The organism is Actinomadura xylanilytica (assembly GCF_030283145.1).
In the GTDB taxonomy this organism is placed as follows: Bacteria; Actinomycetota; Actinomycetes; order Streptosporangiales; family Streptosporangiaceae; genus Spirillospora; species Spirillospora xylanilytica.
In genome coordinates, this window is record NZ_JASNWE010000001.1 from 1956002 (window position 1) to 2013672 (window position 57671).

Sequence of the window (57671 nt, forward strand, 5' to 3'; positions counted from 1 at the left end):
TGCTCGGGGTTGCCCGGGTCGGCGCGCATCTGGTTGGCGTTCTGGTCGGTCTTGAACTGCCGCTGCCAGTCCCGTACGGCCTGGTCGAGCGTGGTGACGCTGATCCGGTCGTCGCCGACGAGCGCGGCGGCGCCCATCTTCACCGGGCCGCCGCCGCAGCCGGCCAGCGCGCCGGCGGCCACCACGACGGCCGCCGCGACCCTCACGGGTGTACCGAACACGGGATCCCCATCTCATCGATGATCATTTTGAGAATTTCGCCAGCCTAGGCGCGCGCGGGCTCCAGGAACAGTGCCTGGACCACGTCGGTGGCCCATTTCAGCAGCTCCTGGTCGCGCAGCGGGCGCCCGCCGAGCGGTGCGGTCTTGGGCGCCGGCACCAGCAGCGTCCTCGTCGCGGGCTTGATGATGCTCTTGGGATAGAGCCGCTGCAACCGCACCTGCTTGGAGTCGGGCAGGTCGGCCGGCGCGAACTTGACGAAGGTGCCCTGCGCGGTGACGTCGGTCAGCCCGGCCTTGCGCGCCTTGGCCCGGAACCGCGCGACCTCCAGCAGGTTGAGCACCGGGACCGGCAGCGGCCCGAACCGGTCCTTCAGCTCCTCGTGCACCCCGGCGATCTCGTCCTCGGAGGTGATCGCGGCGATCCGCCGGTAGGCGTCCAGCCGCAGCCGCTCGCCCGGCACGTACTCGTGCGGCAGGTGCGCGTCGACGGGCAGTTCGACCTTGGTCTCGACGGCCGCCGGCTCGGCACCGCCCTCCTTCAGGTCGCGGACCGCCTCGCCCACCATCCGGACGTACAGGTCGAAGCCGACCCCGGCCACGTGCCCGGACTGCTCGGCGCCGAGGATGTTGCCGGCGCCGCGGATCTCCAGGTCCTTCATCGCCACGAACATGCCCGCGCCGATCTCGGTGTGCTGCGCGAGCGTGGCGAGCCGCTCGTGCGCGGTCTCGCTGAGCGGCATCTCCGGCGGGTACAGGAAGTAGGAGTAGGCGCGCTCGCGGCCCCGCCCGACCCGGCCGCGGAGCTGGTGCAGCTGCGAGAGCCCGTACATGTCGGCGCGGTCGACGATCAGGGTGTTGGCGTTGGGCACGTCCAGCCCGGACTCCACGATCGTGGTCGCGACCAGGACGTCGTAGTTCTTCTCCCAGAAGTCGACCATGACGCGTTCGAGCTGGTTCTCGTTCATCTGCCCGTGCGCGGTGGCGATCCGCGCCTCCGGGACGAGCCGGGCGAGGTTGGCCGCGACCTTGTCGATCGACCTGACCCGGTTGTGCACGAAGAACACCTGGCCCTCGCGCAGCAGCTCGCGGCGGATCGCCGCGGCGATCTGCTTCTCCTCGTACGGCCCGACGAAGGTCAGCACCGGGTGCCGCTCCTCGGGCGGGGTGAGGATGGTGGACATCTCGCGGATGCCGGTCAGGCCCATCTCCAGCGTGCGCGGGATCGGGGTGGCCGACATCGCCAGCACGTCCACCTGCGTGCGCAGCCGCTTCAGCTCCTCCTTGTGCTCGACGCCGAACCGCTGCTCCTCGTCGATGATCACCAGGCCGAGGTTCTTGAACCGGGTCTGCGAGGACAGGATGCGGTGCGTCCCGACGACCACGTCGACGACGCCGTCGGCGAGGCCGCGCAGCGTCTCCTCGATCTCCTTGTCGGTCTGGAACCGGGAGATTGGCTTGACCACCACCGGGAACGCGCCGAACCGCTCGGAGAAGGTCGACAGGTGCTGCTGGACGAGCAGCGTCGTCGGCACCAGCACCGCGACCTGCTTGCCGTCCTGCACCGCCTTGAACGCGGCGCGGACCGCGATCTCGGTCTTGCCGTAGCCGACGTCGCCGCAGATCAGCCGGTCCATCGGGACGGGCCTCTCCATGTCGCCCTTGACCTCGTCGATCGCGGCGAGCTGGTCGGGCGTCTCCATGTACGGGAAGGCGTCCTCCAGCTCGCGCTGCCACGGGGTGTCGGGGCCGAAGGGGTGCCCCGGGCTCGCCATCCGCGCCGAGTAGAGCCGGATCAGCTCGCCGGCGATCTGCTTGACCGCCTTGCGCGCCCGCGACTTGGCCTTCTGCCAGTCGGCGCCGCCGAGCCGGTGCAGGCTGGGCGCCTCGCCGCCGACGTAGCGGGTCAGCTCCTCGAGCTGGTCGGTCGGGACGAACAGCCGGTCGCTCTTGGCGTACTCGAGGATCAGGTACTCGCGGGTCGCGCCCTGCACGGTGCGGCTGACCATCTCGACGTACCGGCCCACGCCGTGCTGCTCGTGCACCACGTAGTCGCCCGCCCGGAGCTGGAGCGGGTCGATGCCGCCGCGCCGCCGGGACGGCATCCGCCGCATGTCCTTGGTGGAGGACTTCTGCCCGGACAGGTCGGTCTCGGTCAGCACCGCGAGCTTGATCGAGTCCCAGCTGAAGCCGTTCTCCAGCAGCCCGGTCGCCACGTTGACCAGCGCCGGGCGCGGCGGCTCGGCGATCTCGGTCAGGACGGCGCCGAGGCCCTCCTCCCCGACGAGCTGGACGAGCCGTTCGGCCGGCCCGTGCCCGGCGGTGACCAGCACGACCCGCCAGCCGCCGTCGATCCAGCCCTTGAGGTCGGCGACCACCCGTCCGGTGTCGCCCCGGTACGCCTCGGCCGGCTGCACCCCGAGCCGGAGCGCGGCCCCCGCGCCGTCGGGGGCCGGCGCCTCGTCCGAGGCCCCCGCGCCCGCCTCCCCGGCGATGACGCGATCGGAGGTCAGCGCCGTGACCGTCCAGCGCGTCAGGCCCAGCTCGGCGCTGTGCAGGCGGACCTCCTCCAGCGAGCGGAACGCGGCGGCGCCGAGATCGATCGGCGCCTCTCCCCCGGCGGCGGCGTTGACCCAGCTCGCCTCCAGGAACTCCTGGCTGGTGCGGACGAGCTCGACCGAGCGGGTGCGGATCCGCTCGGGCTCGCACACCAGCAGCGCCGAGCCCTCCGGCAGCAGGTCGGTAAGCAGCTCCATGCTGTCGGCGAGGACGGGCGAGAACGCCTCCATGCCCTCGATGGTGTCGCCATCGGCGATCCGGCCGAGGATCTCCTCCAGCGCCGGATGCCGCTCGGCCAGCAGCCGGGCCCGCTCGCGGACCGTCGCGGTCAGCGGCAGCTCGCGGCACGGCGGCGCCCACAGCCCGTCCTGCGCCACCTCCAGCGAGCGCTGGTCGGCGGCCTTGAAGTAGCGGATCTCCTCGATCGTGTCGCCCCAGAACTCCACCCGGAGCGGGTGCTCCTCGGTGGGCGGGAACACGTCCAGGATGCCGCCGCGCACCGCGATCTCGCCGCGCTTCTCGACCAGGTCGACGCGGTGGTAGCCGGCGTCGACCAGGCCCCGGACGGCCTCGTCCAGGTCGGCGTCGTCGCCGGACCGCAGCCGCAGCGGTTCCAGGTCGGCGAGCCCGGACACGATCGGCTGGAGCACCGCGCGGATCGGGGTCACGACCACGTTGAGGCGGCCCCCGGCGCCGTCGGCGGCGCCCGGGTGCACCAGCCTGCGCAGCACCGCCAGCCGCTGCCCGACCGTGTCGGAGCGCGGCGACAGCTTCTCGTGCGGCAGCGTCTCCCACGCCGGGAAGTGCGACACCCGCTCGGGGTCGAGCAGGCTGGTCAGCGCCGTGGTCAGGTCCTCGGCCTCCCGCCCGGTGGCGGTCACGGCCAGCACCACGCCGCCGTCCAGCCGGCGGCTCAGCGCCGCCGCCAGGATCGGCCACAGCGCGGACGGCGCGACGACCTCGTGATCGGCGCGCGGCCCGTCGCCCGCGAAGGTGTCGAGGGCGCGTGCCAGCCCGGGATCGGTGCACGCCAGGTCAACCAGTCCAGAAAGGGTCATACTCGCCCGCTAATCATCAGCCCCGCCGAGGGAGCACGCCGGTATGGCGCTCCACGCGGGCCCCCCGTCCAGCCTCGGGGCAGCCCGAAGACCCGGGAATCCCGCACGGGGCCCGGCGTCCATACCAGCCTACGCGCAAGCGGAGGGCCGCACGCCCGCGGCACCGGCCCCGCGCCGGGCCCGCAGCGGGCCCGCACGGACGTCGGCGGCGCGACGACGATGTACCATATGAGACGCATTTGTCGCATACGAGACCTTGTGGACGCAGATGAAGACCGACGAGAAGATCCTCACCGCGGCGACCCGGCACCTGAACGAGGACCCGAGCGCCTCCATGGCCGAGATCGCCGAGGCCACCGGCGTCAGCCGGGCCACGCTGCACCGCCACTTCGCCAGCCGCGAGGCGCTGCTGCACGCGCTCGGCGAGCGGGCCACCTCGCGCTGGGAGCGTTCCCTGCGCGCGGCCGGCGTCGAGGCGGCGGGCTCGTCCGGCGACCCGGCGGCGATGGAGGCCGCGCTGACCGCGATGATGCGCGCGTACGTGGCCGACGCCGACGAGTACGGCTTCGCGCTCACCGACCACTTCATCAACAACCTCCCCGACCTGATGGCCTGGACCGAGGAGCTGGTGGACCGGGAGGTCGCGTTCTACACCGCGTGCCAGCGGGCCGGGGTGCTGCGCGACGACGTCCCGGCCCGCTGGATCTCCAACATCGTCTGCGGGATGCTGATCGCCGCGCGCGAGGGCCTGCGGCGCGGCGACGTCGCCCGCCGCGACGTGGAGCGGCTGCTGCTGACCACCTTCCTGCATGGGACCGGCGCCCCGCGTGACCGTTCGGGGGAACGTCCATGACCGTCGCCCGGTCCCCGGCGGGCGCCTCCGCCGCGTCCCCGCCGCCGCCGCACCCGCGCCGCTGGGCCGGGCTCGCGGTGCTGTCGGCCAGCCTGCTGCTGATCGTGATGGACATGACCGTCCTGAACGTGGCGCTGCCGGAGCTCTCCGCCGACCTGCGGCCGAGCGCGGTCTCGCTGCTGTGGATGGTGGACGTCTACTCCCTGGTGGTGTCCGGCCTGCTGGTCACCGCGGCCTCGCTCGGCGACCGGTGGGGCCGGCGGCGGATGCTGCTGGCCGGGTTCTCGATCTTCGGGCTGGCGTCCCTGGCGGTGCTGGCGGCCGACTCGGCCGGCGCGGTGATCGCGGTCCGCGCGCTGCTCGGCGTGGGCGGCGCGATGATCATGCCGTCCACGCTGTCGATGATCAGGAACCTGTTCACCGACCCGAAGGAGCGCGCGGTCGCGCTCGGCGTGTGGTCCACCATGGCCGCGCTCGGCGCCGCCCTGGGGCCGATCTTCGGCGGGGCGCTGCTGGAGGCGTTCAGCTGGCACGCGGCGTTCCTGGCGAACGTGCCCGTGATGGCCGTGGCGATCGTGGCCGGACGGTGGCTGCTGCCCGAGTCGCGCAACCCCCGGCCGGGCCGCTGGGACGCGGCCGGCACCGCGCTGTCCATCGTCGGCATGGTCACACTGGTGTACGCGATCAAGCACTTCGGCGCGGACGGCCCGGCCGCGCCCGACGCGCTCGCCGCCGCCGCCGTCGCCGCCGTCACGCTGACCTGGTTCGTCCGGCGGTGCCTGCGGCGGCCCGACCCGATGCTGGATGTCCGGCTGTTCAAGGGGCGGGCCTTCACCGCGGGCACCCTCACCGCGCTGACCACCAGCGTCGCGCTGGCCGCGACGATGCTGCTGATGGCGCAGTGGATGCAGCTCGTCCAGGGCTACTCGGCGCTGGAGACCGGGGTCCGGCTGCTGCCCGAGGCGGCCGGCGCGGCGATCATGTCGCCGCTGGCGCCGCCGCTGGCCGCCCGGATCGGGGCCCGGCCGGTGCTGGCCGGCGGGCTGGCCGTCAGCGGCACCGGCTTCCTAGTGATCTTCTTCGGGCCGCAGCCGCTCGGCTACGCCACGGTCGCGGTGTCGCTGCTGCTGGTCGGCGCGGGCCTCGGCTCGCTCGCCATCGCGTCCGCGGTGATCATGGCGGGGGCGCCGCCGGAGCGGTCCGGCAGCGCGGCGGCGATCGAGGAGACCAGCTACGAGCTCGGCGCCGCACTCGGCGTGGCCGTGCTGGGCAGCGTGGCCGCCGTCGTCTACCGCGCCGATCTGACCCTCCGGGCCCTCGCCGGGCAGGGCGTCACCGGCCGCGCGGCCAGGGAGGCCAGGGAATCGCTCGGCGGGGCGATCGAGTCGGCCCGCCATCTCGGCGCGGCCGGGCCGGAGCTGGTCGCCAGGGCCCAGCACGCCTTCACCGGCTCGCTGGAGTGGGCGAGCCTCGCGGGCGGGGCCCTGCTTCTCGTCACCGCCGCCGTGGTCTGGCTGCTGACCCCGCGCACCGTGGACGTCACCGACTCCGCCCACTAGGGGGCAGATCGCGGGGCGGCCCGAGCCCAAGGGCGGTCAGCGTCTCAGCGGCCAGGCGAGGACGCTGGGCCGGGCTTGAACACTGTCTAGTAGCCGTTGCCGGTGATGAGCTGGCGCAGGGCCGTGCTGGAGGTGTGCACCGTGTAAGGGAAGAAGACGACGCGCACGCCGCGCGCGCCGAGATCGGCGACGAGCCGGTCGCCCTTCTCGGTGCCCTTCCAGTCGTCGCCCTTGAACAGCACGTCGAAACCGAGCCGCTCCCACATGACGACCTTGTCGCTGGACACGTCGGTGACGACCTCGTCGACACAGCCCATGCTGCCGACGATCTCCATCCGCTCGGCGTGCGGGACGATCGGGGCGCGGCCCTTGGCCCGTTCGAGCACCTCGTCGGTCACCACCCCGGCGATCAGGTGGTCGCATTGCCCCCGGGCCCGGCGCAGGATGTTCAGGTGCCCGATGTGGAACATGTCGTAGGCGCCGGGCACGTAGCCCACCACGCCCGTCCGGCCGGGGCCCGCGGCGGTCACAGGCGCTCCACCTCGCGGAACCACTTGACCGACGCGGCCAGCAGGAACAGCAGGTTGCCCGCGAAGATCAGCGCGTACAGCGGCAGGAACACCGTCGGGGCGCCCAGCAGCAGGAACGCCACGCACAGCAGCCCGTAGTCGGTCGGGATCACCAGCAGCGAGCGCAGCGTGGACGGCGCGGCGGCCGGCGGCGGCGCCGCGCCGGTGGCGGCCCGGCGGGCGCGGGCCAGCAGGTCCTTGAGGATCATGCCGAAGAACATCACCGCGGCGACCACCGTGAACCCGAGCGGGATCAGCAGGTAGGCGGACCGGTCGAGGTCGAAGAACCGGTAGAAGGAGATCAGCACCGCGCCGTGCAGCGAGGAGATCTTGAGGCTGTCGACCATGTGGTCCAGGTACTCGCCGGCCGGGGACCCGCCGCCGCGCAGCCGGGCGAGCTGCCCGTCGGCGGCGTCGAAGGCGTACCCCACCACCAGCGCCAGGCAGACCGCCACACCCAGCCAGGGCGCCGGGTCGACCAGCGCGATCAGCGCGATGCCGGCGAAGGTGAAGCAGGCGCTGATGCCGGTGACCTGGTTGGGGGTCAGCCCCACTACGTACGAGACGGCGGCCAGGAGTCGGCCGAGCTTGCGGTTGACGAAGCGCGAGTAGGCGGGCGCGCCCTTGGTGGTCTTTTGCGCCGACGACAGCCGCGCCAGCGCCTCGCCGAAGCCGCGCGGCGCCTCGCCGGCGCGCGGGCCGTCCTGGACGGGGGCGCTCACGCGACCGAGCTTCTGCGCTCGTCGCCCGCCGCGCGCCCGCCCGAGCCGCTGTCGCCGCCACGGGTCAGCGCGGCGCGCAGCACCGGGCTCGCGGTCTCGGTGGTGCCGGTGAACCGCACTACGCGCACTCCGGCGCCGGCCAGCCCGCGCTCGGCGGCCTCCGGCACCAGGGCGTCGGGACGGCCGGTGAACAGCGTCGCGGCGCCGAGCCCGGCCATCACGCCGCGCAGGTCCGCCTCGTCGAGCGGGACGACCCGGTCGACGTGCCGGACGTCGCCCACGATCTCCATGCGCTCGATCAGCGGGACGATGGGGCGGGCGCCGTGCAGGCGCTCGGCCAGCTCGTCGGTCAGGATCCCGGCGACCAGCCGGTCACAGGACGCGTCCGCCCGGCGCAGCACGTCGAGGTGCCCAACGTGGAAGAGGTCGAAGACCCCGGGCGAGAAACCGACCACCCCGTGCATGCATCCCCCTTGCCCGTGAAGCGACCGGGCCCACCGGTTCCGTCGCGGATCAGACGTACGTTAGCAGCTCTTTACCACCCCGATGTCATGGTTGTGAACACTGGCGAAACCCCGCACTGAACTGCGATGACACCGTCGCGGACGGCGACACGTCCGCACCGAGAACCGGCAAATACCGGACTGTGCGCAGTGGGGCGATTACGCTGCGAGACTGTGACCGATCTGCGTACGCCGCCGGTCAACGACGGCGATCTGTTCTCGGAACGCGCGCGCCAGTACGCCGCCGACAAGCCGCTCCAGCGGATCCACATCCTGGAGGCGGGCTGCGGCTGGGGCGACGGGCTCGACCTCGGCGACCGCGAGCACCGGTCCACCGGGGTCGACGTGGAGGACCCCGCGCTGCGCGCGCACACCCGGGCCCGCACCGACCTCGGTGGCTGGCACCTGGGCGATCTGAGGACGGTGCCGATGCCGCCGCGCGCCTACGACGTGGTGCACGCCCCGTTCCTCGTCGAGCGCGTCCCGCACGCCGAGCTGGTGCTCGACCGGTTCGTGGCCGCGATGAAGCCCGGCGGGCTGCTGCTGCTCCGGTTGCGCGACCGCGACACCGCGTTCGGCTTCCTCGACCGCAGGCTGCCGCGCCGCCTGCGCGAGCGGCTGTGGAACCGGCTGCACCGTCCCGCCCGCCGCTCCCGGTCCGCGCGCGCCGCGGGCAGGGCCGCCGCGCGGCGGTTCGTCCCGCCGCCTCCGGCGATCTACGACCGGGTGGCGTCCCGGCAGGGCATGCACGCGTACTGCGTGATGCGCGGGCTGGTGATCTCCGAGGAGTACACCTCACGGGACGCCGTCGAGGCGCTCGGGACCGGATCCGGACTCGCCGGCGTGCTCTGCCGGCTGGTGTCGGCGCTCAGCCGGGGACGCCTCACCGCAGCGCACAGCGAGGTGACCCTGATCATCCGCAAGCCGGAGAACCGGTTCGCCCGGGTCATCTGACCGCTCCCCCCCGGCCCCCGCCGCCGCGCCGAGGTGCGCGCACCCGCCGGCCTCGGTATTTTCTCCGGAAACCCCTATTTGACCTGCACCAGCCCGGGTCCCGGACCCGGGCGGGATCGGAGACCGCGGTGACCGCCGAAGCCGGCCTGCCCGACACGCTGCGCGACCTGCCCACTTGGACGCCGGATCCGGTGGCGCTGGCCGATCTGGAGCTGCTCCTGTCGGGCGTGTACCGGCCGTTGACCGGCTTCCTCGGCTCGTTCGACGCCGCCATGGTGATCGCGGGCGGGCGGCTCGCCGACGGCACCCCGTGGCCGGTGCCGGTCACCCTCGCGGTCCCCGAGGAGCTCACCGGACACGAGCGGGTCGTGCTCCAGGACCCCGAGGGCGTGCCGCTCGCGGTGCTGGAGGTCACCGAGTCCTGGCAGGACCCGACGACCAAGGGGCGGCGGCTGGCCGGCCCGCTGGAGGCCCTGCGCGCACCGGCACACGGACCGTTCCACGGCCTGCGCCGCCGCCCGGACGAGATCGAACCCCACGAGGGCCCCGTCCTCGCGGTGGCCACCCGCGAGCCGCTGCACCGCAAGCAGCTCGGGCAGCTCCGCCAGGTCGCCGAGCGGCTCTCCGCGCGCGTGCTGGTGCTGCCGCTGCTGAGCGGCGAGCACGACGAGGCGCTGGTGCGGGCGCTGCTCGCGGTGCGCAGGGAGCTGCCGGACGGCGCCCGGATCATCCCGGTGCCGCTGCCCGCCCGCGACGACCACGACCACGCGCGCGACGTGCTGCTGCGCTCGCACGTCGCCGCCGCCTACGGCGCGACCCACCTGCTGGCCGAAAGCGAGGCCGAGGGCGCCGCGACGGACGTGGTCGTGCCCGAGCCGTGGGCCTACGACGCCGACGTCGAGGTGTGGCGACCGGTCGCGCGCATCGCGCCCGACCATGTCAAGGCCGAGCTGACCGCCGAACGGCTCGGCGAGCTACTCGACCGCGGCGAGCCCGTCCCCGACTGGTTCACACCCCCGGCGGTCGCCGCCGAGCTGGCCGTGGCCCGTCCGCCCAAGTTCGAGCGCGGCCTCACGGTGTTCTTCACCGGGCTGTCGGGGTCGGGCAAGTCGACGGTGGCGCGCGGGCTGTCGGACGCCCTGATCGAGCGCGGCGGCCGGACGGTCACGCTGCTCGACGGCGACGTGGTGCGGCGGCTGCTGTCGGGCGGGCTGACGTTCTCCCGGGCGGACCGCGACACCAACATCCGCCGCATCGGCTACGTCGCCGCCGAGGTCACCCGGCACGGCGGCGTGGCGATCTGCGCGCCGATCGCGCCGTACGCCGCCACCCGCGCCGAGGTGCGCCGGATGGTGGCGGCGGCGGGCGACTTCGTGCTGGTCCACGTCGCCACACCGCTGGAGGAGTGCGAGCGCCGTGACCGCAAGGGCCTGTACGCCAAGGCGCGGGCCGGGCTGATCCCCGAGTTCACCGGCGTCTCCGACCCGTACGAGGCCCCGGGCGACGCCGACCTGGTGCTCGACACCTCGCAGCTCGAACCGGACGAGGCCGTCGCCCGGGTGCTCGACCTGCTGGTCGAGGGCGGCTGGGTCCGCACCGCCTGAGCCCGTCCGGCCCGCCGCCCGGGATTCGACCCCCCGGGTGGACGTCCCGCCTGGTCATGTGCTTACCCTGGTAATCGATTTTTCCTATATACCCGGTAGGTCATAGCGATGGACTTCGATTGGACGATGGCGCTCGGCTCGTTCCTGGTCGCCATCGTCGTCGGGCTGACCGGCATGGGCGGCGGAGCGCTGATGACGCCGATGCTGGTCACTTTCTTCGGCGTCAGCCCGCTCGCCGCGGTCTCCAGCGACCTGGTGGCCGCCGCGGTCATGAAACCCATCGGGAGTGCGGTGCACTACCGGCAGGGCACCATCGACCTGCGGCTGGTGGCCTGGCTGTGCGTGGGCTCGGTCCCCGCGGCCTTCTCCGGCGTCCTGCTGGCCCGCGCGCTCGGGGGCGGCGACCAGATACAGGATCTGATCCAGAAGGCGATGGGCGTCGCACTGCTCATCGCCGCGGCAGGCCTGGTCTTCCGCGGCTACCAGGCCATGCGCGACCGTACCCGCACGGCCGGACGGGGCGGCGGTGCGGACGGCGGGACCGGCGACGAGGGGAGCGGCGGCGCGGCGCCCGAGATCGTCGTCCGGCCGGTGCCGACCGTGCTGGTCGGGCTGGTCGGCGGCCTGGTCGTGGGCGTCACCTCGGTCGGCTCCGGCTCGCTGATCATCGTGGCGCTGCTCGCGCTGTACCCGGCGCTGAAGGCCAACCAGCTCGTCGGCACCGACCTGCTCCAAGCGGTGCCGCTGGTGTTCGCCGCCGCGCTCGGGCACCTGCTGTTCGGCGACTTCCACATGGAGGTCACCGTCGCGCTGCTGGCCGGTTCGATCCCCGGCGTCTACCTCGGCTCCAAGATCTCTTCGCGGGCGCCCGGCGGCCTGATCCGCCGCGTCCTGGCCGTGGTCCTGGTGGCCTCCGCGCTCAAGATGTTCGGGCTGGGCGCCGTCCCGCTGGCCTGGACGCTCGTCGGCCTGGTCGCCGCCGCCACCGGCGCCTGGCTCGTGCTGCGCCGCCGCCACGCCGCCGTCGCCGGCCCGGTGGACGCGAGCGCGGGACGCACGGCACCCGCCGGCCCGGCCGGGGCCGCGGCGCCGACCGGACCGACCGGGTCAGCCGACGAGGTGTCCCTCTGAGGAGACCGCGGTGGACGACGCCTCGCGCGGCGGGTCGCCCTTGCGGAGCATCCGCCACAGCAGCGCCGCCGATACCAGCCCGCCGCCGCCCAGGCAGTACGGGGCGTACGCGGCGTGCGCCGGGTCGGAGATCAGCAGGGCCGTCAGGACGAGCAGCCCGGTGACGCTCTCGACGCCGCGGATGGTGAACACCGTGCGGGACCGCTTGCGCGCCGTGGCGAGGCTCGCCAGCGGGAGCGTGCACGCGAAGCAGACCGCGTAGACGCCCCATCCGGCCAGCGCGGTGCGGTCGACCTCGAAGGACCCGCCGGTCACCAGCGGACCCAGCCAGTCGACCAGCAGAATGCCGGCCAGGCTCATCACCAGCGCGATCCCGGCCATCAGGCCGCAGGCCCGGACCGCCTGCCGGGCGCGCATCGGCGTGCCGGCCCGCTCGGCCTTGGCGAAGTCGCCGAGCAGGAACCAGCCCGCGCCGTTCACGAAGGTCAGCGCGGGCGCGAGCAGCAACCGCGCCGCCTCGACCCCGGCCAGCGCCGCGGTCGACGCGAATCCGGCGATCATGATGCGGGCGACCAGCAGCGCGCTCGGCCGGATGCCCGCCTGGATCGATCGCCACCACGCGAATCCGGCGATCTCGCGGAACGCGGTGCCGCGCAGCGGCGCCCGCGCGTACTCGGCGGCGGGCAGCCGCAGCCGGGCCAGCGCGATCGAGGACAGGCAGCCGACGCACATCGCGGCGAGCAGCAGCTCGACCGACGCGTCCGCGCCGAGGCCGAGGGCGGCGCCGAGGGTCGCGAGCGTCGTCAGCAGGTAGCAGGCGTCGTTGGCCGTCAGCCGCCAGAACTCCATCCGCGCGGTGAAGATCCGCCGCCCGGTCTCGTTCAGCAGCCAGAGCGCGACCAGCAGCGCGAACAGCGCGATGCCCGCCGGTCCGGCCAGCCCCATCACCACCGCGACGACCGCGCCGACGGCGGCGCCGGCCACCACGGTGCCGGCCACCGACAGCAGCAGCGCGCCGCGGATGCGCGGCTCGAACCGGTCGTAGACGGTGAGGGTGTCGCCGACCCAGCTGGTCTGCACCGAGGTGATCATCACCAGCACGGCAAAGAACAGCGCGTACGCGCCGTAGCCGGACGCGCCGAGGGTGCGGGCCGCCAGGGCCTGGACCAGCAGGCTGCCGCCCGCCGTGACGAACTGGACGGTGACGGCGCCGCCGGCCGACGCCAGAAGACGCCCGACCTTCCCCGCGACGCGCCCCGCTGCGGCCGGGCTCACCTGTCCAGGTCGTAATGCATCAGGGACGAGTCTCCGGTGCCCTTGCCGGAGCCCTTGTCGGGGGCGCGCCTGCCAGGCGCGGGCTTGGCCCGCTTGGCGGCGCGGCCGATGTCCTCGGCGGTGCGGGTCGGGTCGCCGCCCTCGGCGAAGGGGTCGATGAGGGGCTCGACCGGGGAGGGCTTGTCGTCGTCGGCGAGCTTGTCGGGACGGCCCTTGGCGTGCGAGCCCTTGCCGCGCGAGCCGGGCGTGCCCTGCGCGCCCGGCGACTGCGAGGGCGACGGGGACTTGCCGCGCGGCGCCGCCCCGTTGGCGCGGCCCGTCGGACGGCCGCGGGAGCCGTTCACCCCGTTGAGCCCCTTCAGGTCGTGGTCGATGTCGACCGGCGGCGGGGTCGCGGGGAGCGCGGTGGTGGCGGACGCCGGCGAGGTGGCGGTGGCGGCGAGGCCGTGCACCTCCTCGGAGGTCCACACCCGGCCGGACCGGTCGGTCGGCGGGGGCGCCTGGCGGCCCCGCGCCCGGCGCGCCCCGCGGGGCCGCTCGTTGGGCGGCGGCGCCTGCTCGGCGGCGCGGGCGGACTCCTCGGAGTGCCGGCCGCCCACCGCGCTCGAGCGTCCCGACAGAAGCTCGGGGATCGGCCCGGAGCCCGGCAGCCCGCCGTTCACCGGGCCCCCGTTCACCGGCCCGCCGCCCAGCGGGCCGCCCTCCACCGGGGCGCCGAACGCGCCCGCCGGACGGGTGCGGCGGCCCGGCGCCGAGGCGCGCAGGAACGACACCACGCAGGCCACGATCAGCCCGATGGCCAGGCCGATCACGGCGTTCTGCGGCAGCTTGCTGCCGGACGCGGCGGTCGGGTCGGCGGTGTCGAGGAACTGGAGGCCGTCGTTGGTCTTGGACCGGGCCGACAGCAGGCCGCTCTCCTCGGTCTGGAGCTTGGTGAGCTGGGCGGCGAGCGTCCGGTAGGTGCGGGAGCCGGCGTTCGGGGTGAGCTCGAGGTCCTGGGTGACCTTGCGCTCCATGCCCTGGATGTTCTTGATCTGCTCGTCCAGCTTGGTGACGTTGGTGGAGACCGTGACCTCCTTGTACGCCTGGAGCACCGAGTTGGCGATCGCCGCCGCTTCGGCCATGTCGCCGCCACCGGCGGTCACGATCACCACGCCGCCGTCGGGCTTGCTGGAGGTCTTCACCCGGCCGCGGAGCTGCTCACCGGTCAGCGCCGGCCCGCTCTTCTCCTTGACGATCTGCGCGGCGCGGGCCAGCACCGGCGCGGACCCGGCGAACGCGGCGCGCTGCGCCGTGTAGGTCGCGTACCCCTGACCGGAGACCACGCCCATGCGCAGCACGTTGTTGTTGTTGGTCGGGTCGGTGACGGCGAACCGCGCGGTGGCGGTGACGCTGCTGAACATGATCTGGGTGGCGGCGACCGAGGCGAGCACGGACGCCAGCACGATGATGAGCGACATCAGGCGGTAGCGCCAGACGGCCTCGACGAGACTGATCTCCGGAGTGGCCGGGACGGGAGTCTGTGCAGTCATCAGCGGCTCTGAGTCCTCGTGAGGGCGTGGGCAGGGGCGGCGAGGCTGCGGACGGCCTCCCGCAGCTCGCGGTGGTAACGGTCCTTGCCGAACCGCCGTGCGGCGTCCGCTCGGGCCCGCTTGGCCATCGCCAGCGCGCCGTTCCAGTCGTCGAGCAGGCGGGCGATGCCGTCGGCCAGCGCGGCCGGGTCGTCCGGCCGGACCAGGACGCCGTTCTCGCCGTCGGTGACGATCTCGACCAGCCCCTGGGTGGCGCTGGCGACCACCGGCCGGCCGGCCAGCATCGCCTCGACCGCGACGTTACCGAACGGTTCGACCCGGGAGGGGACGATCGCGATGTCCGCCTCGGCGAACGACTCCCAGACCGACGGCCGGAAGCCCGCGAAGACCACCTCGCCGGAGGCCGCCTCGCGCAGCTCGGCCTCGAACCACTCGTACCCCGGGAAGATGTCGCCGACCAGGGTCAGGGACGTATCGTACCCGCGCTCGCGGAGCAGTCCGGCGGCCCGGACCGCGACATCGGAGCCCTTGCGCGGCGACAGCCGTCCGACCAGCGCGATCCGGGCCGGCGGACCCGGCTCGGCGCGCGGCTCGGTCACCCGGCCGGGCTCGTCCACCCCGTTATAGATCACCTGGCCGCGCCGGCCCGCGCCGCCGAGCGCCGCGGCGCTGGCCCGGCTGTTGACCACCAGCGTGCGGGCCAGCCGCAGCGGCAGCGACAGCGCGGCGCGCACCGGGCGGGGCACGCCGTCCTCGGCCTCGTGCACGTGGCACAGCGCCGGGACGCGGGCGAGCCGCGCCGCGACCAGCCACAGCGGGATGGTCACCGTGTTGACGTACAGCACCGCGGCCCGCTCGCGACGCAGCAGCCGCCACGCCGCCGGGAGCGCCCGCGTCGCGGCGAACGCCAGCCGCACCAGCCCGAGCGGCGACATGTACGCCTTGCGGAGCACCGGCACGGGCAGGATCACGATCTCGGCCCCGGCCTCGGCCAGCGCGGCCGACAGCGGCCCGCCCGCCGGCAGCGTCACCAGCACCCGCCAGTCGGGCGCCAGCGCCCGGACCGACTCGATGAGCATCCGGTCCGAGCCGTAGAGATCGGGTGACGGGTGCGCCAGCACCACGACGGACTTCGCGTCTCGTGCGCCCACATCCCCACCTTCACGATCGTGCGGGTTCACCGGATACCAGTCTCCCGCCGCTCTCAGATTAACTCTCGTTTACCGCCGAGACGCATCGCACCTTCCGCATAGCCTGTGCGGATTAGCACAAAAGGCAACGTAAACAGACTGGGGGCCAGGGTGCACATCGCCATGGTAGGGACTCGCGGCGTGCCGGCAAGGTACGGCGGCTTCGAGACGGCGGTGGAGGAGATCGGCAAACGGCTCGCCGCGGCGGGTCACGAGGTCACCGTCTACTGCCGGGGCGAACGGCACCCCGAGCCCGAATACCTCGGAATGAAGCTGGTCCATCTGCCCGCGGTGAAGAAGAAGGTCGCCGAGACCCTCAGCCACACCGGCCTGTCGGTCCTGCACGCGGCCCGCCGCCGTCCGGACGTGGCGCTGGTCTTCAACGCGGCCAACTCCCCGCTCCTGCCGGTGCTGCGCACCCTGCGCGTCCCGGTGGCCACCCACGTGGACGGCCTGGAGTGGAAGCGCACCAAGTGGAGCGGCACCGGACGGCGCTACTACCGCGCCGCCGAGTCCCTCTCGGTCCGCTGGTCGGACGCGCTGATCGCCGACGCGGTCGGCATCCAGGACTACTACCGCGAGCGGTTCGCCGCCGAGTCGGTCTTCATCGCCTACGGCGCGCCGATCCTGCACGAGACCGACACCGCCAAGCTGGCCGAGGCGGGCTACGAGCCCGGCGGCTTCCATCTGGTGGTCGCCCGCTTCGAGCCGGAGAACCACGTCCACGTGGCGGTCGAGGGCTACCGGCGCAGCGGCGCCACCAAGCCGCTCGTGGTCGTCGGCTCCGCCCCGTACGCCGACGCCTATACCGCCGAGGTCAAGGAGCTCGCGGGCGACGACCCGCGGATCACCTTCCTCGGCGGCGTCTGGGACCAGGACCTCCTCGACGCCCTGTACGCGGGCGCGCTGACCTACCTGCACGGGCACTCGGTCGGCGGCACCAACCCGTCCCTCCTGCGGGCGATGGGGGCCGGGGCGTCCGTGGTGGCCTACGACGTCAACTTCAACCGCGAGGTCCTCGGTGTGGAGGCAGGCCGCTTCTTCAGTGACGCGGCGTCCCTGGCGGCCGAGGTCGAGGCCGCCGAGGCGGCCCCCGGCGAGGCCGCCGACCGCGGCGCCGCGGCCCGGAAGCGCGCCGCCGAGCGTTACGTGTGGGACGACGTGGCGGCCTCGTACGAGCGCCTCTGCGAGGACCTGGCCGCACGCCGCCTGACCCGCAAGACCGTCCGTCCCCGCAAATGATCCGCGGGGCCCGTCCGCCTGACCGGATGTGGTCAGGCGGACGGGCCCCGCGCCGCACGGGCGACTCACCCGGCGGGCAGCCGGATCTGGCCCTGACGTGAGACGAGCTCGCGCCCCGGTGGTCCTCCACCGAGGCGCGAACGGGTCAGGGGGGACCCTGGTCAGTACTTCCGGATCACTTGCCCGCGGAACCGCTGGCGTCGCTGGTGACGGAGTTGCCCAGCGGGTCGGTCACCCGGATCCTGTAGGTGTGCTTGCCCGCGGGCGGGTTCGCGTCGGTGAAGCTGAGCTCCGGCCGGGTCCAGAACGCGGAGCTCTGCGACAGCGTGCCGATCGCCGTGGTGCCCTTGTCGCGCAGCACCTCGTACTTCAGGGTGCGGTTGTCCATGTCCCAGGTGGACTTCCAGGACACCTTGATCTTCTTGGTCAGCGCCACGGTGCTCGCCTTGGGCACCGCCAGGTCGGCCTTGACCGGGCCGGACTTGTTGGGCGCCTTGGCCTTGATACCGAACCGGACCAGGCCCTGCTGGCTCTTGCCGTTCACGCGCGGGAACTCGCCGCCGAGCGCAAGGTAGTTGGCGTTGCCGGTGATGGCCCACGCGGCCTGGTACTGCTTGGTGAACGACCCCATCGCCAGGGTCGGGAACCAGTGCAGCAGGGTCGGGACGGGCTGCTTGCTGTAGTTGCTGTTGGTGCCCGGAGGCGCCTTGTCGGTGCCGGTCGCGGCGCGCGTCTCGGCGAGCGTGCGGTGGTTGGTCTCCGGTGTCGTGTCCGGGAACGCGCCCAGCGACTCGCAGTTGTGCGCGTGCGAGACGCTGTAGACCGTCTGCCCGGTCGCGAAGACGCCGTACGTGGCGCCGTAGCAGTTGTCGAGCCACATCAGCGCGCCGCCGGCCGTCTTGGCGGCGAACCGTCCGTCGTACCAGTGCATGCCCTCGCCGTTGGCGGAGCCGAACACCGTGTCACCGGAGACGAACAGGTCGGTGACATAGGAGAACTTCTTGCCGAGCTTGGTCGGGATCGGGCGGCTGGTCCACTTGCCCAGCGACCCGTCGGCGGTGTTGACCGCGCCGATGCCGACCTTGTTGGTGCCGTTCAGCTTCTGGAACTTGCCGCCCACGATGACGCGGCTGCCCGCGAGCGCGAGCGCCATCACCTCGTCGTCGTCGGCGGTCGGCTTCCAGGTGTCGATGTTGGCGCCGTTGGACGCCTTCACCGCGGCGAGCCTCGTCCGCGACTTGCCGTTGACGTTGAAGAAGTTGCCGCCGATGTAGACGGTGCTGTTGGAGGCGGCGATGCCGCGCACCTTGTTGGACACCTTCGGCGCGAACCCGGCGACGAGCTTGCCGGTGGCGGTGTCGAAGGCCGCGATCCGCGAGCGGGCCTGGCCGTCGACGGTGGTGAACTCGCCGCCGACGTACACGCGCTTGCCGTCCGGGGACGCCACGATGCGCAGCCCCTGCCCGTTCAGCGAGTGGTTGAACGAGGTGATCAGGTTGCCGGTGGTGAGGTCGAACGCCAGGATGTTGCGCCGCGCGACCTCCTTCGCGTTGCCCTCGGCGGTGCCCGGCGGGCGCGCCTTGGTGAAGTTGCCGGTCGCGTAGACGGTGTTGCCGACGGTGACCATGCTCCACACCACGCCGTTGACCTGCCAGGTCGGCAGCGGCTCGGCGGTCACGGTCGCCGGGAGCCCCTTCCCCGGGGCGGTGTCGGCCGTCGCGCTCGCGGCCGGGATGAGGGCAGCGCCGAGAAGTGTGGCGGACGCCAGTACTCCGATCCGGCGCTGACGCGTTGCAGCTTTCACGAGTCGGTTCCCCTGCCCATAACCCCGTGCGGCCCCTACGGCCACACGGTCTGGAGATCGTAATGCTTGGCCCGATCCGACTCGCCCACAACTTATGAAATTGTGATGCGCATCTAATCGTCCCCCTAGGTCAGGGCGTCCTGGCGGGTAAAGAAAAGAAAACGCCCCGGGAGGTAAACCCCGGGGCGCCTTCAGGAGTCGTGTGCCGTACGGGCCCTATTCGGTGACCGCCGCGAGGTCGTCCACGAACACCATGGCCGGCGCGTTGGTGGCATTCCCGGCCAGGTAGGTCCGCACCCCGACCGAGCCGGCGGCCTGGAGGCCGGCGGTGGCGTCGGTCTGGGTGACCTGCCAGTCGGGCTCGGCGGCGCCGTCGGCCCACACCTTGGCCTTCAGCGTGGTCGGCGAGCCGCCGGTGACCTGGAGCCGCATCCGCAGCGCCCGGCCCGGCGCGTAGGTCAGGCCCGCGACGGTCTGCTCGGCGCCGATGGCGGTCTCGGCCTGCGCCGTGTCGGTCCGGCTGAGCTGGAGCGAGACGACGCCGGACGGGCGGAACCTGATGCGGGCCCGGTACTCGCCCGCGCCGTTCACCCGGCGTCCCACCGCCCAGAAGTAGACCCCGTTGCCGGTGCCGTCCTTGTCGGTGGCGACCTTGAGGGTCAGGTCGCTCGACTCGGTGGACACGTCGTTGAGGTACGCGCCCGCAGACGCCTTCGGGTCGGCCATCGTGATCTGGCCGGTGCCGTCCGCGACCGACAGCCCGCCCGCCGCGCCGACGCCCGTCCAGGCGCCGCCGGTGTCGGCGGTGCCGAAGCCGGACGCGACCGTGCGGCCGAACGCGTCGGCCGCGAGCGTCCGCGATCGCGCCGTGACGGTGTGGGTGACCTCGTCGGTCGCGCCGTCGGCGTCGGTGACCTTGAGCTTGACGGTGTGGTCGCCGGCCGCCGCGTAGGTGTGCGACGGCTTGGCGCCGGTACCGGTCTGGCCGTCGCCGAAGTCCCAGGCGTAGCTCGCGATCGTCCCGTCCGGGTCGGCCGAGCCGGAGCCGTCGAAGGCGCAGACGAGCTGCTCGCACGCGGCGGTGAACGCGGCCACCGGCGGCTTGTTGGGCGTGACCGTGCCCGCGCCGAGCCCATGGTGCTTGGCGACCTGCGCGGCGGTCAGCGCCTGCGGGTAGACCGCCGCCTCGTCGATGGCGCCGTTCAGGTAGCCGCTGGTGGGCGCGGACGTCCAGCCGCCGAGCCCGTCGCCGCCGACCCGCCAGAACCCGGCGTACGCCTGGGCGCTGGTGACGTCGGCGTCGGCCGCGACCTGCGCGCCGTCGACGTACAGCTTCATCCCGGCCTGCCCGTCGAGCGTGCCGGCGACGTGGTGCCACTTGCCGTCGTTGAAGCCCGCCGCGCTCTGCACCGTCTTGACCGAGCCCGGGTAGACGCCGAACAGGACGCGGCCGTCGTTGCTCAGGTACAGGTGCCGGTCGAAGCTGCTGCTCGCGCCGGCGGCCTTGTTGCCGTACCCGATGATCTTCCCGCCGGTCGTGGACGTGGTCTTCACCCACGCCTCGACGCTGAAGCCGCCCGGGGTGGGCGCGGCGCCGCTGCCGGAGGTGCCGGTGGAGGTGCCGGTGAACTGCACCGCCTTGTCGTCGTCGCCCGCGATGGCGCCGGTCTGCCCGCGTGTGGCGCCGGCGGCGAGGGTGAGGTCGTTGGCGCCCGCGATGTCGTACACGGTGCGGTCGCCGCCCGCGCCGAGCCGCCAGTACGCCTGGGCGCCGTCGCCGTTCACCTCGGCCGAGTACGGCCCGGCCGCGCCGCCGCCCGCGCCGGGCGTGACCGCGTTGGACGCCGGGCTGGTCACGGCGTTGCCGGCCGCGTCCGAGACCCGGATCTTGTAGGTGTGCGAGGTCCCCGCCGGGGCGCCGGAGTCGGTGAACGCGACGGTCGGCTTGTCCCAGAAGGTGCTGGCCTTCTGGACCGTCCCGACCGGGGTGGTGCCGTTGTCGCGCAGCACCTCGTACTTGAGCGTGGCGTCGTCCATGTCCCAGGTGGTCTTCCAGGACACGCGGGCCCCGCCGGGGACGCTCTGCGCGGTGGGCGTGCCCACCTCGTCGGCCTGCGGGCCGGTCTTGTTGGGCGCCTTGTCCTTGAGCGCGAACCGCACCAGCCCCTGCTGGGCCTTGCCGTTCACGCGCGGGAACTCGCCGCCGAGCGCGATGAAGTCGGAGTTGCCGGTGACCGACCAAGCGGCCTGGTACTGCCCGGTGAACGCGCCCATCGCCAGGGTCGGGAACCACTGCAACAGGCTCGGGATCGGCTGCTTGTTGTAGTTGCTGTTAGCGCCGGGCGCGGCCTGGTCGGTGCCGGTGGGGTAGGCCGTCTCGGCGAGCGCCCGGTGCCAGGTCTGCGGGGTGGTCTCGGGGAACGCGCCGAGGGAGGCGCAATCGTGCGCGTGCGAGACGCTGTAGACCGACTGGCCCTGCGCGAAGATTCCGTACGTCGCGCCGTAGCAGTTGTCGAGCCACACGAGGTCGCCGGTGGCGGCCTTGGCCGCGAACCGTCCGTCGTACCAGTGGTAGCCCTCGCCGTTGGCGGCGCCGTAGACGGTGTCGCCTGACACGTACAGGTCGGTCACCCAGGACAGCGCGTTGGTACCGGTCTTGGTGGGGATCGGGCGGCTGCTCCATGGGGCGCTGGCGCCGCTGGTGGCGTCGATCGCCCCGACGCCGACCGTCGCAGCGCCGTTCAGCTTCTGGAACTTGCCGCCGACCAGGACGCGGTCGCCGCCGGGCGCGAGCGCCAGCGCCATCACCTCGTCGTCGTCTGCGGTCGGCTTCCAGGTGTCGATGTTGGCGCCGTCGGACGCCTTCACCGCGGCGAGCCGGCTCCGCGACTTGCCGTTGACGTTGAAGAAGTTGCCGCCGAGGTAGACCGTCGTGTTGGAGGCGGCGATGCCGCGCACCTTGGCGGAGACCGTCGGCGCGAACGCGGTGTCGAGTGCTCCGGTGGCGGTGTCGAAGGCCGCGACCCGCGAGCGGGCCTGGCCGTCGACGGTGGTGAACTCGCCGCCGACGTACACGCGCTTGCCGTCCGGGGACGCCACGATGCGCAGCCCCTGCCCGTTCAGCGAGTGGTCGAACGAGGTGACCAGGTCGCCGGTCGCGAGGTCGAACGCCAGGATGTTGCCCCGCGCGACCTCCTTCTCATCGCCTTCTGCCGTGCCGGGCGGGCGCGCCTTGGTAAAGTTACCGGTCGCGTATACCGTGTCGCCAACGGTGACCATGCTCCACACGACACCGTTGACTTGCCACGTCGGCAACGGGTCGGCGGTCACCGTGGCCGGTGGCGCGGCAGGTGGAGCGGTGTCGGCCATCGCCGCCCCGGAGGGCAGGGCCACGGCACCGAGCAGCGCGGTCGAAAGGACGGTCACGACGGCGACGGCCGCTCTTCCCGCGCGGCGGGCGCGGCGCGCTCTCCGGGGTGGAAGGCCCGGCAGCGACTGAGATCTCACGAGATGGTTCCCCTGCCCCAAAAGCTCCCGAGACCCCACGGTCACAGAAGTAATGAAAGAGTAACCTGTCGCTAACTCCAGGTCTTCCGGCCTCCTCCGCCACGGCCGTTCCTGGACACATCCCCAATCCCGCATCGAAGATCGAGGAGAGACCGCATGTCCCACCCGGGATCGCGTCCGCCCAAGCATCTGGCCGCGACAGGCGCGGTGCTGGCGCTGGCGCTGGCGCTGACGGGCTGCTCGGGCGGGAAGGACAAGGCCGCCGACAAGCCCGGGCCGCCGCCCCCGCCGCCGAGCGAGCAGGCCCCGAAGGACGCCACCGCCGCTCCCGGGTCGCTGACGCTGAAGTCGACGACGGGCCTGCGCAAGCCGGTGACCTACGACGACAAGGTCACCGTCGCGGTCAGCGACGTCCGCTATGTGAAGAACAAGGCCCAGGGGCCGGGCGAGATGACCGGCAAGCAGCTCACCATCTTCACACTGCGCTTCACCAACGGATCCGGCAAGGCGCTCGACCTCAACAAGGTCAAGGTGCTCGCCAAGTACGGGCCCCGGCAGGAGCAGGCGACCCCCACCTCCTACGCCAACCTCAACGACTTCTACGGCACGGTCGCACCGGGCAAGAACCGGACCGCGTCGTATGCGTTCGACCTGCCCGCGACGGGCTACAAGTCGGTGGCGCTCGGCGTCAGCTTCGACGCCACTCACAAGACGGCCGTCTTCGCGGGCTCGCTCAAGCACTGAAAAGGGTAGCTTCATGATGGAACCCAGCCCAGGGGGTCAGGTGGCGGCCAGGTCGCGCGGCTCGCAGCGAGCGCTGATCGTCAAGGTGCTCGCCCTGCCCGTGGTCATCGGGGTGGGGGTGCTCGGCTGGCAGCTTCCGCGCGCGATCCATTCCGTCTCGGCCGCCCCTCCGGCCGGACCGTCCGGCGCGGCGGCCGTCGGCAGCACCGACTACAAGGTGCCCGACGGGGCGCTGGTGGTGTCGCCGTCGGGCAGCGACTCGGCCGCGGGCAGCGCCGGCAAGCCGCTGCGCACGGTGGCCAAGGCGATCGCGAAGGCCCGCACGAAGGACACCATCGTGGTGCGCGGCGGCGTCTACCACGAGTCAGTGACCGTCCCGGCGGGCAAGCAGCTGACCATCCAGTCCCACCCGCGCGAGGCCGTCTGGTTCGACGGCAGCTCCCCCGTCGAGGCGTGGACGCCGCGCGGCGGCGCGTGGGTCAGGGACGGCTGGACGGCCAGGTTCGACGCCAGCCCCACCTACACGGCGGGCGCCGCGGCGAGCGGCGACGACGACTTCCAGTTCGTCTCGCCCCAGCACCCGATGGCCGCGCACCCCGACCAGGTCTGGATCGACGGCCGCGCGCAGCGGCAGGTCGGCTCGCGCGGCGAGGTCAAGGGCGGCACCTTCTACGTCGACGAGGGCGCCCGGCGGCTCGTCATGGGGGCCGACCCGCGCGGCCACGACGTGCGGGCCAGCACCCTCGACGAGGCGATCACCATCCGCGGCGCCGGCACGGTGCTGCGCGGGATCGGCGTGCGCCGCTACGCGACCGCGCTCCCCCAGATGGGCAGCGTCAAGGTGGTCGCGCCCAACGTGACCGTCGAGAACATCGCGGTCACCGACTCGGCCACCACCGGCCTCAGCGTCCTGGCCGGGAGCGCCCGGGTCCAGCAGGTCACCACCACCGGTAGCGGAATGCTCGGCGTGCACGCCAACTACGCCGACGACCTGCGGCTGAAGGGCGTGCGCAGCACCCACAACAACGTGGAGCACTTCAAGTACTCCCCGGTCTCCGGCGGCATCAAGGTCACCCGGTCCCGCGGCGTGACGGTCACCGGCAGCCTCACCGCCGACAACTTCGGCAAGGGCCTCTGGCTCGACGAGTCGGTCTACGACATCACGCTGACCGGCAACCGCGTCGCGCGCAACGCCGACCACGGCATCGCGCTGGAGCTGAGCGCCAAGGCCGTGGTCGCGGGCAACGTCGTCCGCGACAACGGCGGCACCGGCCTCAAGGTCAACAACACCTCCGACGTGCAGATCTGGAACAACACCTTCGCCCGCAACGCGCGCGGCGTGCACCTGGTGCAGGACAAGCGCCGTCCCGGCGTCCCCGGCACGCCCGGCCGCGACCCCCGGCAGAAGCAGCCCGATCCGGAGATGACCTGGCTCACCGGCAAGATCACGATGAGCAACAACGCCTTCGACGGGCCCGCGACCGGGGTCGGCTCCGTCGACTGCCTGCTGTGCGTGGAGGACCACTCCCACCAGCGCAGCGGCGCGCAGATGGGCCTGACCCTCAACGGCAACCTGTACGTGCGACCGGGCTCGGTCTCGCCGCGCGGGCTGGTGCTCTGGCCCAAGGACGGCGGCGCGTCCGGCACGTTCCCGGACCTCGGAGACTTCCGCTCCGCCACCGGCCAGGAGGCGCAGGGCCGGACGCACCGCACCGAGCACGGCACCGGACCGGACGGCGCGCTCAAACCTGCCCTGCGTTCCGAGGCCGACGGCTCGGCGGCCCAGCCGCTCCCGGGCGCGATCGCCGGGCTGCTCGACCGGCCCGCCGGCACCCGGCACATGGGCGCCTGGATCAGCGAGTCCTGACGTGCCCGTCACCAGCCTGCTCCCGCGCCGCAGACCGCCCGCGCCCTCGGCCGGACGATGGACGCTCGTGCTGCCGCTGGCCATCATGCTGGCCAGCGACTACAAGCTCCGCAGCCGCGACATCGACCAGGCCGTCGGCGGCAGCGCCGACCTGACGGTGCTGCTGGAGATCGGGATCTACGGGCTGGCGGCGCTGTTCCTGGTCTACCGGTTCGGGCTGCGTCTACCGACCCGCCGCACCACCGGACTGCTGTTCGCCGGGTGGGCGTTCGCCGGGTTCGTGGCGATGTCCTCGCTGTGGTCGCCGTTCAAGTCGCTCGGCGTGGTCCGCGGCGGGCAACTGCTGATCACGATGCTGGTGGCGCACACCCTCGCGACCCGCGCCACCCGCGCCGACCTGCGCCGGCTCGCGCACACCTTCATCGCGATCGTGCTGGTCTCGGTCGCGATCGGCGTCGCGCACCCGTTCCCGCGCACCAAGCACACCGAGGACCGGTTCAACTGGCTGTTCGTCCATCCGGTGATCGCCGGGGTCTACCTGGGCATCGCGGTCCTGCTCACGGTCGGCTACCTGATCCGCTGGAACGCCCCCCAGGAGCGGCTCTGGCATCCGGCCTTCTACGCCGGCGCCATGGCCGTGCTGGTGGGCGCGCTGGTGATGACCGGCACCCGCGGGGCTGCGCTCGGCTGTGCGGCCGGGCTCGTGGTGCTGTTGTTCACCGCGCGCGGCCCCCGGGGCCGGGTCGACGTGCTGGTGCTGGGCGCCGCGGTGGCCGCGCTCGGCGTGCTGGCCTTCTCCGACACGATCCTCGCGTTCGTGGCGCGCGGCGAGACGACCGAGAAGCTGGCCTCGCTCAACTCGCGGACCGACCTGTGGGCGCTGGCGATGAAGGCCTACGCCGAGTCCCCGGTCTTCGGCCGCGGGCTCGGCGCCTCGCGCGGGCTGTTCCTCGACGACATCGGCCTCGGCGGCGGGCACAACGCCTTCATCAACGCGCTGGTCGACAACGGCGCGGTCGGCGCCGCGATCTTCGCCGGGCTGCTGCTGACGCTCGGGTTCGTGCTGCTCATGCTGGCCCGGCACCGCACCCTCCGGTCGGACGCGGGCATGCTGCTCGGCATCCTCGGCTTCTTCCTGGCCGACAGCATGACCACCGAGGGACTGGCCGCCCCCGCCAACGTCTCGGGCATCTGGCTGCTGCTGCTGATCGCGTGGACCGAGACGCTGCGCCGCCAGGGCGGCGACCCGCCCGATGACGCGGCCGAGCACGCCGGTCCGCTCGCGGCGGCGGGCCCGACCGTGACGGCGAGCCCCGCCGATCCGGAGTACACCGACGCCGGGTACGCCGATTCGGGATATGCCGAGTAGCGGCACGCCGGATCCGGCCACCCGGCGCTTCCCGGCGGACCGTCAGCCGCTGCGCCGCCGTCCCACCAGGTAGAACACGGCACCCAGCACGCCTAGCAGGCCCAGCCCGACCAGCGCGCCGGTGCCGAGCAGCCCGCCGGGCGGCCCCGACTTCGCCGGGAACGACACCGGGGCCTTCTCCTCCTGGCCCGCGGGCGGCGCGTCGGCCCCGCCCGCGCGGGACGCGGCCCGTTTCGCCGGCGCGGGCAGCGGCACGGCGCGGAACACCGGCCGGGACCCCCGGTCGGCCATCAGCGCCCGGCGCCCGTCGGCGGCGACGCCGAACACCTCCGTCCCGGTCTGCGCGGCGGTGCGGATCACCTGCGTGATCTTGTCGCGGATCCCGGCGAGCACCCGCACGTCGGCGGTGGTCCGCAGCACGACCCGGCCGTCCGGCGCGAACCCGCCGCCGCGCACCCCGAACGGCAGCGTGCGCAGCCGCGTCAGCCCGTTCACCTGCGGCCCGAGCGCGCCGGGCAGCGCGTAGACGGCCGCCGCGGACGCGGCCTCGGTGATGATGTACATCCGGCCCTCGCGCGGCTCGGCGAGCAGGGTCGCGGCGTCGTGGCCCCCGTCGGGGTAGCCGACCTTGTACGGCTTGGCGGGCAGCGTCCCGTCCGCGAGTGTGGCGGGCTCGGCGACGCGGTACAGGGTGAGGCTCCCCTTGCGGCCCCTGCTCAGGTCGCCGAGGAACAGGCCGGCGCCGCCCGAGGCGCCCTTGACGATGGTGAGCGCGTCGGGCGCGCGGCCGGTCACCCCGGACAGCGTGTACACCGCGCGGGTCCGGCCGTCGGCGCCGAGGGCGAACAGCCGGGCCTTGCCGCCGCCGGCGCCGAGCGTCCACCACACGTCCGGATGCGCCACCCCGGCCACCAGCCCGGCGGGACTCGCCAGCCTCGCGTCGGACGGCCGGAACGCGGTCGTCGGCGCGGGCGACACCGTCGGCGCCGGGCGCGCGACCGGGTCTCCGGCGGCGTCCGCGACCGCGGCGATCCCGGCGATCCCGGCGGCCTCCACGACGCCGGTGACCCCGGTGGTGCCGGCGACCTCGGCGACCTCGGCGGTCCCGGCCACCGCAGCGGCGGTCACCGTCGTCGCCGCCGTCGCCGTCACGGCCAGGGACGCCGCGCCGACGCGGCCCGCGGCCCGGAGGAAAGCCCTCGGGTGGGCGCTTCCACTCTCAGCTCTCATGTGACGTCCATATCTGCGGGGAACCGTGTGGCATTCTTGCGCATGTGGATCCACTCGGCATCAAAGGCGCTTTCTCGTTCTCCCCCCGTGTGCACGGCGACGGCCGGGGCTCGTTCCACGAGTGGTTCCGGAGCGACCTGCTCCAGAAGCAGACCGGGCATCCCCTGCACCTCGCACAGGCCAACTGCTCGATCTCGGCCCGCGGTGCCCTGCGCGGCGTCCATTTCGCCGACGTCCCGCCCGGGCAGGCCAAGTACATCACCTGCGTCCGGGGGGCGATCCTCGACGTGGTCGTCGATCTGCGCGTCGGGTCGCCGACGTTCGGCACGTGGGAGGCGGCGCGGCTCGACGACGAGGAGCACCGCTGCCTCTACATCGCCGAGGGTCTCGGCCACGCGTTCATGGCGCTGACCGATGACGCCACGGTGGTCTACCTGTGCTCGGAGTCCTACAGCCCCGAACGTGAGCACGGCGTGCACCCCCTCGACCCCGAGCTCGGCATCGAGTGGCCGGCCGGGATCGAGCCGGCCCTGTCGGCCAAGGACGCCGCCGCCCCCTCGTTCGCCGAGGCGCGCGACTCCGGCCTGCTCCCCGATTACCGGCAGTGCCTCGACTATTACGCCGTACTCGGCGCCTAGAGAGGCCGCTCTTTACCAGGAGTTGCCGGAGCGCCCGTCAGCGCAGCTCCGGCCAGGCGGCGTGGAGCGCCTCGCGCCAGTCGCGGATCGGCGGCAGCCCGGCGGCGGGCCAGCGGCCGTGGCCGAGGACGCTGTTGGACGGGCGCGGCGCGGGCCGCGGGAACCGGTCGCTCGTCGTCGGGCGCACCCGGCCGGGATCGAGGCCGAGCAGGGTGAAGACCTCGCGGGCCAGGCCGTGCCAGGTCGTGCCGCCCCCGCTGGTGCCGTGGTAGACGCCGGGCGGCGCGGCGGAACCGGCCAGCGCGATGACCTGGTCGGCGAGGTCGCCGGTCCAGGTGGGCTGCCCCCGCTGGTCGGCGACGACGTCGACGGTCTCCCGGGTCGCGGCCAGGCCCGCCATCGTCCGGACGAAGTTGGGGCCGTGCGCCCCGTACAGCCAGGCGGTGCGCACCACGTAGCCGGTGCCGGCGGCGAGCACGGCGCGCTCGCCCGCGAGCTTGGTGCGGCCGTAGGCGTTCGCCGGACGGGTGGGCGCGTCCTCGGCGTACGGCCCGGACCCGGTCCCGTCGAAGACGTAGTCGGTCGAGATCTGCACCAGCGTGGCGCCGGTGCCGGCGCAGGCCGCGGCGAGGTGCCGCACCGCGGTGCCGTTGACGGCGAGCGCGGCGTCCTCGTCGGTCTCGGCGTCGTCGACGGCGGTCCAGGCGGCGCAGTTGACCACGGTCGCCGGCCGGTGCCGGTCCAGTGCGGCGCGGACGGACTCCGGATCGCGCAGGTCGAGGACGTCGCGGGCGGGGGCGGCGACCTCGTGGCCGGCGGCGCGCAGCCGGGCGACCAGGTCGGTGCCGAGCATCCCGCCGCCGCCGGTGACCAGCCAGCCCGCCGTCACCGGTCCCGTCCGGCGCTGTTCTTGAGCGGCTCCCACCAGTCGCGGTTGGCCTCGTACCAGCGGACGGTGCCGGCCAGCCCCTCGTCGAACGGGACCATCGGCGCGTAGCCGAGGGCGCGCAGCTTGGCGTCCGACAGCGAGTAGCGCCGGTCGTGGCCCTTGCGGTCGGCGACGCGCTCCACCCGGTCCCAGCCGAGGCCGAGGGCGTCCAGCAGCCGCCCGGTGAGCTCCAGGTTGGTCAGCTCGGCGGTGCCGGCGATGTGGTAGACCTCGCCCGCCGCGCCCCGCTCGGCGACCAGCTGGATGCCGCGGCAGTGGTCGGCCGCGTGGATCCAGTCGCGGACGTTGCCGCCGTCGCCGTAGAGGGGGACCGAGCCGCCGTCCATCAGGTTGGTGGCGAACAGCGGGATGACCTTCTCGGGGTACTGGTACGACCCGTAGTTGTTGCCGCAGCGGGTGAGGCTGACCGGCAGGCCGTGGGTGCGGAAGTAGGCCAGCGCGATCATGTCGCCGCCCGCCTTGGCCGCCGAGTACGGCGAGTTGGGCGCGAGCGGCGCGTCCTCGTCCCACGAGCCGGTCTCGACGCTGCCGTACACCTCGTCGGTCGACACCTGCACCACCCGCGGGACGCCCGCGTCGAGGCACGCCTGCATGAGGGTCTGCACGCCGAGCACGTTGGTGCGGACGAACTCGCCCGCGCTGGCGATGGACCGGTCGACGTGCGACTCGGCCGCGAAGTTGAGCACCACGTCGTGTCCCGGGACGACCCGGGCGAGCAGCCCGGCGTCGCAGATGTCGCCGTGCTCGAAGGCGTACCGGCCCTCGACCGGCGCCAGGTTGGCGAGGTTGCCGGCGTAGGTGAGCCGGTCGAGGACGGTGACCTCGGCGTCCGCCCAGGCCGGGTAGCCGCCGGTGAGCAGCTCTCGGACGTAGTGCGAGCCGATGAAACCGGCGCCGCCGGTGACCAGGATGCGTGTCATGTGCCGATCTGCACTTTGCTGTGATCTCCCAGGACGAGCCGGTGCGCCTTCGGGACGCGCGGGGCGGGTGTGACCTCGGCCTCGCGGCCGATCAGCGAGCACTCGATCCGGCCGACGCCGACGATCGAGGCGCCGCGCAGCACGATGGAGTACTCGATCTCGCTGTCGACGACCGCGCAGTCGCGGTCGATGGAGGTGAACGGGCCGAGGTAGGAGTCACGGACGCGGGATCCGGCGCCGACGATGACCGGGCCGACGATCCGCGACCCGGTGACGGTGGCGCCCGCCTCCACCACCACCCGGCCGATCAGCTCGCTGGCCGCGTCGACCTCGCCGCGCACCGACGGCTCGACGCTCTCCAGCACCAGCCGGTTGACCTCCAGCATGTCGGTGACGTTGCCGGTGTCCTTCCAGTAGCCGGAGATCACCGTGGACTCGACCCGGTGCCCGTGGTCGAGCAGCCACTGGATCGCGTCGGTGATCTCCAGTTCGCCCCGCCAGGACGGCTTCAGCCGCGCGACCGCCTCGTGCACGGCGGAGCTGAACAGGTAGACGCCGACCAGTGCCAGGTCGCTCTTGGGATGCTCGGGCTTCTCCTCCAGGCCGACCACCCGGCCCTCGGAGTCGAGCTCGGCCACCCCGAACGCGCTCGGGTCCGACACCCGGGTCAGCATGATCTGCGCCTGCGGACGCTCGGCGCGGAACCGGTCGACCAGCCCGTCGATGCCGCCGACCACGAAGTTGTCGCCCAGGTACATGACGAAGTCGTCGTCGCCGAGGTACTCGCGGGCGATCAGCACGGCGTGCGCGAGCCCGCGCGGCGCGTCCTGCGGCAGGTAGGTGACCTGGAGGCCGAACGCCGAGCCGTCGCCGACCGCCTGCTCGATCTCGGCGGCGGTGTCGCCCACGACGATGCCGACCTCGCGGACGCCCGCGTCGCGGATCGCCTCCAGCCCGTAGAACAGCACCGGCTTGTTGGCGACCGGGACGAGCTGCTTGGCGGAGGTGTGCGTGATCGGCCGCAGCCTGGACCCGGCGCCGCCCGCCAGGACCAGCGCCTTCACGGGCCGGTCCGGGGGAACGGGCCCGGGGGGACGAGCATGCTCAAGGGGGCTCCAGGGTGCGGTGCCGGCTGGACTCTGACATTACCGGCAGCCGGCCTCCGATGCCGCCGGACCGGCGGATGGCCGGTCCGGCGGGGGCGTGTTCTAGCGGGCTCCGGTGATCATTCCTGCGGCGACGGTGTTGTTGGTGGCCTCGTCGATGAGGATGAACCCGCCGGTGAGGCGGTTGCGGCCGTAGTCGTCGACGAACAGCGGCTGGGTGACGCGCAGCCCGATCCGGCCGATCTCGTTGAGGCCGAGGCCGGTGGCGTTCTCGTCGCGGTGCAGGGTGTTGACGTCGAGCCGGTAGTGCAGGCCCGTGACCAGGGTGCGGGCGGTGCGGGTGGTGTGCTTGATCACCAGCTTCATCCGCGGGGTGAGCTGCCGGTCGGGCGTCATCCAGCACACCATCGCATCGAGGTCCTGGGCGACCTCGGGCCGGTTGTTCGGCCGCGCGATCATGTCGCCGCGGGAGATGTCGATCTCGTCGGCCAGCCGGAGCGTCACCGACATCGGCGCGTACGCCTCGGTGACCGGGCCGGCCGGGCCGTCGATGTGGGTGATCGTGGTGGTCAGCCCGGACGGCAGGTGCACCACCTCGTCGCCCGGCTTGAGCACCCCGCCCGCCACCTGGCCCGCGTAGCCGCGGTAGTCGTGCAGGTCGGGGTCCGTGGAGGCGTGCGGACGGATCACCGACTGCACCGGGAACCGCACGTCGATCAGGTTGCGGTCGGAGGCGATGTGGACGTGCTCCAGGTGGTGCAGCAGCGACGACCCCTCGTACCAGGGCATGTTCACGCTGCGCTCGACCACGTTGTCGCCGTGCAGCGCCGACAGCGGGATGAAGGTCAGGTCGCCGACCTCCAGCTTGGACGCGAACGCGGTGAACTCGTCGCAGATCCGCCGGTAGACGTCCTGGTCGTAGTCGACCAGGTCCATCTTGTTGACCGCCACCACCAGGTGCGGCACCTTCAGCAGCGTGGTCAGGAAGGCGTGCCGCCGGGACTGCTCCAGGATCCCCTTGCGGGCGTCGACCAGGATGATCGCCAGATCGGCGGTGGAGGCCCCGGTCACCATGTTGCGGGTGTACTGGATGTGCCCGGGGGTGTCGGCGATGATGAACTTACGGCGCGGCGTCGCGAAGTACCGGTAGGCCACGTCGATGGTGATGCCCTGCTCGCGCTCGGCCCGCAGGCCGTCGGTCAGCAGCGCCAGGTTGGTGTACTCCTCGCCGCGGTCCGCCGAGGTGCGCTCGACCGACTCCAGCTGGTCCTCGAAGATCGACTTGGAGTCGAACAGGAGCCGCCCGATCAGTGTCGACTTGCCGTCGTCGACGCTGCCCGCGGTGGCGAACCGCAGGATGTCCATCTGCTTGCCGGGCATCAGAAGTAGCCCTCCTTCTTGCGGTCCTCCATCGCGGCCTCGCTGGCCCGGTCATCGGCTCGGGTCTGGCCGCGCTCGGTGATCCGCGTCGCCGCGATCTCCTCGATCACCTCGTCCAGCCCCGCCGCGTTCGACTTCACCGCGCCGGTGCACGACGCGTCGCCCACCGTGCGGTAGCGGACGGTCGCCTCGAACGCGGGCTCGTCCTCGCCGCGGTTGGCGTAGGACAGGTCGGCCAGCAGCATCCCGTCGCGCTCGAACACCGCGCGCGCGTGCGCGAAGTAGATCGAGGGGAGCTCCAGCCTCTCGCGCCGCACGTAGTCCCAGATGTCGAGCTCGGTCCAGTTCGACAGCGGGAACACCCGCACGTGCTCGCCGCGCCTGATCCGGGTGTTGAACAGGTTCCACAGCTCGGGCCGCTGGTTCTTGGGGTCCCACTGCCCGAACTCGTCGCGGAACGACACCACCCGCTCCTTCGCCCGCGCCTTCTCCTCGTCGCGGCGCGCGCCGCCGAACGCCGCGTCGAACCCGTGCTCCTCCAGCGCGTCCAGCAGCGTGACGGTCTGCAACCGGTTGCGCGAGGCGCGGCGGCCGGTCTCCTCGACCACCCGGCCCGAGTCGATCGACTCCTGCACCGAGGCCACCACCAGCCGCAGGCCCAGCTCGGCGACCCGCCGGTCGCGGTACTCGATCACCTCGGGGAAGTTGTGACCGGTGTCGACGTGCATCACCGGGAACGGGATCGGCGCCGGCCAGAAGGCCTTCTGCGCCAGCCGCAGCATCACGATGCTGTCTTTGCCGCCCGAGAACAGCAGGACCGGCCGCTCGAACTCCGCGGCCACCTCCCGGATGATGTGGATCGACTCGGCTTCCAGAACGTCCAACTGGGACAGGACATAATCGCAGCGCTGCATGGTATGGGGCTTCTCTCCACGCTCTCTGACAGATGCACCGTTGTCTTCGGATGTCGCTGGTCGGGATGTCACTGGTCGCGGCGCCCGGTCATTTCGGCAGGGCGTCGCGGACGTCCCTGATGCCGGACAGCAGCATCGATGCCGACACGGGATGACACACCAGGATATCCGGCAACCGGGGATCCTCCCGGTTGTAAACCAAAGGGTCACCGTCGACGCGCGAGGCGTGCGCGCCGGCGGCGAGGGCCACCGCGGCGGGCGCGGCCGAGTCCCATTCGTACTGGCCGCCCGCGTGCACGTAGGCGTCGACCTCGCCGAGCAGCACCGCGGAGATCTTGGCGCCGGCCGAGCCGATCGGGACCAGCTCGACGTCGAGATCGAGCCGGTCCGCGAGCTGCCGGACGAACTCGGGCGGGCGGGTGCGGCTGACGGCGATGCGCAGCCTGCCGGTCTCGGGCGCGGGCGCGTGCAGTGCCGACTCGGAGCTGCCGCCGGGCTTGCCCGGAGCGTTCCTGACGACCAGCGCGCCTCCGGGGGCGGCGGTGCGGAGCGTCCGGCCCTGGGCGGGGAGCGCCACGGCGCCGGCGGTCAGCCGTCCCTTCTCCCAGAGCGCCACATGGACGGCCCAGTCGCGGCGGCCCTCTTCGGAGAACTCGCGGGTCCCGTCCAGCGGGTCGACGATCCACACCCGGCCCGCGGAGAGCCGCACGGCGTCGGCGGTGTTGCCGGTCGGCGCCCGGTCGGCCGCCGCGCCCTGGGCGCGCTTGCCCGCGACGGAGGCCCGGCCCTCCTCGGAGAGGATCGAGTCGTCCGGACAGCGCTCGGCCAGGGCCGCCATCAGGTACTCGTGCGCCCGCAGGTCGCCGGTGTCCTTGAGGACGCGCGCGTCGGCGAAGCCGACCTCGTCGCGCACCTCCAGCAGCAGGCGCCCCGCGGCATCGGCGAGCTCGCCCGCCAGCGCGTGGTCGTCTCCGGGGGTCTCCGTCATGATCACATTCCCGACTCGACTGGTCTGTTGGGTACACATTCTCACGTGCGCCCCAAGCGCCGCCCCGCGGGGAGTATCAGCAGGCCGGTCGCCGGCGCGGACGCGCTGCCGCGCGCAGTCAAATAAACGCTCTTGTTTACTGGTGGTACCGTCCCCGCATGGTCGGGAACATAGTGGGACGAATCGATCGCACGCCCTCACTCACGGGCCGCCGAGTGCTGATCACCGGGGCCGCCCGCGGCATCGGCGCGGCGCTGGCCGAACGGCTGCACGCCCGCGGCGCCCGGGTGGCGCTGGCCGGGCTGGAACCGGACGCCCTCGCCGCCGTCGCCGCCCGCTGCGGGGACGCGCCGTGGTGGCCCTGCGACGTGACCGACCGCGCCCAGGTCGAAGCGGCGGTCGCCGGAACGGTGCGCGCCCTCGGCGGCCTGGACGCGGTCGTCGCCAACGCGGGCGTCGCCGCGCAGCTGCCGATGATCGGCGGCGACCCGGGGGTGATGGAGCGCACGATGCGGGTCAACGTGCTCGGCACCTACAACACCCTGAGCATCGCTGGCCCGCACATCGCGCACCCGCGCGGCTACGCCCTGGCGGTCGCGTCGGCCGCCGCGGCGGCCAACCTGCCGCTGCTCGGCGCCTACAGCGCGTCCAAGGCCGCCGTCGAGGCGCTCGGCAACACCCTGCGCAGCGAGCTGCGCCCCTACGGCGCACGCGCCGGCGTGGCCTACTTCGCCGAGCTCGACACCGACATGACCAGCCGGGGATTCGGCACCCGCGCGGCCGAGACGCTGCTCGGCTCCGGCACCGCGATCTCCCGCGTCTCCCGCGTCACCCCGCTCAAGGCCGGGATCGACGCGCTGGAGCGCGGCATCGCCTGGCGGTCGGCCCGCGTCGTGGCGCCCTGGTGGGTCGCGGCCGTGCTGCCCGCCCGGATGCTCGCACAGCCCGTGATCGACCACGTCGTCCAGGGACGGCTGCGCGAGGCCCTGGAGATCGCCCGGGACGAGCGGGTCGCGCTCACCACCGAGCAGCCGGACGTCCCGTGACCGCCCGCGTCCGCCCCGGCGGGCCGGCCGACATCGGCCCGCTCGCCTGGGCGCTCACCCGCGTCTCGGGACTGGTCGCCGGGACCGGCCCGCCGAACCTGTTCCGCACCCTCGGCCGGCACCGCCGGCTCTTCCCCGCCTGGCTGTGGTTCGCCGGGACGCTGATGCCCGGCGGGCGGCTGCCGCGCCGCGAGAGCGAGCTGGTCATCCTGCGCGTCGCGCACCTGCGCGCGTGCCGGTACGAGTTCGACCACCACGTCCGGCTCGGCCGCCGGGCCGGAATCGGCCCCGCCGAGGTCGAGCGGATCACCTCCGGCCCCGGCGCCGAAGGCTGGACGCCCCGGGAGCGCGCGCTGCTGACCGCGATCGACCACCTGCACGAGCACCAGGACCTCGACGACGCCACCTGGGCGCTCCTGCGCGCGCACCTCGTCGAGCCCGAGTGCGTCGAGCTGTGCATGCTGGCCGGGCACTACGAGATGCTGGCCACCGTCATCACCGCCCTGCGCATCGAGCCGGACCCCCCGCGCCGCCCGTTCCTCCGCAAGCGCCGCTGACCCGGGACGAGCCCCTCAGGGACCGCGCTCGCGGAACCGGCGGACCCGCGCTCGCGGGGCTACAGGACGCCGTGTTCCTTGAGCGTGCGCACATGCGCGTTGATGCGCGTCCCCAACTCGCGCAGCGCACCGGCGTCGCCGTCGAGCAGCGGGACGGTCACCATGCTGCTGACCGCCGCCACGATCGCCCGGCAGCCGAACCGGCCCTCCTCGCCGGGCGCCTCCAGCACCGGCGCCAGCAGACCGGACAGCCGCTCCTGGAACTCGGCCCGACGGGCCAGCGCCTCCGGACCCGCCGCGTACACCTCCACGACGAACAGCCGCGCGTAGGCCGGCTCGCGGGCCAGCATCTCGACGTAGGTGGTGATGCCCCGCTCGAATCGCTCCAACGGCCCGCCCGGTCCCGACACCACCGCGTCGAGCCGCTCCTCCAGCCGCCGGGTCGCCTCGTCGAAGGCCGCCATGAAGCAGTCGAGCTTGGACGAGAACAGCTGGTAGAAGCTCTGCCGCGAGACTCCGGCGCGCTTGAGCACATCGCCCACCGAGGTGTTGACGAAGCCCTGCTCGCTCATCGCCTCGGCCATCGCCGCGATCAGCCGGCCGCGCTGCGCGCGGGCGACCTCCTCGCGGGACAGCGCGTGCCGGCCACGCGGCAGTCTGCGTGGAACGGACGTGGTCACGATCTCACCCTAACTAGTAGGCGCCGGAGCCGCGGACCACCGCCGACCAGGTCTTCCACATGATCTGGAGGTCGAGCGCCAGGGACCAGTTGTCGACGTACCGCAGGTCGAGCCGGACCGACTCCTCCCAAGTCAGGTCGGAGCGCCCGCTCACCTGCCAGAGCCCGGTCAGCCCCGGCCGGACGACCAGCCGCCGGTAGACGTCGCCGCCGTACTGGGCGACCTCCTCGGGCAGCGGCGGACGCGGCCCGACCAGCGACATGTCGCCGCGCACCACGTTGATCAGCTGCGGCAGCTCGTCCAGCGAGTAGCGGCGCAGCCGGCGGCCGACCCGGGTGATCCGCGGGTCCTCCTTGATCTTGAACAGCACGCCGTCGTTGTCGTTGTGCTGGCGCAGCTCGACCTTGCGGTCCTCGGCGTCGGTCACCATCGTGCGGAACTTCAGCACGGTGAAGTGCCGCCCGCCGCGGCCCACCCGGACCTGCCGGAACAGCACCGGCCCGCTGGTGGTCACCTTGATCAGGAACGCGACGAGCAGCAGCAGCGGGCTGAGCAGCACCAGCCCGGCGAGCGCCCCGGTCCGGTCGAACAGGCTCTTGACGACCTTCCGGCCGCCGTCCAGCTCGGGGTGCTCGACGTGCAGCAGCGGCAGCCCCGACACCGGCCGGATCGAGATCCGCGGCCCGGTGACGTCCATCAGCGCGGGCGCGACCACCAGCTCGACGTCGTCGCGCTCGATCTGCCAGGCCAGCCGGCGCAGCGCGGACCCGTCCATCTCGGGGCAGGCCAGCACCGCGACCGAGTCGGCGCCGACCTGGTCGACCACCGCCGCCGCCTGGCCGAAGTGGCCGAGCACCGGCACGCCCTCGACCTCGCCGATCGCGTCGTCGCCGGCGGCGAGCGCGGGCGGCAGGCAGATCGCGACGATGTCCATGCCGTGGTAGCGCTTCTGCCGGAGCAGCTTGATCAGGTCGGCGACCGACGTGCGGTGCCCCACCGCGACGACCCGCCGCATGCAGTCGCCGTTCCACCGCTTGCGGTGCAGCCACTTGCGCAGCCGGTAGCGCGCCACCAGGTTGAGGAACGTGCCGAACGGCAACGCCATCACCACGTACCCGCGGGCGACCTCGGTCTTGGTCGCGTACGCCACGATCGCGACGGACGCGGTGAGGATGAACCCGGCGTGCAGGACCCGGCGGAACTCCTCGTACCCGACGCCGATGTACCGCGGCTGGTAGGCCCGGCACAGCATCAGGGTGAGCAGCCACAGCACGGGCAGCGCGACCGTCAGGGCGACATACGGTACGGTCGGATCGCCTGGAATGCCGGGAAAGCGGAGCAGGAAGGCGATCACTCCGGCCATCAGCATGCTGAAGAAGTCGAGCCCGCCGGCGAAGCGGCGATACCACCCGCTCCAGCTCGGCGCTTGGACGCGCCGTTGCTCGTGGCCGGCCGCCGAATCATGCCGGACCTTGTCAACGACGGCCATAACACCTCACCAACTCCTGACACGCGCGCCCCGTCACACACGTTCCACCCCGAAGACGGCCGAGTGGCACGCGGGGTTCACACGACATCCCAAGCCCGCGTGTGATGCATCTTACGTTCGCCTGCCCCTCGGCGGGAGCCATGCGGCACCGGCCGCTCCCGGCCGCGCGGGCGCCCCCCTGCGGAGCGGTCAACCGGCGTGGAAAGTGTTCTGCGCGGCCTCGAGACCGCCGGTGAGCACTCCCTCGACGGCGTCGGCGGTGCGATCGACGTTCAGCTCGAGTTCCCTGCGTTCGGCGGCCGAGAAATCCTTCAGAACGAACGCCGCCGGATCCATCCGGCCGGGTGGTCGCCCCACTCCGAACCTGACCCGCAGGTAATTCTTGTCTCCACCCAGCGATCGGGTGATAGAACGCAACCCGTTGTGACCGTTGTCACCGCCGCCCTGCTTGAGCCGCAGCGTCCCGTACGGGACGTCCAGCTCGTCGTGCACCACGACGAGCCGCTCGACCGGCACCTTGTAGAAGTCGCGGAGGCCCTTCACCGGCCCGCCCGACTCGTTCATGAACGTGCGCGGCTTGGCCAGCACCACGCGGGCGCCCGCGAGCCGTCCCTCCAGCACCTCCGACCGCGACCGGTGCGACTTGAACCGCCCGCCGGCCCGTCCGGCCAGCACGTCGAGCACCATGAACCCGGCGTTGTGCCGGTTCCCGGCGTACGACGGGCCCGGGTTGCCGAGGCCCACGACCAGCCAGAGATCCGCGCTCACCGGTACTCCCTTTCAACCGCTGTGTCTCCGGGGACGGCCCCGGCCCGCGGACGTGCACGGCCTCCGCCGGTGCGCGCACCGGCGGAGGCCGTGGAAAACCGTGTCGGTCGGACGGTCGCCGCGATCGGCGGCCGTCTCGCCTGGGGGGGGGCCGCCTACTCGGCGCCCTCGCCCTCGCCCTCGGTGCCTTCGCCCTCGGCGCCCTCGCCCTCGGCCGCGGCCGGCTCGGTGGAGACGGTCGCGTCGACGATCTGAACGATCAGAATGTCCTCGTCGGCGGCCAGAGTCGCGCCCGCGGGGAGCTTGAGGTCCTTGGCCAGCACCTGCGTGTCGATCTCCAGGCCGGCGATGTGGAGCTCGACCTCCTGGGGAATGTGGGTGGCCTCGGCCTCGATCGAGATCTGCACCTCGGGCTGGACCAGCCGGCCGCCCGCCACCACGTCGCCGACGATGCTGATCGGCAGGTCGACGACGACCTTCTCGCCGCGCTTGACCACCAGCAGGTCGACGTGCTTCAGGAAGCCCTTGATCGGGTCGCGCTGCACGTCCTTGGGCAGGGCCAGCTCGCTGCCGGCGCCGACGCCCTCGAGGGTGAGCAGCACGTTGGGGGTCTTCAGGGCGAGCATCAGCTCGTGCCCGGGAAGCGAGATGTGCTGCGGGTCGGTGCCGTGACCATAGATGACGGCGGGCACCTTGCCGGCCCGGCGGGTGCGCCGCGCGGCACCCTTACCGAACTCGGTGCGCGGCTCGGCGGCAATGCGTACCTCGGACACGGCGGAAACTCCTCGTTTGTTGCGATCCACGGCCGTCCGGCATGGACGTCCGCTACGGACAGAGCGAATCAGGCGATGCTCGACGCGTCAGGCGCCTCGAAGATTCTTTGCGTTCCCCGGGGAGTGCGGGACCGGTGGAGGAACCGCACTGAACGACCCGGGACATACGCGGATTGGTCAAGTCTAGCCGATCGTCGCACACCCGAACGCCAGCGGCCCCGAACGGCGGCGGCCCGAACGGCGGCGGGCCCCGGACGCGCCCGTGCCCGGGACCGCCGTCACGCGGTCCCGGGCACGGATGGACGGACGCGGGCCGGACGGCCCCGTTCAGCCGGGTGCGGTCGGCCGCGGGTTCGGCCGCGGGTTCAGCTGTGCCCGCCGAAGAGGCTGGTCACCGAGCCGTCGCTGAACACCTCGTTGATCGCCCGCGCGACGAGCGGCGCGATCGGCAGCACGGTCAGCTTGTCGAACTGCTTCTCCTCGGGGATCGGCAGCGTGTTGGTGAGCACCACCTCGGAGATCCGGGAGTTCTTCAGCCGGTCGACGGCCGGCCCCGACAGCACGCCGTGCGTCGCCGCGACCACGACCCGGGCCGCGCCCTGCTCGAACAGCGCCTCGGCGGCCTTGACGATGGTGCCGCCGGTGTCGATCATGTCGTCCACCACCACGCAGGTCCGGCCCTCGACCTCGCCGACCACGTCGAAGACCTTGACCTCGTTGGCCACATCCGGATCGCGCTTCTTGTGGATGATCGCCATCGGCACCCCGCCCAGCCGGTCGCTCCACCGCTCGGTCACCCGGACCCGGCCGGCGTCCGGCGCGACCACGGTGACCTGCGAGGTGTCCAGCCGGCTCTCGAAGTGCGAGGCCAGCAGGTCCAGCGCGAACAGGTGGTCGACCGGACCGTCGAAGAAGCCCTGGATCTGCGCGGTGTGCAGGTCCACGGTGATCAGCCGGTCGGCGCCCGCGGTCTTGAACAGGTCGGCCATCAGCCGCGCCGAGATCGGCTCACGGCCACGGTGCTTCTTGTCCTGGCGGGCATATCCGAAGAACGGCGCCACCACGGTGATCCGCTTGGCCGACGCGCGCTTGAGCGCGTCCACCATGATCAGCTGCTCCATGATCCATTGGTTGATGGGAGCTGTGTGGCTCTGGATCACGAAGGCATCGGAACCACGGACCGACTCCAGGAACCGTACGAACGTCTCGCCGTTGGCGAAGTCATACGCGGAGGTCGGCGTGAGTTCGACGTGGAGGTTGTCGGCTACTTCCTTGGCCAGGTCCGGGTGGGCTCGGCCGGTGAAGAGCATGAGCTTCTTCTGGCCACTCGCTTTGATCCCACTCACCTCTGACAACTCCCCCTAAATGGAACGTGCTTCTCGTGGGTGTTGTCCCCACTCCCCACGCATCGCAAGAGTCGACTCCGCGATGCGCGGGTTGCCTGTCGTCCCGCCGGACGCGGCGGGAGGCGGGGCGTCAGTCGCCGCCCGCGGCGTGCTCACCGGCCGCGTCGTCGCGGGCCCGGCGGGCCGCGTCGGCGGCGGGGGTGCCGGCGCGCTTGCGCTCGACCCACCCCGCGATGTTGCGCTGCCGTCCGCGGGCGACCGCCATCGCCCCGGGCGGGACGTCCTGCACGATCACCGATCCGGCGGCGGTGTAGGCGCCGTCGCCGACCGTGACCGGAGCGACGATCATGTTGTCGCTGCCGACCTTGACGTGGTCGCCGATCACGCTGCGGCTCTTGGTGACGCCGTCGTAGTTGACGAACACCGAACTGGCCCCGATGTTGGAGCCGGTGCCGATCTCGGCATCGCCGACATAGGTCAGGTGCGGCACCTTGCTGCCCTCGCCGACCTGCGCGTTCTTCATCTCCACATAGGTGCCCGCCTTGGCCTTGCGGGCCAGCCGGGTTCCCGGGCGCAGGTAGGCGTAGGGGCCGACGGACGCCTGCGGGCCGATCTCGGCCTCGACGCAGACGGCGTTGACCACGGTGGCGTCCGCGCCGACCCTGGTGTCGGTCAGCGTGCAGCCCGGCCCCACTCGGGCGCCCTCGCCCAGGTGGGTGCGGCCGTGCAGCTGGGTCGCCGGGTGGACGATCGCGTCGGGCTCGGCGCTGACCTGCACGTCGATCCAGGTGGTGGCCGGGTCGACGATGGTGACCCCGGCCCGCATGTGGGCCTCCAGGATCCGGTCGTTGAGCTGTCGGCGGGCCTGCGCGAGCTGCACCTTGTCGTTGACGCCCTGCGTCTCGACCCAGTCGGCGGCGCGGTGCGCCCCGGCCCGGTGGCCGTCGCCGCGCAGGATCGCCACGACGTCGGTGAGGTACTCCTCGCCGTTGGCGTTGTCGGTGGTGACCCGCTTGAGCGCCGCGGCCAGCAGGGCCCCGTCGAAGGCGTACATGCCGACGTTGATCTCGTTGACGGCGCGCTGCTCGGCGGTGGCGTCCTTGTGCTCGACGATCGCGCTGACCGACCCGTCGGCCGCGCGGATCATGCGGCCGTAGCCGGTGGCGTCGGGCATCTCGGTGGTGAGGACGGTGACGGCGTTGCCGTCGGCCTCGTGCGTGGCGACCAGTTCGGCGAGCGTCTCGCCGCGCAGCAGCGGATGGTCGCCGTTGGTGACCACGACGGTGCCGCGCAGGTCGCCGGTCTGCTCCAGGGTCGTCCGGACGGCGTGCCCGGTGCCGCCCTGCCGCTCCTGGACGACCGGTTCGGCGTCCGGGACGTGCTCGGCGAGGTGGGCGACGACCTGTTCGCGGCGGTGCCCGACCACCACCACGAGGCGTTCGGGTTCAAGTTCGCGGGCGGCGGCCAGCACATGGCCGACCATGCTGCGCCCGCACAGCTCGTGCAGCACTTTGGAAGTACGGGACTTCATCCGGGTGCCCTCGCCCGCGGCGAGGACGATTACGGCGGCCGGGCGGGCGGCCCGGCTCCGTGTACGGCAGGCAGCCACGAAGAGGCTCCTCGGCATCGCGGACGGGTTCGGTCGGGTGCGGAACCGACGGCCCCACTTGGACCGTCCAATACGCCGCCTACCTGCCTAAACGACGTTCCGGCAGGGGCATGGGCACGCCCGACAACCGAAGGATACCGCCCAGCCGGGACCTGTCACCCCGCCGGTCCCCCGCGGTCACGATCGGACCTTCCGGAGCCCGCCGTCCGGCGGGCCCGGGGCCGCCGGACGGCACATCGGGCACCCTGCTCCCGGGGGAGGATTCGAACCCCCATACGATCGACCAAAACGACCAGTCCTGCCCTTAGACGACCCGGGAAAGGCCAAACCCGGACAAACCTCCCACTCTGGGGAGCCGTCCAGGCCGGTCCTCACGATACCGGTTCCGCCACCACTCCCCCATCCGTTAGGCGGGGATCGGTCCGGGGCCGGCCCCTCGACGGACGGCCGCGGGACCGCCCCCGGGAACGCGCCGTCCACCGGGGCCCGGCGGGCGAACCATCGGCGGGGCCCGGTCGTTTGACCTGGCCGAGAACCATTTCACGAGCTCTCTTCACATCCGCGTGACACCGGTCTGACCCTCCGCAGAGTTTCATGTCCTTGAGACCGAAAAATCACCGAATTTACGATTCGATGCTGTCCAACCTACGCAACCGTAGGTTACGTTGGCGTAAGTACGGCTGCCCCGAGTAGCAGGAAGCGGTGACGCAATGACTACAGCCCCCATCCTCGATCCCCCTCGCCCACAGGGCCGTCCAGAGATCGACCCGGAGCCGCGGGGCAACGCCGAACGCCTACTCATCGCCCTGTTCACCGGGGTCCCGTTCCTGGCCCTGTTCGCGGCGGTTCCGCTCGCGTGGGGCAGCTTCCTCGGCTGGAGCGACGTGCTCCTCACCGCGGTCTTCTACTTCGTCTCGGCCGGCGGCATCACCGTCGGCTACCACCGCTACTTCACGCACGGCTCGTTCAAGGCGGGCCGCCCGCTGAAGATCTTCCTGGCGATCGCGGGGGGCCTGGCGATGGAGGGGCCGGTCATCACCTGGGTCGCCGACCACCGGCGCCACCACAAGCACTCCGACAAGGAGATGGACCCGCACTCGCCGTGGCGCTTCGGTAACGACTGGAAGGCCCTGGCCAAGGGCCTGGTCTGGGCGCACTACGGCTGGCTGTTCAACAGCAACCGCACGTCCAAGCCGCGCTTCGCCAAGGACCTGCTGAACGACCGCGACATCGTCCGCGTGCACCGGTGGTTCCCCGGGCTGGTCGCGGTGTCGTTCCTGCTCCCGGCCGCGCTCGGCGGGCTGCTCACCATGTCCTGGCTCGGCGCGCTGACCGCGCTGTTCTGGGCGGGCTTCGTCCGGACCACCCTGGTGCACCACGTGACCTGGTCGATCAACTCCATCTGCCACACGTTCGGCAAGGAGGACTTCGAGGTCCGCGACAAGTCCCGCAACGTGTGGTGGCTCGCCATCCCGTCGCTCGGCGAGTCCTGGCACAACCTGCACCACGCCGACCCGACCTGCGCGCGTCACGGCGTCCTCAAGGGGCAGGTCGACATCAGCGCCCGCGTCATCTGGACGTTCGAGAAGGCCGGCTGGGCCCGCGACGTCCGCTGGCCGGACGCCGAACGCCTCGCCAAGCGGACGAAGCAGGCATGATGTGGCATCCCCCCCTTCCACTCAGCAATGCGAACGGTACGAGTGAGCGCCACAATTGACACCGTGACAGAACCCGCCCCCCGGTCCCGCAGGAAGCGGATGACCGGCAAGGAAAGACGTGAGCAGCTGCTCGACATCGGCCGGGCACTGTTCGCCGAGCGCGGCCTGGACGGCACCTCGGTGGAGGAGATCGCCTCCGCGGCGGGTGTCTCCAAGCCCGTGGTGTACGAGCACTTCGGCGGCAAGGAGGGCCTCTACGCCGTCGTGGTCGACCGCGAGTTCGAACGACTGCTCAGCCTGGTCACCGAGGCCCTCAACTCCGCGATCCACTACCGCAGCAAGCTCGAGAAGGCCGCGCTCGCACTGCTGGAGTACATCGAGGAGCACCCGGACGGCTTCCGCATCCTGGTGCGCGACTCGCACGGCGGCACCGGCACCGGCAGCTACGCCAGCCTGCTCAGCGAGATCGCCGGCGAGGTCGAGCACATCCTCGCCCAGGAGTTCGACCGGCACGAGTACGACGACCGGTTCTCGCCGATGTACGCGCAGATGCTGGTCGGCATGGTCGCGCTCACCGGGCAGTGGTGGCTGGACGTGCGCAAGCCCAAGCGCGAGGAGGTCGCCGCGCACGTGGTGAACCTCGCCTGGAACGGCCTGTCCGGCCTGGAGTCGCGCCCCTCGCTCGACCCGCGCCGCCGCCGCAAGGAGCTCGAACGGCTGGAGAAGCGCGCCGAGAAGGCGGCGCACAAGGCCGAGAAGGCCGAGGAGAAGGCCGCGGCCAAGGCGGAGAAGGCCCAGCGCAAGGGCCGCCGCGACGATGCCTCTGAGGAGTCCGCCGACGAGGCCCATGAGGAGACCCCCGAGGCGACTCCGCGGCACTGACCCTCGGTCACCACTCCGGCGCGAACTGTCACACCCTCGTCCTACTCTCGGGACCAGTCCGAGAGGAGGGCCCCGATGACGCCGACGACCGGCCGCCGGGCCGACCGCGACACCCAGGCCGACGACTGCGCGCTGGACTTCCTCCGCGATCTGGACGAGTCGCTCTGGATCCTGGAGGAGGCCCGCCGCGCCGCGGCCAACGCCTTCCGCCACTCGGCCCGCGGCCACGACCACGTCGCCGAGCTCCGGCGCCTGCTGCGCCGCCTGCACGCCGTCCTGGTCGACTGGGAGGTCGAGATCCGCACCGGCGCTGACGTCGCGCCCGGCGGACGCGACCACCAGGCTGCAGAGGCCCGCCCGTCCCCTTCGGCCCTTCGAAAAGACGTGTGCCGGTGACCGTCCGGAGTTCGTCCGGGCGGCCACCGGCTGGGGTCACCGGCTTCGGGTCACGATGCCGGGGTCGGTGGGGCCGCGCGCGCCGCGATCGTGCGTGCGTCTTCGCGCGGCCGGGTCGGATGCCGCCCGCCGTTCGAGCTGGCACACCGCAGGGGAACGAGTCGCTTCCCTCGTACGGCGGGCGGCATCGCGTCTAGGGTCCAGGGCGCCCTGCCACGACGAAGACGCGCCGGAACGGGAAGACGGTGCCGTAGGGGGTGCGCGGGTAGGCGTCCCGCAGGCTGTCGCGGTAGGCGTCGAGGAACTCGGCGGTGTCGGCCGGGCCCAGGGCCGACAGGACGGGACGCAGCGCGGTGCCCTTGACCCATTCCAGTACCGGGTCTTCTCCGGGCAAAATTTGGATGTAGGTGGTCTCCCAGGCGTCCACCTGGCAGCCCTCCCTGGCGAGCAGGTCCACGTAGCCGGACGGGTCCAGGACGGGTTCGTCGCGCACCGTCCCGGCCAGCGCATCGCGCCAGCGGGGCGACCGGCAGAGCTCGCGCAGCAGGGTGTGGCTGGGGGCGCCGAAGTTGCCGGGCACCTGGAAGGCCAGCCGGCCGCCGGGGGCCAGCGCGCGGGTCCAGCGCGGCAGCAGGGCGGTGTGCCCGGGCACCCACTGGAGCACCGCGTTGGAGACGATCAGGTCGGCCGGCCGGTCCGCGCGCCAGTCCGCGACGTCGCCGGTCCGGAACTCCAGACGGCCCCGCAGGGCGTGCCCGCGGGCCGCTTCGATCATGTCGGGCGAGGCGTCGAGACCGGTCACGACGGCGTCCGGCCAGCGCTCGGCCAGGCTCGCGGTCAGCTCGCCCGAGCCGCAGCCGAGGTCGACGACGAGAGCGGGTCGCACCAGGTCGACCCGGGCGAGCAGGTCGGCGAAGGGCCGGCCGCGCTCGTCGCCGAAGACCCCGTACTGCGCGGGGTCCCAGGCGGGGTGCGCCTCTGCTTGTCTCGACATCAAGAGACATGATGCCGCCCCCATATCTTGATGTCAACAATCATGCACGCGGGGGGACTTGAAGCCCTTGGTGAGAAAATTGTTCCCTGTTGCACCTGTTGCCTGGTTTGGCCTTTCGTGTTCGGATCGACAGTGTCCTGGCCGCGACCCACCACCACGAACGACCGCGAGAGAGCGACAGCGGAGGTACGGATGCGCAAGGAGACCCTGGAGAGCTTCGTCCTCGGGGACGTGCTCCGGTCGCAGGCGCGGGCACACCGGGCGGAGACCTTCCTGAAGTTCCGGGAAGGCGAGCTCACCTACGGCGAGGTGGACTCGATGTCCGACCGGATGGCCCGCGGGCTGGCCGCAGCAGGCGTCGGACGCGGCGACCACGTCGGCGTGATGCTGCCCAACTGCCCCGACTTCGTCCACCTGATCTTCGCACTGGCCCGGCTGGGCGCCGTCGCCGTCCCGATCAACATCGAGTACCGCGGCGAGCTGCTCCGGCACGTGCTGGCCAGTTCCGACGCCGGCTGGCTGATCATCGACGGGCCGTACGCCGACCGGCTCCCGGACGTGGCGGACCGGCTGCCCGGCCTCGGCCGCGTCATCGTCCGGGCGGGCCGCTCGGACGGCGTCCCGCTGGACGGCCTGGGCAAGCCCGCCACGCCGCTGTCGGGCCTGCTGGCGCACGGCGACGACCCGGTCTCGTCCGGCGCCCGCTTCTCCGACCTCCAGTCGATCATGTACACGTCCGGCACCACGGGGCCGTCCAAGGGGGCGATGGTCCCGCACGCGCTCGCGCTGACCTGCGCGCTGGACTCGCTGGACTTCCTGGACCGCTGGGGCAAGACGATCTACTGCCCGCTCCCGCTGTTCCACGCCGCCGCGCTCTGGGACGGGATGCTGTCGGCGCTGCTCGGCGGCGGGTCCATCGCGATCGTCGAGCGGTTCAGCGCCTCCCGCTTCTGGGACGACGTGCGCCGCTTCGACGCCCAGGTGACGATGAGCGTGTTCTCGATGCTGCCGATCCTGCTCAACGCGCCCCCGTCCCCCAAGGACAAGGACCATCCGCTGGAGACGTTCTACATGGGCAAGTCCAACCTGGACGAGCCCCTGCGCGAGCGCTTCGGCGTCCGGGCCGTGGAGACCTACACCAGCACCGAGGCGGGCATCGCCACCGGCAGCCCGTACGGCGAATGGCGGCTCGGCTCATGCGGGCAGGCGCACGACGAGCGCTTCCAGGTGGCGGTGGTCGACGACCTCGACCGCGAGGTCGGCCCCGGGGAGCCGGGAGAGCTGGTGCTGCGGCCGAAGCAGCCGTTCGTGCTCACCACGGGGTATTACGGCGATTGGGAGGCGACAACCCGGTGTTTCCGGAACATGTGGTTTCACACCGGTGACCGGGTATGGCGGGATGACGAGGGCTACTACTTCTTCCTGGACCGGATGAAGGACGCCATCCGCCGCCGCGGTGAGAACATCTCGGCGTTCGACCTGGAGTGCGAGATCAACACCCATCCCTCGGTACTGGAGTGCGCGGCGTTCGGCGTGCCGTCCGAACTGGAGGACGAGGACATCAAGGTCTCGGTCGTCGTCCAGCCGGACACCGGCCTGGACCCGGGCGAGCTGATCGCGTTCTGCGAGGAGCGGCTGCCGCGGTCCATGGTCCCCCGCTACCTGGAGTTCGTGGCGGAGCTGCCGCGCACGCCCACCGACAAGGTCGCCAAGTACCGGCTGCGCGCGCAGGGCGACCACGGGATCACCCCGGCCACCTGGGACCGGACCGAGGAGGCCGAGTGAACTGGGAGGACACCGCCGAGGAGGCCGCGTTCCGGGCGGAGGCGCGGGCCTTCGTCCGCGACCGGTTCCCGTCCGGGTACCGGCCCGACACCGGGGCCGAGCACAGCCTGGAGCCCGAGGACGTCCTCGGCTACAACTGGCCCGCCGACCGGGTCGGCGACGACCCGGAGCGCCGGGAGGGGGCCCGCGCGTGGGCCGCGGCGCTCGCCGAGCGCGGCTGGATCGCGCCGCACTGGCCCGAGGAGTACGGCGGCGCCGGGCTGTCGGCGCTGGAGGAGTTCATCCTCCAGGAGGAGATGATGCGGGCCCGGGTGCCGACGGTGAACGGCATCGGCGCGTTCCTGCTCGGCCCGACCCTCCTCGTGCACGGCACCGAGGAGCAGAAGGCCGCCTACCTGCCGGGCATCGCGCGCGGCGAGACGACGTGGGCGCAGGGCTTCTCCGAACCCGGCTCCGGGTCGGACCTGGCCTCGCTGCGCACCCGCGCCGTCCGCGACGGCGACGTCTACGTGGTCGACGGCCAGAAGGTGTGGACGTCCCTCGGGCAGTACGCCGACAAGCTGTTCGTCCTCGTCCGGACCGATCCGGGCGCCGAGCCCGCGCACCGCGGCATCACGTTCCTGCTGGTCGACGCCGCCGCGCCCGGCGTGACCATCCGTCCCATCACCGACCTGCGCGGCGACGCGCCGTTCTGCGAGATCTTCTTCGAGGGCGTGCGGGTGCCGGTGGCCGACCGGGTCGGCGAGGAGAACCGCGGCTGGTACGTCGCCATGACCGCGCTCGGGTTCGAGCGGGCCGGCATCGGCGCGACGATCAAGTACGAGCAGGCGCTGTCCGAGCTGGTCGGGTACCTGCGGTCGGCCGAGGGACGCGCGGTGGCCCGCACCGGCGCCGGGACGTCCCTGCGCCGGGAGATCGCCCGCCGCCACACCGAGGTCCGGGTGCTCTACAACCTGGCCCGCTACACCGTGTCGCGGCAGGCGTCGGGCGAGGAGCCGGGCTACGAGGCGTCGGTCAACCAGCTCTTCGGCGCCGAGCTGCACCAGCGGCTGGCGCGCACCGGCGCCGCCGCGTTCGGACGGTCCGCCGCGCTCTGGGGGCGCGGCGACGCGCCGCTGAACGGCGTCTTCACCCACATGCGACTGGACTCGGTCGCCGCCACCTTCCTCGGCGGCACCTCCGAGATCCAGCGGAACGTCATCGCCACCCGGGGCCTGCACCTGCCCCGCCGCTGAGCGGCGGCCCCGGCCGCGCCCGACCGTCACCACCAACTGAGAGGAACGCCCATATGCCCGGGAACGCCTACGAGACCGTCGACCTTCAGATCGAGGAGCGGGTGGCCTGGCTGACCCTGAACCGTCCGGACAAGCTGAACGCGCTCACCCCCACGACGATGCGCGAGCTGCGGCAGATCTTCACCGACCTCGACGACGACGAGGACGTCTGCGTGGTGGTGCTGCGCGGGGCGGGCGAGCGCGCCTTCTGCGCCGGGATGGACCTCGGCTGGTCCGAGACGCTCACCAAGAGGGAGCGGATCGAGCAGGGCCGGCTGGGCGAGAAGACGTTCGCGATGATGGAGCGGCTGTCGATCCCCGTCATCGCGGCCGTGCACGGCTACGCCGTCGGCGGCGGGCTGGAGCTGGCGCTGGCCGCCGACTTCATCGTGGCCTCGGAGAACGCCAAGATGGGCCTGGTCGAGATCACCCTGTCGGCGCGCCCGCCGTACCGGCCGAAGATGACCGAGGACGGCGACCCCGACCAGCCCGAGTTCGGCGGCTCGGCGCCCGGCTGGGGCGGGGTGAAGCGGCTGCCCGAGCGGATCGGCAAGGCGCGCGCCAAGGAGCTGCTGTTCACCGGCGTCCGGCTCGACGCCGAACGGGCCCTGCGGATCGGGCTGGTCAACGACGTGTACCCGGCCGACGAGTTCGACAAGCGGGTCGGCGAGCTGGCCGAGCGGATCGCGGCGATGAACCGCTACAACCTGCGCCTGGTCAAGGAGCTGGTCGCCGGCGGCTACGACTGGATCGAGCCGCACCCGAGCTGACCGCGCCGAGCGAGAGAACAGGAGGAGGACCAGTGCGGATCTACCGGATCGACCATATCGGCCAGGTGGCGCCCAACCTCGAGCCACAGGTCGCGCTGCTGGAGCGGCTGTTCGGGTTCACACGGGTGCGGAGCTGGGACAGTCCCGCCGAGGGCTGCCGAGGCTCGCGGCTGGCCGTGCCCGGAAGCTGGGGGCAGGCGTGGGAGGTGCTGGCGCCGTCCGGCGACGACTCCCCCGTCCAGGCCTACCTCGACGACCACGGGGGCCGCGCCGGCCTGCACCACGTCGGCGCGGAGGTGCCCGACCTGGACGCCGTCCGCGCCGAGCTGGAGGGACGCGGCATCAAGCCGTCGAGCTCGGCGGACGGCGGCTGGATCGAGGCCTCGCTCTCGCCGCCCGAGCACGGGCCGGGCGTGCTGTTCCGGCTGCGCGGGCCCGGCGGCTCCGGCCTGTGCGGCGACGAGCCCGGCGCGGCCGTGCTCGGCGGCGCGGCGGACGCGGGCACCGGGCCGTCGCTCGGGATCGTCGCGCTCGACCACGTCTGCCAGGCGTTCCCCGACCGCGACGAGCTGGCCCGCTGGTACGCGGACCTGGCCGGGTTCGCGCACGTCTGGCGGACCCCGGACGACGAGCATCCCGACATGGCCGACCTGGTGATGAACATCCCCGGCTCGGCCATCTGCTGGGAGATCATCATGCCGCGCGGCGAGGACTCGTTCATCGAGCGGTTCTGGGACCGCAACGGCGCCGCCGCGCACCACGTCACGTTCGAGGTCGCCGACTGGGACCGCGCCATGGCGGCCTGCGCCCACCACGAGACGCCGACGTTCGGCGAGAACGAGGGCAGCACCGACGGCGCCGCCTGGCGCGACGCGTTCATCCATCCCAAGCACACCGGCGGCGTCCTGGTCCAGCTGTTCTGGGAGGAACGGCCCGGCGTGTGGGTCCGCTCCGACAAGATCCCGCCGACATGGACCTGACCCTCACCGAGGACCAGGAGCTGATCGCGTCCACCGCCCGCGAGCTCCTGGAGGCCCGGAAAGAGACGGCGGGCGCGCGGGCGGTGCGCGACGACCCGGCCGGATATTCGGCGGCGCTGTGGAAGGAGATGGTGGAGCTCGGTTGGACCGGGCTGCCCTTCGCCGAGGAGCACGGCGGGCTCGGCGCCGGGTACCTCGAGGCCTGCCTGGTGTTCGAGCAGCTCGGGTACGCGCTGGTGCCGAGCCCGCTGCTGACCACGGTGGCGTGCTGCGGCCTGCCGATCGCGCGGTTCGGGACCGCCGAGCAGCGGGAGCGGTGGCTCGGCGCCATCTCCCGCGGGCACGTGCTGGCGTGCGCCCCGCTCCCCTGGGACCGTCCGGGCGACGGGCCGGTCGCCACGGCGGACGGCGACGGGTTCCGGCTCGACGGCACCGCCCGGCTCGTCCCGTATGCGGGCGCCGCGGGCGACCTGCTGGTGGCGGCGTGGACGGACGGCGGAGGCGGCGGAGGCGGGGGCGGGGGCCGGAGCGACAGCAGCGGCGAGGCCAGGGCGTTCCTGGTGGACGCCACCGACCCCGGAGTGACGCTCCGTCCCACCGAGACGGTCGGCGCCGACCGCCCGCAGGACGTCGGGTTCGCGGACGTGCGGGTGCCCGCCGACCGGGTCGTCGGCACCGACGGCGCGGCTCCGGAGGCGATCTCCGCCTTCGGCGCCGCCGCGGTCTGCGCGGAGATGACCGGGGCGGCGCAGCGGGTCCTGGACATGACCGTCGAGTACGCCACCACGCGGGAGCAGTTCGGCACGTCGATCGGCACGTTCCAGGCGGTCCAGCACCACTGCGCCGACATGGCGATCGACGTGCTGGGCTCCCGGTTCATCGCCTACGAAGCGGTCTGGCGGCTGTCGGCGGGCTGGGAGGCGGTGCAGGAGGTGTCGATGGCCAAGGCGTGGGTGAGCGAGGCGTACCAGCGGGTGTGCGCGCTCGGCCACCAGGTGCACGGCGCGATCGGCTTCACCGAGGAGCACGACCTGCACCTGTTCACCCGGCACGCCATGACCTCGGCGCTGGCCTTCGGCGACGACGACATGCACCTCGAGCGCCTCGCCACCGGGCTGGGCCTCGACCTCCCGGACCGTGCCGGCGGCTGACCTCGCCTCCCGTGCCGGCGGCCGACCGGGCCGCCGGCACGGGCCCGGGCGCGGGCCTCCAGGCAGGGGCCTCCACGCACGGGCCTCCACGCACGGGCCTCCACGCACGGGCAGCCAGGCGCGGCGCCCGTGCCGGTTCACCCCTGCCCATGGGCGGGGCGAGCTGGCATGCTCTCGCGTACGGGTCTGCCGGCCCGCGAGCAGCACCGCACCAGGAGGCTTGGATGAGCGCCAACGGCCGTTCCGGCGAGGACACCGTCGACCCCGCGGACGCCGGGGCGTCCGATCTCGTCGCCCGTGCCCGGCGGCACGCCCTCGGCGACCTCCTGCGCCGCACCGCGCTCCGGTACCCGGACCGGATCGCCGTGGTGGACGGGACGCGGCGGGCCACGTACGCCGAGTTCGACGCGGGCGTGAACCGGGCCGCCCGCGCGCTCGCGGCCCGCGGCCTCGCCAAGGGCGACCGGCTGGCGCTGCTCTCGCACAACTGCTGGGAGTACGCGGTGCTGGTCTTCGCCACAGCGCGGCTCGGCGTGGTCCTCGTGCCGGTGAACTTCATGCTCGGCGCGGAGGAGATCGCCTTCATCCTGACGCACTCCGGCGCGGCCGGCATGATCGCCGAGGACGCGCTGGTCCCGGTCGCGGACGCGGCCCTGGCCGCCGCCGGGGTGACGGGCGGCGTGCGCGGCGGCATCGGTGGCGACCGGGGCGTCGCCGGGACCGGCTGGGAGGACGTGGCGGGCTGGATCGACGGGCCCGGCGACGCCACCGAGCCGGACGTGCTGGTCGGCGACGACGACCCGCTGCGGCTGATGTACACCTCCGGCACCGAGTCGCGGCCGAAGGGCGTCATGCTGTCCAGCCGCTCGCTGATCGCGCAGTACGTGAGCTGCGTGGTCGACGGCGAGATGAGCGCCGACGACATCGAGGTCCACTCACTGCCGATGTACCACTGCGCGCAGCTCGACTGCTTCTTCTCCGTCGACGTGTACCTGGGCGCGACGAGCATCCTGCTGCCGCAGCCCGACCCCGCCCTCCTGCTGGAGACGATCGAGCGCGAGCGGGCCACCAAGCTGTTCGCGCCGCCGACGGTGTGGATCTCGCTGCTGCGGCACCCCGACTTCGGCACCCGCGACCTGTCGTCCCTGCGCAAGGGCTACTACGGTGCGTCCGCGATGCCGGTGGAGGTCCTCGGCGAGATCCGGCGCCGGCTGCCGGACGTGCGGCTGTGGAACTTCTACGGGCAGACCGAGATGTCGCCGCTGGCCACGATCCTCGGCCCGGACGAGCAGCTCTCGCACGCGGGCTCGGCCGGACGGGCCTCGCTCAACGTCGAGACCCGGGTCGTGGACCCCGCTGGCCGGCCGCTGCCGCCCGGTGAGGTCGGCGAGATCGTGCACCGCAGCCCGCACGCCGCGCTCGGCTACCACAACGACCCGGAGCGGACCGCCGAGGCGTTCGCGGACGGCTGGTTCCACTCCGGCGACCTCGGGATCCTGTCCGCCGACGGCCATCTGTCGGTGGTCGACCGGAAGAAGGACATGATCAAGACCGGTGGCGAGAACGTCGCCAGCCGCGAGGTCGAGGAATGCCTGCACGGCCTCGACGGCGTCGCCGAGGTCGCGGTGTTCGGCCTCCCCCACCCGCGCTGGATCGAGGCCGTCACCGCGGTGGTCGTGCCCAGGGACGGCGCGGACCTCACCCCCGAGCGAGTCCTCGCGCACGCGCGCGAGCACCTGGCCGGGTTCAAGCGGCCCAAGCACGTGGTGCTCGCGGACGCGCTGCCGAAGAACCCGAGCGGCAAGATCCTCAAGCGGGACCTCCGCGAGCGGTACGCCGGCCTCGCCGCCCCCGATCCGGGCTCCGCCGCCGCGTCCATCCCCGCGTCCATCCCCGCGTCCGCACCCGTCCCCGCGGCCGTGTCCGACGGCGACGACGCCTGACTCTCTCGAGATCAAGACAGGTAGGCTGTCCACTATGCAGGATGAGGTCGACAGGCTGGTCCATGCCTGGAACACCGAGCGTCCGGATCTCGACGTCCAGCCGCTGCACGTCCTCAGCCGGGTCTCCCGCCTGGCCCGCCATCTCGACCGCGCGCGCCGCGCCGTCTTCGTCGCCCACGACCTGGAGCCCTGGGAGTTCGACGTGCTGACCGCGCTGCGCCGCGCGGGACGTCCCTACCGGCTCAGCCCGGGCCGGCTGCTGCGCGCGACCCTGGTCACCTCCGGCACCATGACCAACCGGATCGACCGGCTCGCCGCCGCCGGCCTGGTCGAGCGGCACCCCGATCCCGCCGACAAGCGCGGCGTCCAGGTCAGCCTCACGAAGGCGGGCCTGACCAGGGTGGACGCCGCGTTCGCCGATCTACTCTCCCGCGAACACGCCATCCTCGACGGCCTCAGCCCCGGCGAGAGCGACGCGCTCGCCGGACTCCTGCGCACCCTGCTCATCCCGTTCGACAGCGGCACCGAGGCCGGCCACACCCCCTGACCCCCGAGCCCCCGTCCAAGGGCCAGGGCGGGTCGCCAGTGGTCAGGAGGATCCGCGGGTCAGGAGGATCCGCGGGTCAGCCCACGTCCTCGGCGAGCATCAGCCACTCCTCCTCGACCTGCTCGGCCTCGGACTGGATCTCCTTGAGGCGCGCGTCCAGCTCCTGGAGCCGGGCGTAGTCGGTGGCGGCGGCGGCGAGCTGCTCGTGCAGCCCGGCCTCCTGCTCGGCGAGCTTGCCGAGGCGGCGTTCGAGCCGGTCAAGTTCCTTGCGGGCCTTCCAGTCCTGCCCGCCTGCGGCCTTGCCGGCGGGCTTGGCACCGGACGCACCGCCGGGCTTGGCGGCCGGCTGGGTGGCGGTGCCCGCCTGCACCGGAGATCCGGCGGCGGCACGGCGGTCGAGGTACTCCTCGACGCCGCCGGGGAGCATCGCGACGCGGCCGTCCCCGAGGAGGGCGACGACATGGTCGGTGATCCGCTCCAGGAACCAGCGGTCGTGGCTGACCACGACCAGGGTGCCGGGCCAGCCGTCGAGCAGGTCCTCGACCTCGGTGAGCGTCTCGATGTCGAGGTCGTTGGTGGGCTCGTCCAGCAGCAGCACGTTCGGCTCGGCCATGAGCAGCCGCAGGATCTGGAGGCGGCGCCGCTCGCCGCCGGACAGATCGCCGATCGGGGTCCACTGCCGGTCGCCCACGAAGCCGAGGCGCTCCAGGAGCTGGCCCGCGGTCCAGTCGCGCTTGCCGACGGTGATCCGGCGCTTGATCTCCTCGACCGACTCCAGCACCCGGCGGGACGGGTCGAGCTCCTCCAGGTTCTGCGACAGGTGCGCGAGCTGGACGGTCTTACCGCGGACGACCTTGCCCGCCGACGGGGTGACGGCGCCGTCGAGCAGGCGCAGCAGCGTGCTCTTCCCGCTGCCGTTGACGCCCACCAGCCCGATCCGGTCCCCCGGCCCGAGCCGCCAGGTCAGGTGCTCGAACAGGTCGCGGTCGCCGACCCGGACCCGGACGTCCTCGATGTCGTAGACCGTCTTGCCGAGACGGGCGGTGGCGAAGCGGGTGAGCTCCATCGAGTCGCGCGCCGGCGGCTCGTCGGCGATCAGCGCCTGCGCCGCGTCCACCCGGAACTTCGGCTTGGACGTGCGGGCCTTGGCGCCGCGGCGCAGCCAGGCCAGCTCCTTGCGGAGCAGGTTCTGCCGCTTGGCCTCGGTGGCGGTGCTGATCCGCGCGCGTTCGGCCTTGGCCAGCACGTAGGCGGAGTAGCCGCCCTCGTAGCGCTCGACCCGGCCGTCGACGACCTCCCAGGTGCGGTCGGTGACCTCGTCCAGGAACCAGCGGTCGTGCGTGACCACCAGCAGCGCGACCTTGCGGTTCTTCAGGTGGCCGGCCAGCCAGGCGATCGCCTCAATGTCGAGGTGGTTGGTGGGCTCGTCCAGGATCAGCAGATCGGACTCGGGCACCAGCAGCCGGGCGAGCGCGACGCGGCGCCGCTCGCCGCCGGACATCCCGGCGAGGGGCGCGTCGAGGTCGAGCCCGGTGAGCAGCCCGCCGAGGATGTCGCGGACGCGCGTGTCGCCGGCCCACTCGTGCTCGGCCCGGTCGCCGAGGACGACCCCGCGGACCGTCGCGCCCTCGGCGAACTCGTCGCGCTGGGTCAGGTAGGCGAGCCGCACACCGCGGGCATGGGTCACCCGGCCGCCGTCCGGCTCGGCCACCTTGGCGAGGATGGAGACCAGGGTGCTCTTGCCGCCGCCGTTGCGGCCGACGACGCCGACCCGGTCGGCGTCGTCCAGCCCGAGGGAGACGGCGTCGAGCAGCGGCTTGGGCCCGTAGGACTTGGTGACGTTCTCAAGGTTGATCAGATTCACGACAGCATCAAGGCTAGTGCCAACGGGCGACCGGATGGACGCGCGGGCCCCCGGCCCCCCACCACCCAGGCCCCTGACGCCTCACCCTCCACCGGCGTCCGTTAGCCCAACGAGGGGCCCCTGGACGCGTGAGATTCGAGGGCATGTGTGCGTACTTGTGCACACTCGCCCCCATCCCCAGATCAGAGGCAGGGAACGTCAGGAGCCAGGAGGCTTGGGCGAATCATCAGGACCCGCCTGCGGGGGCCGGTCAGGCCGCACGGGCTGCGGAGGCTCCGGGAGCTGTCCGGGGTACGAGGGCCGGCCGGGGATGCCGGGTTGCGTGGGCTGATCCAGGTACGGGGACTGCTCGGAGTACGGGGCCTGGCCCTGCTGCGGCCCCTGCATGGGGAGGGGGGCCTGCCCCGGGTACGGGGGCTGTCCGGGGTACGGCGGGTGCCGGCCGGGCCGGCCGGGCTGGATGCCGCGGTTCTTCCCGCCGGTCAGGATGGCCACGATGATCAGCCCGAACAGGAGGCACGGCAGGCCGATCAGCACCAGCAGGATGAGAATCACTAAGCCCGCCATGAGATGGCCTCCGGAGGTCGAGGGGTGGGCGCGATGTCCGGCCCCTGCGGGTAGGCCGTCCCGTCAAACGACCGTAGCGCCGGAAACCGGGCCTGACGAGCGCACCACCGAACCCGCGAGGCCGGTGGCGAGCAGCGCCTCCGACAGCTCGCCGGCATGGTCGTCGCTCTCGGCCAGGAACGCGCAGGTGGGTCCCGACCCCGACAC

General features: G+C 72.7%; 49 protein-coding genes and 1 tRNA gene (2 of these 50 running past the window's edge). 22 read left to right on the forward strand and 28 right to left on the reverse strand.

Annotation, left to right across the window (positions count from 1 at the left end; translation table 11 throughout):
* On the reverse strand, window positions 1-206 hold the start of the coding sequence (locus tag QP090_RS09100; protein WP_285938107.1) for a hypothetical protein. 445 nt of this gene lie to the left of the window's left edge; only the first 206 of its 651 coding nucleotides appear in the window; the start codon lies at window positions 204-206; its stop codon lies beyond the left edge, outside the window.
* 59 nt (window positions 207-265) lie between these two features.
* Window positions 266-3835 carry a transcription-repair coupling factor gene (gene mfd / locus QP090_RS09105; protein WP_285938109.1) on the reverse strand — a complete coding sequence of 1190 codons (3570 nt, stop codon included), beginning with the start codon at window positions 3833-3835 and terminating at the stop codon, window positions 266-268.
* 268 nt (window positions 3836-4103) lie between these two features.
* On the opposite strand from mfd, the gene QP090_RS09110 reads away from it, so the two are divergent.
* Both QP090_RS09110 and QP090_RS09115 read left to right on the forward strand, forming a co-directional pair.
* Window positions 4104-4688: a TetR/AcrR family transcriptional regulator gene (locus QP090_RS09110; protein ID WP_285938110.1), complete on the forward strand. Its 585-nt coding sequence runs from the start codon at window positions 4104-4106 to the stop codon at window positions 4686-4688.
* Window positions 4685-6247, forward strand: a complete 1563-nt coding sequence (locus QP090_RS09115; protein WP_285938111.1) for an MFS transporter — start codon at window positions 4685-4687, stop codon at window positions 6245-6247. Before QP090_RS09110 ends, QP090_RS09115 begins: the two co-directional genes overlap by 4 nt.
* An 86-nt stretch (window positions 6248-6333) precedes the next feature.
* Here QP090_RS09115 and QP090_RS09120 read toward each other — a convergent pair whose 3' ends face one another.
* Genes QP090_RS09120 through QP090_RS09130 form a run of 3 tightly spaced genes read right to left on the reverse strand, consistent with a single transcriptional unit; the run spans window position 6334 to window position 8002 of the window.
* Complete coding sequence (locus QP090_RS09120; protein ID WP_285938112.1) at window positions 6334-6777, reverse strand: FAD synthase family protein; 444 nt, start codon at window positions 6775-6777, stop codon at window positions 6334-6336.
* Window positions 6774-7538, reverse strand: a complete 765-nt coding sequence (locus QP090_RS09125; RefSeq protein ID WP_285938113.1) for a CDP-alcohol phosphatidyltransferase family protein — start codon at window positions 7536-7538, stop codon at window positions 6774-6776. The genes QP090_RS09120 and QP090_RS09125 overlap by 4 nt, the downstream gene beginning before the upstream one ends.
* Window positions 7535-8002 (reverse strand): adenylyltransferase/cytidyltransferase family protein, encoded by a 468-nt coding sequence (locus tag QP090_RS09130; RefSeq protein WP_285938114.1) that lies wholly within the window; start codon window positions 8000-8002, stop codon window positions 7535-7537. Before QP090_RS09130 ends, QP090_RS09125 begins: the two co-directional genes overlap by 4 nt.
* 213 nt (window positions 8003-8215) lie before the next feature.
* Between QP090_RS09130 and QP090_RS09135 the strand changes: the two genes are divergently transcribed.
* The 3 genes from QP090_RS09135 (at window position 8216) to QP090_RS09145 (ending at window position 11730) form a co-directional block, all read left to right on the forward strand.
* Complete coding sequence (locus tag QP090_RS09135) at window positions 8216-8995, forward strand: class I SAM-dependent methyltransferase (RefSeq protein ID WP_285938115.1); 780 nt, start codon at window positions 8216-8218, stop codon at window positions 8993-8995.
* Between the two features lie 128 nt (window positions 8996-9123).
* Window positions 9124-10599: an adenylyl-sulfate kinase gene (cysC, locus tag QP090_RS09140; RefSeq protein ID WP_285938116.1), complete on the forward strand. Its 1476-nt coding sequence runs from the start codon at window positions 9124-9126 to the stop codon at window positions 10597-10599.
* Between the two features lie 108 nt (window positions 10600-10707).
* On the forward strand, window positions 10708-11730 hold the full coding sequence (locus tag QP090_RS09145; protein ID WP_285938117.1) for a sulfite exporter TauE/SafE family protein: 1023 nt from the start codon (window positions 10708-10710) through the stop codon (window positions 11728-11730).
* On the opposite strand, the gene QP090_RS09150 is transcribed toward QP090_RS09145, so the two are convergent.
* Genes QP090_RS09150 through QP090_RS09160 form a run of 3 tightly spaced genes read right to left on the reverse strand, consistent with a single transcriptional unit; the run spans window position 11707 to window position 15688 of the window.
* Window positions 11707-13005 (reverse strand): lipopolysaccharide biosynthesis protein, encoded by a 1299-nt coding sequence (locus QP090_RS09150; protein WP_285938118.1) that lies wholly within the window; start codon window positions 13003-13005, stop codon window positions 11707-11709. The two genes, QP090_RS09145 and QP090_RS09150, sit on opposite strands and share 24 nt — an antisense overlap.
* Complete coding sequence (locus QP090_RS09155; RefSeq protein ID WP_285938119.1) at window positions 13002-14537, reverse strand: GumC domain-containing protein; 1536 nt, start codon at window positions 14535-14537, stop codon at window positions 13002-13004. The genes QP090_RS09150 and QP090_RS09155 overlap by 4 nt, the downstream gene beginning before the upstream one ends.
* Complete coding sequence (locus tag QP090_RS09160; protein ID WP_285938120.1) at window positions 14537-15688, reverse strand: glycosyltransferase family 4 protein; 1152 nt, start codon at window positions 15686-15688, stop codon at window positions 14537-14539. The genes QP090_RS09155 and QP090_RS09160 overlap by 1 nt, the downstream gene beginning before the upstream one ends.
* Before the next feature lie 180 nt (window positions 15689-15868).
* On the opposite strand from QP090_RS09160, the gene QP090_RS09165 reads away from it, so the two are divergent.
* Window positions 15869-16969 (forward strand): DUF1972 domain-containing protein, encoded by a 1101-nt coding sequence (locus tag QP090_RS09165; RefSeq protein WP_349666479.1) that lies wholly within the window; start codon window positions 15869-15871, stop codon window positions 16967-16969.
* A 175-nt stretch (window positions 16970-17144) separates the two neighbouring features.
* Here QP090_RS09165 and QP090_RS09170 read toward each other — a convergent pair whose 3' ends face one another.
* Both QP090_RS09170 and QP090_RS09175 read right to left on the reverse strand, forming a co-directional pair.
* On the reverse strand, window positions 17145-18773 hold the full coding sequence (locus QP090_RS09170) for a PQQ-binding-like beta-propeller repeat protein (RefSeq protein WP_285938123.1): 1629 nt from the start codon (window positions 18771-18773) through the stop codon (window positions 17145-17147).
* Between the two features lie 216 nt (window positions 18774-18989).
* Window positions 18990-22199, reverse strand: coding sequence for a LamG-like jellyroll fold domain-containing protein (locus QP090_RS09175; protein ID WP_285938124.1), 3210 nt, complete (start codon window positions 22197-22199; stop codon window positions 18990-18992).
* Between the two features lie 237 nt (window positions 22200-22436).
* On the opposite strand from QP090_RS09175, the gene QP090_RS09180 reads away from it, so the two are divergent.
* The 3 genes from QP090_RS09180 to QP090_RS09190 are packed head-to-tail and all read left to right on the forward strand — an operon-like array spanning window position 22437 to window position 26260.
* Entirely contained in the window at window positions 22437-23024 is a 588-nt protein-coding gene (locus tag QP090_RS09180) for a hypothetical protein (RefSeq protein ID WP_285938126.1), read from the forward strand.
* Window positions 23025-23037: 13 nt separating this feature from the next.
* Window positions 23038-24891 carry a right-handed parallel beta-helix repeat-containing protein gene (locus QP090_RS09185; RefSeq protein WP_285938128.1) on the forward strand — a complete coding sequence of 618 codons (1854 nt, stop codon included), beginning with the start codon at window positions 23038-23040 and terminating at the stop codon, window positions 24889-24891.
* 1 nt (window position 24892) lies between these two features.
* The gene (locus QP090_RS09190) at window positions 24893-26260 is read left to right on the forward strand and encodes an O-antigen ligase family protein (protein ID WP_285938129.1); all 1368 of its coding nucleotides are present in this window, start codon (window positions 24893-24895) and stop codon (window positions 26258-26260) included.
* A gap of 42 nt (window positions 26261-26302) precedes the next feature.
* On the opposite strand, the gene QP090_RS09195 is transcribed toward QP090_RS09190, so the two are convergent.
* Window positions 26303-27490 (reverse strand): hypothetical protein, encoded by a 1188-nt coding sequence (locus QP090_RS09195; protein WP_285938130.1) that lies wholly within the window; start codon window positions 27488-27490, stop codon window positions 26303-26305.
* Window positions 27491-27534: 44 nt separating this feature from the next.
* On the opposite strand from QP090_RS09195, the gene rfbC reads away from it, so the two are divergent.
* Window positions 27535-28128 carry a dTDP-4-dehydrorhamnose 3,5-epimerase gene (rfbC, locus tag QP090_RS09200; protein WP_285938131.1) on the forward strand — a complete coding sequence of 198 codons (594 nt, stop codon included), beginning with the start codon at window positions 27535-27537 and terminating at the stop codon, window positions 28126-28128.
* A gap of 37 nt (window positions 28129-28165) precedes the next feature.
* Here the strand turns inward: rfbC and rfbD are convergent, their stop codons facing one another.
* The 6 genes from rfbD to QP090_RS09230 all read right to left on the reverse strand — a co-directional run bounded on the left by rfbD (window position 28166) and on the right by QP090_RS09230 (window position 34385).
* The gene (gene rfbD, locus QP090_RS09205) at window positions 28166-29017 is read right to left on the reverse strand and encodes a dTDP-4-dehydrorhamnose reductase (RefSeq protein ID WP_285938133.1); all 852 of its coding nucleotides are present in this window, start codon (window positions 29015-29017) and stop codon (window positions 28166-28168) included.
* Complete coding sequence (gene rfbB, locus QP090_RS09210) at window positions 29014-29997, reverse strand: dTDP-glucose 4,6-dehydratase (protein WP_285938134.1); 984 nt, start codon at window positions 29995-29997, stop codon at window positions 29014-29016. The genes rfbD and rfbB overlap by 4 nt, the downstream gene beginning before the upstream one ends.
* Entirely contained in the window at window positions 29994-31061 is a 1068-nt protein-coding gene (locus QP090_RS09215) for a glucose-1-phosphate thymidylyltransferase (RefSeq protein WP_285938136.1), read from the reverse strand. The genes rfbB and QP090_RS09215 overlap by 4 nt, the downstream gene beginning before the upstream one ends.
* A 144-nt stretch (window positions 31062-31205) precedes the next feature.
* Window positions 31206-32468: a sulfate adenylyltransferase subunit 1 gene (locus tag QP090_RS09220; protein WP_285938618.1), complete on the reverse strand. Its 1263-nt coding sequence runs from the start codon at window positions 32466-32468 to the stop codon at window positions 31206-31208.
* 14 nt (window positions 32469-32482) lie between these two features.
* Window positions 32483-33397 carry a sulfate adenylyltransferase subunit CysD gene (gene cysD / locus QP090_RS09225; protein WP_285938137.1) on the reverse strand — a complete coding sequence of 305 codons (915 nt, stop codon included), beginning with the start codon at window positions 33395-33397 and terminating at the stop codon, window positions 32483-32485.
* An 88-nt stretch (window positions 33398-33485) separates the two neighbouring features.
* The gene (locus tag QP090_RS09230) at window positions 33486-34385 is read right to left on the reverse strand and encodes a 3'(2'),5'-bisphosphate nucleotidase CysQ (protein ID WP_285938138.1); all 900 of its coding nucleotides are present in this window, start codon (window positions 34383-34385) and stop codon (window positions 33486-33488) included.
* 215 nt (window positions 34386-34600) lie between these two features.
* On the opposite strand from QP090_RS09230, the gene QP090_RS09235 reads away from it, so the two are divergent.
* Window positions 34601-35431, forward strand: a complete 831-nt coding sequence (locus QP090_RS09235) for an SDR family NAD(P)-dependent oxidoreductase (RefSeq protein ID WP_285938139.1) — start codon at window positions 34601-34603, stop codon at window positions 35429-35431.
* Window positions 35428-35988 (forward strand): carboxymuconolactone decarboxylase family protein, encoded by a 561-nt coding sequence (locus QP090_RS09240; RefSeq protein ID WP_285938140.1) that lies wholly within the window; start codon window positions 35428-35430, stop codon window positions 35986-35988. The genes QP090_RS09235 and QP090_RS09240 overlap by 4 nt, the downstream gene beginning before the upstream one ends.
* A 59-nt stretch (window positions 35989-36047) precedes the next feature.
* On the opposite strand, the gene QP090_RS09245 is transcribed toward QP090_RS09240, so the two are convergent.
* The 7 genes from QP090_RS09245 to QP090_RS09275 all read right to left on the reverse strand — a co-directional run bounded on the left by QP090_RS09245 (window position 36048) and on the right by QP090_RS09275 (window position 42972).
* Window positions 36048-36668, reverse strand: coding sequence for a TetR/AcrR family transcriptional regulator (locus tag QP090_RS09245; protein ID WP_285938141.1), 621 nt, complete (start codon window positions 36666-36668; stop codon window positions 36048-36050).
* 13 nt (window positions 36669-36681) lie between these two features.
* On the reverse strand, window positions 36682-38157 hold the full coding sequence (locus QP090_RS09250) for a sugar transferase (RefSeq protein ID WP_285938142.1): 1476 nt from the start codon (window positions 38155-38157) through the stop codon (window positions 36682-36684).
* Between the two features lie 189 nt (window positions 38158-38346).
* A complete protein-coding gene (pth, locus tag QP090_RS09255) occupies window positions 38347-38925 on the reverse strand; it encodes an aminoacyl-tRNA hydrolase (RefSeq protein ID WP_285938143.1) in 579 nt (192 codons plus the stop codon).
* Between the two features lie 155 nt (window positions 38926-39080).
* The gene (locus QP090_RS09260; RefSeq protein ID WP_285938145.1) at window positions 39081-39698 is read right to left on the reverse strand and encodes a 50S ribosomal protein L25/general stress protein Ctc; all 618 of its coding nucleotides are present in this window, start codon (window positions 39696-39698) and stop codon (window positions 39081-39083) included.
* Window positions 39699-40063: 365 nt separating this feature from the next.
* The gene (locus QP090_RS09265) at window positions 40064-41044 is read right to left on the reverse strand and encodes a ribose-phosphate diphosphokinase (RefSeq protein WP_285938146.1); all 981 of its coding nucleotides are present in this window, start codon (window positions 41042-41044) and stop codon (window positions 40064-40066) included.
* A gap of 130 nt (window positions 41045-41174) precedes the next feature.
* Window positions 41175-42653: a bifunctional UDP-N-acetylglucosamine diphosphorylase/glucosamine-1-phosphate N-acetyltransferase GlmU gene (gene glmU, locus QP090_RS09270; protein WP_285938147.1), complete on the reverse strand. Its 1479-nt coding sequence runs from the start codon at window positions 42651-42653 to the stop codon at window positions 41175-41177.
* 248 nt (window positions 42654-42901) lie between these two features.
* Window positions 42902-42972: transfer RNA gene (locus QP090_RS09275), tRNA-Gln, on the reverse strand.
* 391 nt (window positions 42973-43363) lie between these two features.
* Here QP090_RS09275 and QP090_RS09280 point away from each other — a divergent pair.
* The 3 genes from QP090_RS09280 to QP090_RS09290 all read left to right on the forward strand — a co-directional run bounded on the left by QP090_RS09280 (window position 43364) and on the right by QP090_RS09290 (window position 45589).
* Window positions 43364-44311 carry an acyl-CoA desaturase gene (locus QP090_RS09280; RefSeq protein ID WP_285938148.1) on the forward strand — a complete coding sequence of 316 codons (948 nt, stop codon included), beginning with the start codon at window positions 43364-43366 and terminating at the stop codon, window positions 44309-44311.
* 63 nt (window positions 44312-44374) lie between these two features.
* Entirely contained in the window at window positions 44375-45193 is an 819-nt protein-coding gene (locus tag QP090_RS09285) for a TetR/AcrR family transcriptional regulator (protein ID WP_285938149.1), read from the forward strand.
* Window positions 45194-45268: 75 nt separating this feature from the next.
* Window positions 45269-45589, forward strand: a complete 321-nt coding sequence (locus tag QP090_RS09290) for a hypothetical protein (RefSeq protein ID WP_285938150.1) — start codon at window positions 45269-45271, stop codon at window positions 45587-45589.
* 193 nt (window positions 45590-45782) lie between these two features.
* Here the strand turns inward: QP090_RS09290 and QP090_RS09295 are convergent, their stop codons facing one another.
* Window positions 45783-46583 (reverse strand): trans-aconitate 2-methyltransferase, encoded by an 801-nt coding sequence (locus tag QP090_RS09295; protein WP_285938151.1) that lies wholly within the window; start codon window positions 46581-46583, stop codon window positions 45783-45785.
* Between the two features lie 192 nt (window positions 46584-46775).
* On the opposite strand from QP090_RS09295, the gene QP090_RS09300 reads away from it, so the two are divergent.
* The 7 genes from QP090_RS09300 to QP090_RS09330 all read left to right on the forward strand — a co-directional run bounded on the left by QP090_RS09300 (window position 46776) and on the right by QP090_RS09330 (window position 55033).
* Complete coding sequence (locus tag QP090_RS09300; RefSeq protein ID WP_285938152.1) at window positions 46776-48368, forward strand: AMP-binding protein; 1593 nt, start codon at window positions 46776-46778, stop codon at window positions 48366-48368.
* Window positions 48365-49603 (forward strand): acyl-CoA dehydrogenase family protein, encoded by a 1239-nt coding sequence (locus QP090_RS09305; protein WP_285938153.1) that lies wholly within the window; start codon window positions 48365-48367, stop codon window positions 49601-49603. The genes QP090_RS09300 and QP090_RS09305 overlap by 4 nt, the downstream gene beginning before the upstream one ends.
* 53 nt (window positions 49604-49656) lie before the next feature.
* Window positions 49657-50412 (forward strand): enoyl-CoA hydratase/isomerase family protein, encoded by a 756-nt coding sequence (locus QP090_RS09310; protein ID WP_285938154.1) that lies wholly within the window; start codon window positions 49657-49659, stop codon window positions 50410-50412.
* Window positions 50413-50444: 32 nt separating this feature from the next.
* The gene (locus tag QP090_RS09315) at window positions 50445-51392 is read left to right on the forward strand and encodes a VOC family protein (protein ID WP_285938155.1); all 948 of its coding nucleotides are present in this window, start codon (window positions 50445-50447) and stop codon (window positions 51390-51392) included.
* Window positions 51383-52543, forward strand: a complete 1161-nt coding sequence (locus tag QP090_RS09320) for an acyl-CoA dehydrogenase family protein (protein ID WP_285938156.1) — start codon at window positions 51383-51385, stop codon at window positions 52541-52543. Before QP090_RS09315 ends, QP090_RS09320 begins: the two co-directional genes overlap by 10 nt.
* 224 nt (window positions 52544-52767) lie before the next feature.
* Entirely contained in the window at window positions 52768-54486 is a 1719-nt protein-coding gene (locus tag QP090_RS09325; protein ID WP_285938157.1) for an acyl-CoA synthetase, read from the forward strand.
* Between the two features lie 34 nt (window positions 54487-54520).
* On the forward strand, window positions 54521-55033 hold the full coding sequence (locus QP090_RS09330) for a MarR family winged helix-turn-helix transcriptional regulator (RefSeq protein ID WP_285938158.1): 513 nt from the start codon (window positions 54521-54523) through the stop codon (window positions 55031-55033).
* A 76-nt stretch (window positions 55034-55109) separates the two neighbouring features.
* Here the strand turns inward: QP090_RS09330 and QP090_RS09335 are convergent, their stop codons facing one another.
* From QP090_RS09335 to QP090_RS09345, 3 genes are all read right to left on the reverse strand, one after another.
* Window positions 55110-56897 (reverse strand): ABC-F family ATP-binding cassette domain-containing protein, encoded by a 1788-nt coding sequence (locus tag QP090_RS09335; RefSeq protein WP_285938159.1) that lies wholly within the window; start codon window positions 56895-56897, stop codon window positions 55110-55112.
* Between the two features lie 198 nt (window positions 56898-57095).
* Complete coding sequence (locus QP090_RS09340; protein WP_285938160.1) at window positions 57096-57452, reverse strand: hypothetical protein; 357 nt, start codon at window positions 57450-57452, stop codon at window positions 57096-57098.
* Between the two features lie 75 nt (window positions 57453-57527).
* A protein-coding gene (locus QP090_RS09345; protein WP_285938619.1) for a 4-(cytidine 5'-diphospho)-2-C-methyl-D-erythritol kinase crosses the window boundary here: on the reverse strand, window positions 57528-57671 show its end. The gene runs 777 nt beyond the window's last position; only the last 144 of its 921 coding nucleotides appear in the window; its start codon lies beyond the right edge, outside the window; its stop codon occupies window positions 57528-57530.

Excerpts from the sequence above, each read along its gene's own strand:
- QP090_RS09185 (WP_285938128.1), top strand. The coding sequence starts at position 23,038 with ATGATGGAACCCAGCCCAGGGGGTCAGGTGGCGGCCAGGTCGCGCGGC.
- QP090_RS09115 (WP_285938111.1), top strand. The coding sequence starts at position 4,685 with ATGACCGTCGCCCGGTCCCCGGCGGGCGCCTCCGCCGCGTCCCCGCCG.
- QP090_RS09250 (WP_285938142.1), bottom strand. The coding sequence starts at position 38,157 with ATGGCCGTCGTTGACAAGGTCCGGCATGATTCGGCGGCCGGCCACGAG.
- QP090_RS09330 (WP_285938158.1), top strand. The coding sequence starts at position 54,521 with ATGCAGGATGAGGTCGACAGGCTGGTCCATGCCTGGAACACCGAGCGT.
- QP090_RS09230 (WP_285938138.1), bottom strand. The coding sequence starts at position 34,385 with ATGACGGAGACCCCCGGAGACGACCACGCGCTGGCGGGCGAGCTCGCC.
- cysD (WP_285938137.1), bottom strand. The coding sequence starts at position 33,397 with ATGCAGCGCTGCGATTATGTCCTGTCCCAGTTGGACGTTCTGGAAGCC.
- QP090_RS09280 (WP_285938148.1), top strand. The coding sequence starts at position 43,364 with ATGACTACAGCCCCCATCCTCGATCCCCCTCGCCCACAGGGCCGTCCA.
- QP090_RS09295 (WP_285938151.1), bottom strand. The coding sequence starts at position 46,583 with ATGTCGAGACAAGCAGAGGCGCACCCCGCCTGGGACCCCGCGCAGTAC.
- QP090_RS09155 (WP_285938119.1), bottom strand. The coding sequence starts at position 14,537 with ATGACTGCACAGACTCCCGTCCCGGCCACTCCGGAGATCAGTCTCGTC.
- QP090_RS09110 (WP_285938110.1), top strand. The coding sequence starts at position 4,104 with ATGAAGACCGACGAGAAGATCCTCACCGCGGCGACCCGGCACCTGAAC.
- QP090_RS09195 (WP_285938130.1), bottom strand. The coding sequence starts at position 27,490 with ATGAGAGCTGAGAGTGGAAGCGCCCACCCGAGGGCTTTCCTCCGGGCC.
- QP090_RS09220 (WP_285938618.1), bottom strand. The coding sequence starts at position 32,468 with ATGGACATCCTGCGGTTCGCCACCGCGGGCAGCGTCGACGACGGCAAG.
- QP090_RS09130 (WP_285938114.1), bottom strand. The coding sequence starts at position 8,002 with ATGCACGGGGTGGTCGGTTTCTCGCCCGGGGTCTTCGACCTCTTCCAC.
- mfd (WP_285938109.1), bottom strand. The coding sequence starts at position 3,835 with ATGACCCTTTCTGGACTGGTTGACCTGGCGTGCACCGATCCCGGGCTG.
- QP090_RS09180 (WP_285938126.1), top strand. The coding sequence starts at position 22,437 with ATGTCCCACCCGGGATCGCGTCCGCCCAAGCATCTGGCCGCGACAGGC.
- QP090_RS09320 (WP_285938156.1), top strand. The coding sequence starts at position 51,383 with ATGGACCTGACCCTCACCGAGGACCAGGAGCTGATCGCGTCCACCGCC.
- QP090_RS09290 (WP_285938150.1), top strand. The coding sequence starts at position 45,269 with ATGACGCCGACGACCGGCCGCCGGGCCGACCGCGACACCCAGGCCGAC.
- QP090_RS09310 (WP_285938154.1), top strand. The coding sequence starts at position 49,657 with ATGCCCGGGAACGCCTACGAGACCGTCGACCTTCAGATCGAGGAGCGG.
- QP090_RS09300 (WP_285938152.1), top strand. The coding sequence starts at position 46,776 with ATGCGCAAGGAGACCCTGGAGAGCTTCGTCCTCGGGGACGTGCTCCGG.
- QP090_RS09325 (WP_285938157.1), top strand. The coding sequence starts at position 52,768 with ATGAGCGCCAACGGCCGTTCCGGCGAGGACACCGTCGACCCCGCGGAC.
- rfbB (WP_285938134.1), bottom strand. The coding sequence starts at position 29,997 with ATGACACGCATCCTGGTCACCGGCGGCGCCGGTTTCATCGGCTCGCAC.
- QP090_RS09145 (WP_285938117.1), top strand. The coding sequence starts at position 10,708 with ATGGACTTCGATTGGACGATGGCGCTCGGCTCGTTCCTGGTCGCCATC.